This is a genomic window from Syntrophotaleaceae bacterium, assembly GCA_041390365.1.
Lineage (GTDB): Bacteria > Desulfobacterota > Desulfuromonadia > Desulfuromonadales > Syntrophotaleaceae > JAWKQB01.
Map to the genome: position 1 here is coordinate 1,435,918 of JAWKQB010000001.1, position 57,117 is coordinate 1,493,034.

A 57,117-nucleotide genomic window follows, 5' to 3' on the forward strand; every position below is an offset into this window, starting at 1 on the left:
ACCGCACGCCAGACCCTGTTGAGAAAACGGTAGCACCCTTCGACCCCCTGCTCATTCCACTCCAGGTCCTTTTCCGGGGGAGCGGCGAACAGCGAGAAGAGACGGGCCGTATCCGCCCCGAACCGTTTGATCAACTGATCGGGATCGACGACATTCTTTTTCGACTTGCTCATTTTTTCGGTCCGGCCCAGAGTCACCGGCTTGCCGCATTTGGTGCAGTGCCCTTCCCTCACCTCCTCGGGGAACAGCCAGCCGTGTTCAGGGCAGCTGGTGGTTTCCATGCACACCATGCCCTGGGTCAGCAGGTTGGTAAAAGGCTCGTCCAAAGCCACCATCCCCAGATCGCGCATCACCTTGGTGAAAAAGCGCGCATAAAGAAGATGCATCACCGCATGCTCGACACCGCCGATATACTGGTCAACCGGCATCCAGTATTCCACCGCCTGCCGATCAAGGGGTCCTTCCGTGTAATCGGGGCAGGCATAGCGCGCAAAATACCAGGAACTTTCCACGAAGGTATCGAAGGTATCGGTTTCCCGCCGCCCCGGCCCTCCGCAACGGGGGCAGTCTACATAAAAGAATTCTTCATGGCGCGCCAGGGGGCTGCCGCCCTCGCCGCTGATCTCCACGTTCTGCGGGAGCAGAACAGGCAGGTCCTTCTCGGGGACAGGAACCGTACCGCACTGCCGGCAATAGATGACCGGAATCGGCGTGCCCCAATAGCGCTGCCGTGACACACCCCAGTCCCGCAGGCGGAAATTGACCGTTTTCCATCCGAACCCTTGTTCCGTCAGAAAATCGGCGATCTTTTCCTTTCCTTTTTCATTATCCAGGCCGTTGAATGCTCCGGAATTGATCATTTTGCCGGGCCCGGTCCAAGCCTCCTCCATAAGAGCGGGATCGAGGATGATATCTTCAGGCTGAATCACCGGAATGATGGGCAGGCAGTATTTGCGGGCGAACTCGAAGTCCCTCTGATCATGAGCGGGGACGGCCATGACGGCGCCGGTACCGTATTCCATCAGGACAAAATTGGCCAGGAAGACGGGAATCCGGGCACCGGTAACGGGATTGAGAGCGTAAGAGCCGGTAAAAACGCCTTCCTTTTCGAAATCTTCGCTGGTCCGCCTGGCTTTGTCCTGCTTTCGGACCTTGGCCATAAAGTCCTGTACGGCCTGTCGATTGTCCGCTGTGGTCAATTCCAGGGCCAGGGGGTGTTCCGGCGCGATGCTCATGAAAGTGGCGCCGAACAGTGTATCCTGGCGGGTGGTGAAAACCTTGATCTTCAGGTCGGAGTCAGCGGCGGGAAACTCGATCTCACAACCTGTGCTGCGTCCGATCCAGTTGCGCTGCATGGTCAGAACCGACTCCGGCCAGCCGGTCAGTTTACAGGTCCAGTCAAGCAGTTCCTGGGCATATTCGGTAATGCGGAAAAACCACTGCTCCAGTTCCTTCTGTTCGACCTCGGTATCGCAGCGCCAGCAGCAGCCGTCCTCCACCTGTTCGTTGGCCAGGACGGTTTGACACTCGGAGCACCAGTTGACGAAGGAACTTTTTTTGTAGGTCAGCCCCTTTTCAAACATTTTCAGAAAAATAAGCTGTTCCCATCGGTAGTAATCGGCGTCGCAGGTGGCGAATTCACGATTCCAGTCATAGGAAAAACCCATCTTCTTCAACTGGGCCCGCATGTGATCGATGTTCTCGCAGGTCCACTTTGCAGGATGGGTGCCGTGCTGGATGGCCGCGTTTTCCGCCGGCATGCCGAAAGCGTCCCACCCCATGGGATGGAGCACGTTGAACCCCTGCAGACGCTTGAAGCGGGCCACGACATCGCCAATGGAATAGTTGCGGACGTGCCCCATGTGGATACGCCCCGAGGGATATGGAAACATTTCGAGCAGGTAGTATTTTTCCCTGGTCGGGTCCTCAACCACCTTGAAAGTTTGCTGCCTTTCCCAGTGATCCTGCCATTTTTTTTCAATGGCCCCGGCGTCGTACCGCTCTTGCATATTTCCTCCGAATCCTGTGGACATTTGTCAAAACAGCAAAACCGGCCAAGGCCGGCATCGCATGAGAGGATGAAGATGTGTTTCTGGCGGGTGCGGGAAAGCCCTCGAGAGGGCTGTTCCTTTTGATTGGGACGGTCCAGCCCGACCGCAACAGGCGCCAGTCCCCCTCCGCTCCCGATTACTTCTCCCTATAGGTGATTCGGCCCCTGGTCAGGTCGTAGGGGGAAAGTTCCACGGTGACCCGATCGCCAGGAAGAATGCGGATGTAGAACTTACGCATCTTGCCGGAGATGTGGGCCAGAACGATGTGCCCGTTGTCCAGCTTGACACGGAACATGGCGTTGGGGAGTGGTTCGATGACTGAACCCTCGACTTCAATGGCTTCTTCTTTGGCCAAAGGAACCTCCTTGAATTTCCGGTTGAAAACTGTCGATGATCTTCCCGGTAATTCATGAGGCTTCGTCAGGGCACTCCGCCGCAATCTGCCGGTTGAAGGAGAGGTCTCATGAATAATCGGGGCTTTGAAGGTAACCGGAGATATTTAACATAACCGGCCCCCGAATTGTCAACATTTTGCAGCAGGGGACGAGGAATTCTCCAAGGGCCGATCGTCGTGCGAAGGTTTGGCGGCAGGAAGCGGTGTGCCCGCCGGATTGGCTCAGGTGGTTAAAAATCTCTGGATGGTTTCGATGACCATGGCGGATTTGAAGGGTTTGGTGATGTACCAGTCCGCCCCAACCTCTTCGCCTCGTGCCATGTCCTCGCCGCTTTTTTTGGCGGTGACCATGATCACCGGGATCCCCTGGGTCTCCGGATCGGTCTTGATACGCCGGCAGACTTCAAAGCCGTCGAGGCCGGGCAGCATAATGTCCAGGAGAACGAGATCAGGGTGTTCTTTTCTGACGGCCTCAAGGGCCTCCTGCCCGCTTGCCGCACCACGCACGTCATAACCCTTTGAGGTCAGCAGAATGCTTTCCAGCCGAAGAAGACTTTCTTCATCTTCGACAATAAGAATTTTTTTCTTCACCCCAACAACTCCTTTTCTTTCCAAGGCCTTCAGAAGCTCTTTTTCGCTTGCCGCTCCGTGAAGCCCTCCTGAGGTAGGATGCCAACGACTGAATTCTAACTATCCTGATATAACATCTTCTCCTCCTGAAAGGCGGGAGGGGGCAATCTATGTCGGAAATCGCAACCAGGGGTGGCAGAAGCTGCCATCAGAGACTCATTATCCCAATAATTTTCTTATTGTCCAGTATCCTTAAGGTAAAAACTTTCAAATATCCGCATTCTTTTCCCGGATCTCGGAAATGGATTCATAACCCCTTGGAAAAAAGGACCGCTTTCAACAAGGCACGTTCCTTCAACAACCCCACCTGGGTGAGAAAGACCTCGAGTCCGTCGGTATCGCCATAAGACTGACTTCCGGCAAGCATGTCACCATAGAGCAGGGCAACAACCTTTGCCTGGCAGATAACGGGACCGAGAAAAATTTCGACTGCCGGAGGCTCCCCGAGGTAACCGGCAAAGCAGCGTTCCCAATCGCCGCTGCCCAGCGTTCTTTTAATCGGCTCCCGCTTCTCCAGAACCGAAGTGAAGATGGATGGTTCCTTCAGGGAAATCACCAGTTCCCCGAGACGATTGCCCTGAACTCCACTGAATTTTTCGAACCCGAACTGCCCCGACCCGTTCATCTTGTCTCCCTGAACGGAAAAAATCACGGCGCGATCGAAAAGCTCTGCAGCAAACCTGAGGATAAGCAGTCTGGCCTGCTGTTCCAGATCATGGACACACAATTCGTTGGACAAGGTCTTCAGCAGAGCGAGTTGACGCCGGATCGGCTCTTCCCCTTCATTCGGAGAGATGCCGGGGGCGGGAAGCATGCCTCCTTTTTCTTCCTTGGGCTGGCTTTCAGTCTTCAAAACCTCCGCCGTCGTCGGCAGAACTTTTGCCACCCGCTTTACAAAAGCCTCCATGGCCGCCCCCCCCTTCGACGCCAGGGTGCGGCGGTGAGGCTTAACGACAAGTTGGTCCACTCCGAGGGCCTGGATGCGTTTTTCCGTCTCGGTGCAGAAGTAATCGGAAAACATTCTAACGGGAAGTTTCGGATAGCGGGACCGGATGACCTCAAGCAACTCGAGCCCGCCCAGAATTCCTTCGCCGTTGAACCTTGGCATGATCAGGTCGATAAGCAGAGTCGGCCGTTTTCCCTGATCGACGACCCGATCCAATTCCAGAAGCAACTCACTGCCGTTGGCGAAGGCTGAGACGACCCGACCCTCTCCATGGAGATCGCTGGTCAGCTTTTCGCGAACAGCGGGATCGTCGTCTACCAAAAAAACCTCACCGGTCCCCTCACACGCCGGCTCACTCAGGGACCAGGGGTGTTGGGCCGCCTCGGTTTCAGGACGGGGTGGAAGAATGCTGACGTCCTGTTTTGTCCCGGCCATGGGCTGGGCTGCCGGAATCTCTTCGGGGAAAACCGCCGGAGCAGGCTGGCTATCGGTATCGAGAGAAAAACGGGGGAAAATTCCGTCGTGAAGAAAAATCGAGCCGGAGGACCGCAGATGTCTGCCCAGCTCCTCCAACTGGCATGTCTCGAAATTGAAGGTGCCCTGGTCCCAGCGCAGAAGTTCGGTCAGTACCTTTTCGATCTCCTTGCGGCTCGCCAAAGCGATGGCGGTTCCGGGAATACCGCAGGTTTCCAGCAGGATTCCGGCAACAGCCTCAAGAGATTTGTCTTTACCGAGGAGCGCCGAGGCCTGATCCAGGCGCTCCTGATCGACGACACCTCGTCGAACCAGCCAATCGAAATTGTTTTTCCCGTGCAATTCGGAGCCGGCACCCACAACCTTCCCCTGGCAGAAAGCGATTTCTGCCCGAGAGTCCCCGTCCTGCAGACTTAGCAGGCCGGTCTGGCTGCTCATACTGACGACCTGCAGGATGTTATCCACGCTGAGGTCCCCAAGGCTGCCGACAAATCCCATGAACTCGTCCCTCTAGATCGAAATGAACAGAATTGAAAAGCATGCCGGCAGAACTGGTCGAATCCGACCGGGCGCACTTCCGGCTTTGAGCTCCAAAAATTGCAGTTATGCAAGAAAAACACCATGCTCAACGCCATGACTCATTCTCAAAGAAAATGCATCGGCGGACGCCGGTCAGGTACGCTCTCTGTCCCTGAAAGACAACCGGATGGGGCATCCTTCGAAACCGAAGGCCTCGCGAATCTGATTGACCAGGTAACGATGATAGGAAAAATGAACCCCCTCGGCCTGATTGGCAAAAACCACGAATGAGGGCGGGCGCACAGCGGTCTGGGTCATGTAGAGAAGTTTTACCCGCTTTCCCTGGTGCATGGGGGGCTGGTGGGTGAGAGTGGCTTCCTTCAGCAATTGATTCAGTGCGGGAGTCGGCACACGCCGGTTGAACTCTTTGGCGACCGCTTCCACCTTGTCCATAATGCGGGAAACCCGCTGTCCGCTGAAAGCGGACACGAAAAGGATGGGAGCGAAAGACAAAAATTTGAAACTGGTTCGTAAATCGTCAACATACCGTCCCATCGTCCTGTCGTCCTTGGTCACCAGATCCCATTTGTTGACAACCAGAATCACCGCACGCCCCTTTTCAAAGGCATATCCGGCCACAGTCAAATCCTGTTCCGTCACCCCTTCCCCGGCATCGATAACCACCAGCACCACGTGGGCCCTGTCCATGGCCTTAAGGGCCTGAATAACACTGTATTTTTCGAGTGTTTGGCTGACTTTTCCCTTGCGTCGGATACCAGCCGTATCGATCAGGACATAGCGCTGCTGATTGTAGGTGAAGGGGGTATCGATACTGTCCCGGGTGGTGCCGGCAGCCGGATTGGCCACCACTCGTTCAAACCCTAACAAACGATTGACAAGTGACGATTTTCCGACATTAGGCCTTCCTACCACGGCCAGACGAACCTCCTCCCCCTCCGCCTCGCCGCCGGCCGGAACCTTGGGCAGAATAGCCAGGATTTCGTCGATCAGATCGCCGACACCCCGGCCGTGTTCGGCCGAAACGGCCTGTATATCGCTCACCCCCAAAGCGAAAAATTCAGCCAGATCGGCATCCTGTTTCGGTCCATCGACCTTGTTGATGACATGAATCACGGGCTTTCCCGACCGGCGCAGAATATTGGCCACTTCGATGTCGGAAGGGGTCAGACCCTCCCGACCGTCCATGACAAACAGGATGACATCCGCCTCCTCGACAGCCAGACTGGACTGCTCTCTCATCTGCACCAGGAGTTGGTCTTCACTGACCGGTTCGAAACCGCCGGTATCGATCAGGATGAAAGGCGTGGAATAGCGGGTCACTTCAGCATAATTGCGGTCGCGGGTCACACCGGGGAAATCTTCGACGATAGCCCGGCGCTGGCCGATTATACGGTTGAACAGGGTCGATTTACCGACATTGGGCCGGCCAACGATGGCGACTACTGACATTTCGATACCTTTGCGTTGAATGAACCGGTTCGGTTATGCACCCGGTTGTCGTTATCTCAATCGATACTCACAGCGTCGACCACGATTACGACCACGATTACGATTACGATTACGACAACGATTGACTCTTACTGTAGCCTGGTGGATAACCAGATTGAATTAAATTGGAAGCGGGGCCATTTCCATAAAGGTCGCCCTGCAGCTACTCGTACCCGAAATCCTTGAGCAGCCTTTTCGACTGGGTCCAGTTCTTCTCCACTCTGACAAAAAGCTCGAGAAAGACCCTGGTACCGAGCAGCCGTTCGATGTCATACCGGGCCGCCTTGCCGATGGATCGTATTTTGGCGCCGCCTTTTCCAAGGATGATGCTTTTGTGGGCCTCCCGCTCCAGATGAACGACCGCTTGAATCACGACCAGGTTTTTTTCCGGTTTCTCCTCGAACTGGTCTACTGTGACGGCAACACCATAGGGTATCTCGTCATGCACCTGTTTGAGGATCTGCTCCCGCACCATTTCGGCCACGATAAACCTTTCAGGAAGATCGGTCACCATATCCTCGGGATAGTATTGCGGCCCTTCCGGCAATAAATCGATGACAGTCCCGACCAGATCCTCCACGCCCTCGCCGGTCAGGGCGGAAACCGGCACGATGGCCGTAAAGGGAAATTTTCTGGAATAAACGTCGATCAAAGGCAGCAGCCGGGGACGTTCGACCAGATCGATCTTGTTGAGCACCAGAATGACCGGCACTTTGGATTTGGCCAGAACCTCGAGAATGTACTCGTCACCGCCACCGATCCTGTCGTCGGCCTCGGCAAGAAACAGAATGGCATCGACATCGCTGCAGGCGGAAAGGGCTTGTTCCACCATGAACTGATTCAGCAGCCCCTTGGCCCGATGCAGACCGGGAGTATCGAGAAGGAGCACCTGTCCTTCTGCATGATTGCAGATCCCCAGAATCCTGTTGCGGGTGGTTTGCGGCTTATGGGAGGCGATGGCGACTTTCTGGCCGAGGATGGCATTCAGCAATGTCGACTTCCCGACATTGGGACGTCCGATTATCGAGACGAAACCGGAACGGAAAATTTTTGTCTTTTCATTCTGCACGAGCCAGGATCCTTTCGAGATGCACTCGATATTTAAGTCATTTCGCGTATTTAGAAGACATATTAGGTTACTTTGCGGGCGCAGGATACGCGCTCAGCACCCTTTCCCCGAAACGGAAGCAGTACCGCGGCAGCGTTCTCTGCACACCCAATGAAAAACCGGGATAGCGCCCCTGCAGATAATGCAGGTTTTCTCTCCGGTGGCCGACGGCGTTTCCGAGATCGGCCGGATGGACCTGGATCGCCGCGGCGCCCATCAGGGCCATTTCCCGATCCAAAGCCCGCCTCCACAACCGGGATTGCACCAACTGACCGAAGGCCGGATGATAGGGGCCGGCCAGAAGAAGATCGCCCCGGTCCAACTCCTCGGTGGACTGAAGACCGAGCCGGATGACGGGAATGCCGACAGCCAGGCAATCCAGCAGCAGATCCGCGCACACATCGATGGCCGTCTCAAGCGCTAGAGGCTGAAAGTCGCCCTTGCGCCAGACCTGTTCCAACTCTGTCCCCTTTAGCACGACCGCGGGATAGATGCGCAGAAAATCGGGGTTAAGGGCCAGCGCACGCCGCAAGGAAAAAACCGCTTCCTTCCGATCGCCTCCAGGCAATCCCGGCATCAGCTGCAAACCGACCTTCAACCCCTGTTCCCGCAGGATGGGCACTGCGATGGCGGCCGCATCAGGACCGTGTCCCCGCTGTACAAGGGACAACACCGCCGGGGAAAAAGACTGACAGCCCAATTCGACCGTCGTCACTCCACACTCCTTGAGCAGGCCCGCGTTCTCCCTGCTGATCGCGTCCGGCCGGGTGGACACACGTATTCCCGAAAGCCGGCCGGAACGAATAAAGGGCGCGACCTGATCCAGATAGGCTTTTTGTCTTTCAGAAGCAAGCAGGGTGAAGGTTCCACCAAAAAAAGCCGCTTCCCCCTCCCCCTTGTCAGGCAGAATTTTCTCCAGAGCGACGCAGACCTCCTCTGGAGCGGGTGCCCGGGAAACACCGGAAAGGCTGTTTTGCTGACAGAACCGGCAGCGATGCGGACAGCCTGCATGAGGAATGAAAAAAGGGTAGATTTTCAAGGAGTTTCTCCTTCCAGAAGCTGAAGGGCCTCCCTTGCCGCCTCCTGCTCGGCCTTTTTTTTGGTGGTGCCCTTGCCGCGCCCGATCACGCGCCCCTCGAAACGCGCTTCCACCGTGTAGGAGCGTTGATGCTCCGGTCCTTCAATTTGACTCAGCTCGTATTCGGGAGGCAGTCCATACCGGGCCTGCATCATTTCCTGCAGTCGGGTTTTGTAGTCCCTCCCGGTCTTGCTGCTAGCCGCCCGGCGGATTTTTTCGGCCAGCAGCCCCTCGGCAACCCTGCATGCGTTTTCAAAGCCGCCGTCACAGAATACGGCTCCCAGCAAAGCTTCAAAGGCATTGGCCAGAAGACTTCTTTTTGTACGCCCTCCGCTTTTTTCCTCCCCCCTGCCCAGACGCAGATAACGGCCCAGCATCAACTGCCCGGCGATTGCGGCCAAACTCTTTTCATTCACCACTTCTGCGCGAATCCGGGTCAGCTCTCCTTCTGTTGCCGTGGCCAGATGGTGGAAGGCATAACGGCTGACGATCAGACCGAGAACGGCATCGCCTAGAAACTCCAGCCTCTCGTTGAAGGGAAGAACGCCCCCCGGCTGCTCATTGCTGTAGGATTTGTGCGTCAATGCCTCCTGCAGCAGGCTCCCGTCGCGAAAGCGGTAGTGAATTTTCTCTTCCAGGGTGCCTTCCGTGTGATTTGTGCAGGGATATTCTTCCATTTTTTCCTGAGGCCTGTCCATTGGGAAACTGCTGGCACGAGCGTCCTTTTCTGTTGGCGCAGAATTGCTGCTGGCGGATGAAAACAATCTGATCCCCATCGAAAATGAGCGGTTCAGTATATACAACCAGCCTCCCGAAATCAATTGAAGGTCGATCCGACCCGGATTTTCCTTGATTCCCGCAGGAGGGCTTTTCTATAATCCATAAATTTAAACCGGAATTCGGATTTTACATGTCATTGTTCATTACCTTTGAAGGCATAGAAGGCTGCGGCAAGACCACGCAAATCTCTCTGCTATGTGAAAGTCTGCGCCTCCAGGGTCACCAGGTGGTTGTCACCCGGGAGCCGGGCGGCTGTGCCATCGCTGATGCAATCCGCCAGATACTCCTGGATCCGGTTCACCAGGCGATGACGCCAAAGACCGAACTGCTGCTCTATGCCGCCGCCCGCGCCCAGCATGTCGCAGAGGTGATCCAACCGGCTTTGGCGCAGGGACGCATCGTTCTCTGCGATCGTTATATCGATGCCACCCTGGCCTACCAGGGGTACGGTCGGGGCCTGGATCGAGCTCTGGTCGAGGACCTCAACCAGTTGGCCACGTCCGGCTGCCGGCCTGATCTGACCCTGCTGCTGGATATGCCTGCGGCGGACGGCCTGGAAAGGGCCATTCAGCGCAACAGTCTTCAGAACCTGGCCACCGAAGGCCGCTTTGAACTGGAAGCGGTGGCTTTCCATGACCGGGTTCGGCGCGGCTACCTGGATCTGGCTGAAAAAGAGGCGCAACGTTTCCGGGTCATCGAGGCCAGGGGGAGCGTAGCCGAGGTCGCTGAGCGCATCCTTGCGGTAGTGAAGACTTTCTTCGCATCCAGGAAACAATCATGACCTTCGCCCGCATACTCGGTCACGAACAGCAGAAGGACATTCTCCGCAGGGCCCTGGCCACGGACAGACTCTCCCATGCCTATCTGTTCGAGGGTCCGGAAGGGGTTGGCAAACGACTCATGGCAATGGCCCTGGCTCGGGCCATCTTCTGTCCGGAGGGCAACGGCTGCGGAGACTGTGCGGCCTGCCGGAAAGTGGATCACAACAACCATCCGGATCTGCACCTGCTGGAACCGGACGGCGCAACCATCAAGATCGAACAGATCCGCACTCTGCAGAAGGAACTGTCATACCGGCCGCTGGAAGGGACCCGGAAAATCTGCCTGATCGACGGAGCGGAAAAGCTGAATCCCGCCGCCGGCAATGCGTTGCTGAAAACGCTGGAAGAGCCCACCAGAGATACGCTTCTGGTGCTGCTGACGGCCATGCCGGAAAAGGTTCTGATCACCATCCGCTCCCGCTGCCAGCGCCTGCCCTTTTTGCGGATTCCCAGGGAAAAACTTCTGGATGTACTCTGCGAGCAGCTGGACATCGATGAAACCCAGGCCCATGTGCTGGCCTCGCTCGCCAATGGCAGCTTCAAAAAAGCCCTGGGCAAGGACCGGGATCTTTTTGTCGAACGCCGCCGGGATCTCCTGAAGAAGCTGACGGCCCTGTCGCCGGGCAGCGTGGCCGCCCTTTTCGAAATGGCGGCAACCCTTGCCGAAGAAAAGGAGCTGCTTCCGGAAATTCTGGAAATTTTTCAGGCCTTTTATCGCGACCTGCTGCTTTTCAAGCACGGCCGTCCTGAAAATGAACTGGTCAATATCGACCTTATGGAAAAGTTAAACCGGGTCGCCTCCCGCGAAACCGTGCCGAGCCTGCTGAAAAAGCTGCAGGCTCTGGACGCAGCCAGAGGGCATCTGGCACGCAACGCCAACCGCCAGCTGACCTTGGAAGTGATGCTCCTGCAACTGGCCGCATGAAGGCAGCATCGGACACCATAAAATTTTACTTAATTTCAGGATAAGAGCATGATTCGCATTGTCACCGTAAAATTCCGCAACGCCGGCAAGCACTACGATTTTGCCGCCGGGGATCTGGACCTGCACCCCGGGGATTTCGTAATTGTCGAAACGGATCGCGGCCGGGCGCTGGGATCGATCGTCTACTTCCCGCGCGAAATCGCCGAGAGCGAGGCGCCCGACAACCTGAAACAGGTGCTTCGGCCTGCCTCGGACAAGGATCTCCAGTTGGCCGATGAATCCAGGACCCGCGAAAAGGAGGCTTTCCAGTTCTGCATGGAACGGATTCAGGCCCGCCAGATGGAGATGAAACTGGTGAAGGCGGAGTACCTCTTCGACGCCTCGAAAATCATCTTTTTTTTCACCGCCGACGGGCGGGTGGATTTTCGGGAGCTGGTCAAGGATCTTGCCCACCATTTTCACACGCGCATTGAAATGCGGCAGATCGGGGTTCGGGATGAAGCCAAACTGACCGGCGGACTCGGGGTCTGCGGTCGGGAATTGTGCTGCTGCACCTTCCTCTCCAACTTTGCCCCGGTGTCGGTCAAGATGGCCAAGGAGCAGGGACTTGCCCTGAACCCTAATAAGATTTCGGGTCAGTGCGGGCGTCTGCTGTGCTGCCTCAACTATGAATACGAAACCTACCGCGACCTGAAAAAGGGGCTGCCGAAATGCGGCCGAAAGGTGCAGGTTGAGGATCAGACCGGTGAGGTCGTCAACCAGAATGTTCTTGCCCATACCGTCACGGTCATGCTGCCCGACAACCGTTCTGTAGAGATCCCGGCGGATGACATCCTGCCCATCGAGTCCCCTGCCGAACCGCCATCTTCACAGGAGTCTCAGCAGCGCGTGAAAAAACCGGGCGGACGTTCCCAGGGAAGCCGCCGAAAACCGCGGGACGGGGATGAGCGGAAACCGGAACAGAAGATTGAGGGGCAGGCCCCCCCTGAGCCTTCCCAGGAAAAGAGCGAGTCGGAGAACCCTCCGCGGAGGAAAAGCCGGCGAAGAGGCCGGGGCAAAGGACGCTCCCAGCAGAAAAATCCTTCAGGAGATCAAAATGGATAAGCACTACTACGTCACAACGCCCATCTACTATGTCAACGACGTCCCCCACATCGGCCACGCCTATACCACGGTCGCTTGTGACGTACTGGCCCGCTACAAAAGAGCGCGGGGATTCAATGTCTTCTTTCTGACCGGGACCGACGAGCACGGACAGAAGGTGGAAAAGGCCGCTCTGGCCCGAAACGAAACCCCTCTGGAGCTGGCCGATCGGGTGGTCAAGCGGTTTCAGGCCCTGTGGGAAAAGCTCGACATTTCGCAGACCGATTTTATCCGCACATCCCAGGAAAGGCACAAAAAAGGCGTCCATTTCCTGTTCCGCAAACTCTATGACTCCGGCGACATCTACCTGGGGGAATATGAGGACTGGTACTGTACCCCCTGCGAAACCTTCTGGACCGAAACCCAGTTGATGGACGGCAGCTGCCCGGACTGCGGACGTCCCACCGAAAAGCTGAAGGAAGAATCCTTCTTTTTTCGCATGAGCCGTTATCAGGAGGCCCTGCTGCGGCATATCGAGGAGAATCCCGACTTCATTCAGCCCCGTTCCCGGCGCAATGAGATCCTGAATTTCGTCAGGGAAGGACTGCGGGACCTGTCCATTTCCCGCACCTCTTTTTCCTGGGGGATTCCCGTACCCGATAACGAAAAGCATGTCATCTACGTCTGGTTCGACGCCCTGACCAACTATATTACCGCCCTCGGTTTTCCCGAGGACGGCGAAGGGAATTTCAATCGGTTCTGGCCGGCTGACGTCCACGTCATCGGCAAGGATATTCTGCGCTTCCATACCGTCTACTGGCCGACCTTCCTGCTCGCCGCCGGGATCCCTCTGCCGAAAAAGGTCTTCGCCCACGGCTGGTGGACGGTGGAGGGCCAGAAAATGAGCAAGAGCCTGCAGAACGTGGTGGAGCCCAACATGCTCATCGACCAGTACGGTGTCGATGCCATCCGTTATTTCCTGCTGCGGGAAGTGCCCTTCGGCCTCGACGGCGACTTCAGCCATGCGGCGCTGATTCACCGTATCAACTCCGACCTGGCCAACGATCTCGGCAATCTGGTGAGCCGGTCCACCGCGATGGTCAACAAGTATTTCTCCGGCACCCTACCCGCACCCGAAGACCTACGGGATGAAGACCAGGCCTACATGGCAGCCTTTCCGGCCGCCGTGCACCGGGTCGACGGTTTTATGAACGAACAGGCTTTCAACAAGGCCCTGCAGACCATATGGGAACTGGTGGGCCTCTCCAACAAGTACATCGACGATACCAGTCCCTGGGCCCTGGCGAAAGACCAGGAACAGATGCCCCGGCTTGGCACCGTCCTCTACAACCTGCTTGAAGCCGTGCGGATCATCGCTCTGCTGATCGGGCCCTTCATGCCTGAAACGGCCAAAAAAATTCTGGCCGATCTGGGTGACGGACAGCAGGACCTGACGCTGGAGGGGCGGGATGCATGGGGCAGAATGCAGCCGGGAACCGCCATCGCCAAGGCCTCCCCGCTTTTTCCTCGAATCGACAAGCAGTAGGGGATCAGGGTACACTGGTTTCTGGTGGCTAGTAGCTAGTGGCTGGTAAAATTCCAGCCAGCAACCAGCAAAAGACAACCACAGGGGGCGCCGAGGCGCCCCTTCGTTTTGAAACGAAAAGACTGGAGTCCTGCAGCAATGAACGATCATCATCCGCTTCTCATCGATACCCACGCCCACCTGGACAACGGCCGTTTCGCCAAGGACCTCGACCAGATCCTGCAACGGGCCGCAGAAAGCGGCGTCTTCCAGATTCTCACCATCGGCTGCGACCTGGAAAGTTCGCGCCGGAGCGTTGAGCTCGCCGCCCGCTATCAGCAGATCTACGCGGCGGTCGGCATTCATCCCCACGATGCTTTGGAAGTGTCGGAAAGCGCCATTTGGGAACTGCGGAAAATGATCGAAAAAAACAACAAGGTGGTCGCCCTGGGCGAGATCGGACTCGATTTCTATCGGGACCGATGCTCAAGAGATATCCAGCGCTCCGCGTTTCGCCGTCAGATCGCTTTGGCAAGGGAAATGAAGCTGCCCCTGATCATTCACGACCGGGATGCCCATGAGGAGGTGCTGGAAATTCTCCGGGAGGAACAGGCCGGCGAGGTGGGCGGGGTTTTGCACTGTTTCAGCGGTGATCTCGCCATGGCCCGGGCCTGCATCGAAATGGGCTTCTATATTTCCTTTCCCGGCACTCTGACCTATCCCGGAAATGAAACCCTGCGTGAGGTTGCCGAGGCGGTCAGCACCGACCACGTCCTGCTGGAGACCGATTGTCCCTATCTGGCTCCGCAGCCGATGCGAGGCCGCCGCAACGAACCGGCCTTCGTCAGATACACGGCCGAAGAGTTGGCCCGCATCAAAAAGCTGACCCTTGAAGACATCGCCCGCATCACCAGCCTGAACGTCCATCGCCTCTTCGGCATCGGCGAGGGGGACCAGAGCAGAAAAATCGCCTACAAGATCCGCAATTCCCTCTACCTCAACATTACCAACCGATGCAGCAACAGCTGCGGTTTCTGCGCCAAATTCAAGGATTTCACCGTCAAGGGGCACAGCCTGCAACTCGATCATGAACCGGATGCCGAGGAGGTAAAAACGGCCATAGGTGATCCCCGCAGCTACGACGAAGTGGTCTTTTGCGGCTACGGTGAACCACTGCTCCGTCTCGATTTGGTCAAGGAGGTTGCGGTCTGGCTCAAACAGCAAGGGGTCAGGGTCAGAATCAACACCGACGGACAGGGGAACCTGGTGCATGGACGGAACATCCTGCCGGAATTGGCCGGACTGATCGACGCCGTTTCCATCTCCCTGAATGCGCCCGATGGCGAGAGCTACCAGCGGCTGTGTCGTTCACGATTCGGCGACGGTGCCTACCGGGCCGTCAAGGATTTCGTCCGGGAAGCCCCGAACTTCATCCCTTCCGTGACAGCCAGCGCCGTAACCGTGCCCGGTATCGATATTGAAGCCTGCAGGAGAGTGGCTGAAAAGGAGCTGGGGGTCCGTTTTCTGAAACGGGAGTACAATGAGGTGGGTTGACCGGAGGATGGACCTTTTGCCTAAAAAAATTTGGAATCAAACGGTTTCCAGCTCCTCGCAATAACGAAGGTAGGCTTCCTGCCCTGAAACGAAATCGATAATCCGGATCCCCATGCCGCCCTTTCTGACCTTTGACAGCAGATTCGGCGGCACCTTTTTCGCCCACTGCACCCGTCCCCTGAGGCGGACCGGGATCTCCTCAGGCAGCACGATTTCGATCTCCAGCAGGGTTCCCGGCCGAACCACAAGAGCGGTCTGGATAAAAAACCCCCGGGAGCTGAGATCGCAGGTGAAGCCGATCCTGTGCGGTTCATCCGGACCATAGCGCAGCTGCAGACGCCGGTTTCTTCGGGTGGAGCTCCTCTTGTCGATCACTTATCGTCCCCCCTTGCAATAAAAAAGGATCTGGCGAGTCTATAACCAAGTCCCAGGGACTGTCAAATTCTATTCGGTGATCTGGAGGTCGGGAAGATGCGAAGGTCCTTACAATGGCGGGCAAAAAAAAGACGCGCCGCTCAGGAGGTCAGGCAACGCGTCAAAAGATGGAGGTTTTTGGACCTGGTTTTAGTATTTTTCGAACCTTTTGATGATTTGGAATGTACACGCTGGTTTCCATTTTCGCTACGTGTTTACCCGTAAAAAAGGGCAATAGATATGACAGACCCGGACTGTGCATATGCGCAGTCATCATGATGCAGCCATCCTTGATAAGTTTCAGTGGAGGGTGTTTTTTCTGGTGATGGGGATTATTTTGGCACTGGATCCGGCTTTTTTCCTGTTCACAGCCCGTCCGGGGTGATTGAGGATCTGCTGAAATTTATAGAAATTTTCCCAGAATATGACGATCATCTCGTTCATCCGGGCGACAGGATCCTTGAAAGGTCTCAGGCGGTGCTCAATCCGCATCTGCAGTCCATATCCGCGGGCCCGCTGCTCCTGGGGCAATTTGTCCAGCGCTTCCCGGATGAGCGCCTTGCTGACTCTTTCGAACTCCTCCGGGTCCTGCTGATACAATCCGGCAAGGCGTTCAAATATTTCTCCTGCAGATTTTCTTTCATCGTCCATGACTGCCTCCGTCTCTCCTCAAAAGTTTACCAATTAAACAGACAACGGCAAGAAAGCAGAACTCAGCCGGGTTTTTCACAAAAACGCTGCAGGCATTCGTTGTATATCCGAAAATGCTCCGCGGAATAAACCACGAGGAATACCTTGCGGATGCTTCGGTGTTCTGCCAGGAAACCCGTGATGACCTCCAGGGCAATGGGACAGGCCCTGGCCACCGGAAACCGGTACCGGCCGCAGCTGATGGCCGGAAAAGCGATGGAGCCGATGTCGTTCGCCAGGGCGATCTCCAGGCAGTTGCGGTAACAGTCGGCAAGCAGTCTTTCGGGTTCGGGATCCAGTCCGTAGACCGGTCCGACCGTGTGAATCACGTAGCGGGCAGGCAGGTTGTGTCCACCGGTAAGACGTGCCTCGCCTACCGGGCAGCCACCGATTGTGCTGCATTCCTCCTGCAGACCGCTGCCCGCCGCCCAGTGGATTGCACCATCGACACCCTCCCCGCCCGACAGATTACTGTTGGCAGGATTGACGATGGCATCCACCTCCATCATGGTAATGTCTTCCCAGCGGATCTCGATCCGCGCCAGGACACTCCGGTCGAATTTCTTCCCGGGCATTGCCACCCCTCTCCCCACCTCAATCGACCAATCTATCGGCAAGTTCTTCCCAGAGGCCTTCCACGCTACCGGCGTTGGACAGAATTTCCCGGCAGGACTGCATGAAGACCTCCGGAGTCCAGGGGTTCCAGCGGCACATTCCCGTCATTACGTTACTGAAAAAGGTTATCAATGGATTTTCCAGGACGAAAGTGCGTTCACGACGGGCATCATTGCCATGAAAAAAAACGGGCAGGAGGTTTTGCCTTTTCATCTGCTGAAATGATTCCTTTCCACCCGGCGCCCAGTAATCCCACCAGGTGGCATAGGTCTGTCGGGCATGCCGTCCCACTCTTAAAAGAACCGTAACAACACCGCAGTTATCCAAAGGATAAAAACCGGCCCGCAGGTCGACGGTTGTTTCTCCGAAATAGCGGATCATCGCTGAACGCTCTCGAACCAGCAGGCTGATCTGGGGACTGGGGCCGGAACCCGGGTAAATCAGCGCCTCACCGAAATCGCATGCAGCGATCGCCTGTTTGACGGAAAGATCCATATTTTCCAACCCGAATCGTTCGCCATTGGACCGGGATGACCTGGTGATTGTCGATAACGATGACGGCAACGAGGACATTATGGACCAAATAACGTTATCGTTTGTCGATGCCGGCACAAACTTCTTGAATATCATCCGATTCCAGGATAACGTTACATTTTTAAATTCCCTGATAAGGACACGCCATGGCTCGAAAAGGAATAACCTTCGCACAGGTGGCCGAGGTCTGCAAATCTCTCCAGGAGGCGGGAGAACCGATCAGCGTCCGCACCATTCAGGCGAGTACCGGAGGATCGATGACCACGGTGCTCAAGCATTACCGCCTCTGGAAAGAAGGCGAGGGTCATGAGCCCGCCGCCGGACTGACTATATCCAGGCGGCTGCAGCAGGCATTGCTGGCCGAGTTGCGGCAGACAGCCGCCAAAGCCCGGGAAGGCTGCACGGCTCAGGCCTTGCTGGAGGTCAACGGACTCAGACATCGGCTGGCTGAATCGGAACGGCGTATCGCGATACTCGAAACGGCCCTGCTCGAAAGTGACCGTCTCCGTCATGCCCAGGAGGAAGAGCTCCAGCAGCTCCGTCGGCACCTCGCGGAAACGGAACATCTGAAAAGCCTGGCCGAGACCCGCGGGGGGTCCCAGGAGCAAAAACCTGCTCCGGAAAAGGTTGCGGAGGGACCGACCAGAAGCAAAAAGTCCAAAACCGACAAACAGGAACTCCCGGGACAGGAGCCGAACCTTTTCGATTTCTGATCCTTACCCTGTTTTTTCCTCCGGCAGCAGCAGGGCTTTGATCTCCAGGAACTCCTCCAGACCGTAGCGGCCGTTCTCCCGGCCAATGCCGGATTGTTTAAAACCGCCGAAGGGGGCCTTGATATTGTATCCGGCTCCATTGATCTCGACCTGTCCTGCCTCCAACCGCCGGGCGACCCGGCGGGCCCGCTCTTCATCCCCCGCCCAGACGGAGCCTGCCAGACCGTAGATGGTGTCGTTGGCCAAGGCGATGGCCTCTTCTTCGTCGCGAAAGGTCATGATCGACAGCACCGGTCCGAAAATCTCCTCCCGGGCGATGGTCATGTCCGAGGTCACCCGGCCGAAAACGGTGGGCCTGACAAAAAAGCCCTTATCCAAGCCTTCCGGCGGCTCAAGGCCGCCCAGCAGCAACTCGGCGCCCTCTTCCAGTCCCTTGCTGATATAGGAACGCACCCGCTCCCGTTGCGCTGCCGAAACCAGCGGACCCAGTCTTGTCTTCGAATCCCGGGGATCACCGGGGTTAAAGGTCGCTGCGGCCTCGATGGCCAGTTCGGCCGCCCGCGGGTAGAGCGCCTCCGGCACCAGCAGACGGGTCATGGCGCTGCAGGTTTGCCCCGAATTGAGGTAGCAGGCGCTGACGGTGGATTTGACTGCCGTCTCCAGGTCGGCATCCTCCAGAATCACGGCAGGGGATTTTCCGCCTAATTCGAGGGCTGTGCGCTTGACCGTTTTGGCCGCAAGTTCCAGGATCCTCCGGCCGGCCCGGGTCGACCCGGTGAAGGAAATCATGGCGACCTGAGGGTGGCCTGCCAAGGCTTCGCCCACCTCCGGCCCGGTCCCCGGGACAAGGTTGAAGACACCGGCCGGAAGCCCTGCCCTGTCGATGATTTCAGCCAGGATGAAGGCATCGAGGGGAGCAACTTCGCTCGGCTTCAGAACGACCGTGCATCCGGCCGCCAAAGCCGGGCCCACCTTGGCCACAATCTGGTGGAGAGGAAAATTCCAGGGGGTGATGCAGCCGACCACACCCACCGGTTCCTTTACAACAAGGGAAGGCCCAATCCGCTCCTCGAAAGGGAACCGGCGCAGTTCCCTGGCAAAAATTCCCATGTTGGCGGCCGGCAGTCCGGCCTGTATCGCCTTGGACAACTTCAGCGGCATGCCCATTTCATCGGTAATGGCGGCAGCGATCTCCTCCGCCTGTTCGTTGAGTCCGGCGGCAATCTTTTCCAACCGGTCGGCCCGCTCCTCGACGGAAGCCGAAGACCACCCGGGAAGGGCCTTGCGGGCGGCCCGCACTGCAGCATCCGCGTCCTCTGCGGTACCCCGGGGAATGGTTGCAATGACGGCCTCGGTGGCCGGGTTGACCACCTCGATGACCTCCCGGCCATGGGGCGAAACCCACTCTCCGCCGATATAAATTTTTTCCTGAATCTTCATCGCAAACTCCCTTTCCTGGTTGCAGCGGTTCATCGTCTCGTATTCATTGAGAATTCGACTATAACAAAGATTTCCGCTCCTTCCTACCCGGACCGGATACTTTTCAGAACATCTGCTTTTTGATCCCGGTCAACTCCTTGATTCATGGACTGGTCTAAAATCGAAACCATGGCGAATGAAAACAGGAACATATCCCGACGGACCCGGCGCGACATCCGCACCCTGAAGATTCTGACGGAGATTTATTGCCGGGATCATCACCGGTCGTCTCCGGACCATTCAGAACCATCGGGATTATGCCGGGAGTGCGAAAAATTTCTCGCCTATGGCGAAAACCGGCTTTTACGGTGCCCGCTGAAGCCGAAACCGGCCTGCCGCGACTGTCACATCCACTGCTTTTCCCCCAGTATGCGGGACACGGCCCGCAACATCATGCGCTACGGCTGGCCTCGAATCTTTCGTCGAGGCCGCATCGATCTGCTCTGGAGACTGCTGATGTCCCACGGGAAGGGCAGGCACAAAAAATCGGTTTATTGATTTCCATCAAGGTTGAAAAAGCCGGTTGGATGCAGGATGGATTCAACGATACGAAACAAACAACGATCAAACGGAATGGAGAAGGATCATGCTTAGAAATATCGTCAAAATCGATGAAGAAAAGTGCAACGGATGCGGTCTCTGCGTTCCCGCCTGCGCCGAAGGGGCCATTCAGATTGTTGACGGCAAGGCCAGACTGGTTGCCGACAACCTGTGTGACGGGCTCGGTGCCTGCCTCGGCGATTGCCCGAAGGGAGCCATTACCATTGAACAAAGGGATGCGGATGAATTCGATGAAACCGAAGTGAAAAAGGTGCAGGAAAAATCGTCTGCCAAAGTTGCGGCCAAATCCCACCACGGTCACGGCGGCTGCCCTTCATCCCGCCTGATGAAGCTGGAATCCGGCGCCGCAAAACCGTCAGAGGAAGGGGCCTCCCGTCAGTCGCGACTCGGCACCTGGCCGGTGCAATTGAGCCTGGTACCGCCCAGCGCGCCTTTTCTGGAAAACTCGGACCTGCTGCTGGCCGCCGATTGCGCCCCCTTTGCCTATGCCGATTTCCACAGGGATTTTCTCAACGACAAAACCCTGGTTATTGGTTGCCCCAAACTCGACGACGGGCAGGCGTATCTGGAAAAGCTGACCCGCATGCTGCAGGAAAACACCATCCGCAGCCTCACCGTCATCCGCATGGAAGTCCCCTGCTGCAGCGGTCTGGTCGCCATCGCCCAGCAGGCCCTGGCCGCCAGCGGCAAGCAGATCCCCTTGGAGACCGTCACCATCGGCATCAAGGGCGAGAGGAAGTAAGACCCCCCTTTTCCATTCCGCTGTTTCAGAACGAGCGGCCCGGTTTTAGTCGGGCCGTTCGTCGTAAGGGAAGAAAAGCGAAGGGCCTGGCCTGCCGGACTTGACACAGGCGGTTATCTGGATGATTTTACCCATTCAAAACAGATAAATTGAGGGCCTTCGCAAAGGGAAGATTGATGAAAAAGCTCAATATCATCGGATGCGGTCATGTCGGCAGAACGCTCGGGCGGCTTTGGCATCGGGAGACGGTTTTTTCCCTTGGTGACATCCTCAACCGCACCGAGGAGAGCGGATCAGAGGCGGCTTGCTTTATCGGGGCGGGCCGGGCGGTGGGCGAATTGGAGTCGATGGGCCCCGCGGATCTGTTTCTGATCGGCACACCCGATGACCGGATCGCCGCCTCCTGCGAAAGGCTTGCGGGCTCCGGCCTGCTGCGGCCGGGCGACCTGGTGTTTCACTGCAGCGGCGCCCTCCCCTCGACCGCTCTCGTTTCAGCCCGTCAGGCCGGAGCGTTTATCGGAAGCGTGCATCCGGTCAAAAGTTTCGCCGCCCCCGAAGTTTCCGTCGAGTCCTTTGCCGGTACCTTCTGCGGCTGGGAAGGGGACGAGGGGGCGCTGCGCATTCTCCGTCCCGCTTTCGAGCAGATCGGCGGGAAAACCTTTACCATCGATCCGCGGTTCAAAACCCTCTATCATGCCGCCGCGGTGATGGTCTGCAATTATCTGACGGCGCTGATCGAGATCGGTGCCCAGACCTATGTCAAGGCCGGGCTGGAGCGCGAGACGGCCATGCAGGTCATGGAACCGATCGTGCGGGGAACCGTGGAGAATATCTTTGCTTCGGGAACGGTGCGGGCGCTTACGGGCCCGATAGCACGGGGAGACCATGCAACGGTTTCCGGACAACTCGCCGCGCTGTCGGACTGGAACCCCCGACTGGCCGAAATCTATCGCGATCTGGGAGCGACCGCGCTGGAGCTGTCCCACCTTCAGGGCACAGCCTCGCCGGAGGCCCTTGCATCTCTGGCCGAGTTGCTGGCGGGGCGGATCAAATAAAAATTTCATGCGCGGTAGTGTAAAGAGGCCGAATGGGTCAGGGTGACCTGTGTTAAAGGCTGGATATGGAAGGCATGTTAGCAGGCCCAGTGGGTAGAATTGAGATCAACCCGCGCGGTGCCGGGACCATAAAAAGGGACAGGCACCTTGTTGACAAGATGCCTGTCCCACTTTCCGTTTGGATCGTCTACTAAACCTCTATATCACAGAATATTTTTGCATCTTCCGTGTTGACCGGTTTACAAAGGTTCGATTTGTCGTGAGAAACCACACAGCAGGTGAGGCAGGAATACTCTCCGCCCTTGTCTCTCAGAATCTCGGAACGCAGTTCGCCGGAATTACTAATCTCGCATATTTTCTTGCTTGGTCCTGTCATTGATATAACCCCCTTTCCAGAAAGGGAACTTCCGTCCTGTCCGCAGGACGAAAACCACTTTTTACTCTGTTTTTGAATCATACTATTTACTGCAAAATCCAGCAACCACCTCCAGGCGGCGAGAGCGCAGGCACTGGACGCCACAAAATGGCAGGAAGGCTCGGTGTGAAAGGCAATTCCTGCCGTCCCCTCCCCCGCCAGCCAGGCCGTCATGCGCCGGGGCCGCAGCCTCCCTTGCACATTAAATGAAGTTGGACCAGAATCTGGTGCACGGTTTTCAAGAGGCCTGCAGCTGACCAGGCGGTCCCTGAGTGTGCTCAATAACTTTATTTCGCCCGGCGCGTTTGGCCTGATAAAGTGCTTTGTCAACATTCTTCAACAATGTATCAAGAGGTAGAGGGTCCAGTGGCGACATCTTGGTGATCCCGATACTTGATGTCACCTTAAAGGGATGACCTTCAGACCGATACTCTGTTCCACGAATTTCATCTTGCAATCGATTTATAAAGCTATGGCCTTCCAATGAAGAGTCTCCATATAAGCATGCCAAAAACTCCTCTCCCCCTACTCTGCCGACAAGATCAGAGGATTTTGATATTTTCTTTATCAATGTCCCGAAATTTTTAAGGACCATATCTCCTGCAGCATGACCATATCTGTCATTGATATTTTTAAAATAATCGATGTCCATCATTATAAATGTTATTTCTTGTTGTTCCTTTATTGCTAACTTATATGTCTTCTCTATGCTGTTCATCATAGCACCGTGATTGAGCAAACCAGTCAGTGAATCCAATGTAGCTAGCTTTTGCAACTCTTCTTGCAGATAATGGATTCTGAAAACCATTCTGACCAGATGCCCAGTAACTATCGGCGCTACAATCAACGGCACTAAAGCTGCTGATGCAACAATTAGTATCCAATCTATCCGACTGAGGGAAGAAGACCATAAATTGGAGTATTCAAAATAAAGGCAAATGGAACACGTTAATAAAACGGATAGAGTGATAGAAATGGCAGTAATCAACACAACTGTTCGTTTGCCGCCCAGATTCAGCACAAATGATTCAAATTTCAAAATCTTGTTCCCCTTAAGCATAGGTGCGGATAAATTTTTCACCTTACCCCAGCCTCTTTTTTTAACCGTGATTCCCACCCGGCCTTTTTGTCACCAAAATGTTCTGTTTATATGGGAAAAGAGTTAATTTTGACAATTTTGTCAGTAAGAAATGCACCAACAACCAGAAATAGCGAGTTGGAGAGTTGGAGGAGCCGCGTCTCAACTTCGTACTTTTGTCAAGAGTTGAGACCCGATCCCTCAGAGCTCACCTGATTTCAATGCGGGCCCGGACGGCCCGTGAGCTGCTCAGGGCGCTGGAAAACAGCAAAAAAACTCGGCCATCTGACCGTCCGCAGGGGCTGCACCCGGAATAAAACGCCTGCAGGTATATACTTGTGAAGACTCCTTTGCTTCGGTGAGGATGCAGTCCTATGACGTGGACCAAAGGAATAGCCATCGGTGCCGGCTTTCTTGTCGGGCTGTGGGTGCTCGGGCGGGCTTTTTTGACCGTGCAGCTTCCGTCCAGGGAGGGGCGCCGGGAGGCCTTCCCGGACCCCATGGGTTCGGAAGTGACCCTGCGCGAAGCCTTTGATACGCTCCCCCACGAGGGGGGCCAGAAGGCGTCGTTGCGGCTGCTCGAGGACAACTCTCAGGCGTGGCTGGAGCGCTGGCGATTGCTGGACGGCGCCGGGGAGCGGCTCGACATCTGTTACTTCATCCTCAAGCAGGACGTCTTCGGCACCGCTTTTCTCGGGCACCTAGTGCAAAAGGCGCGGGAGGGGGTCGAGATCCGTATCCTTCTCGATGCCATGGGGACGAAGATGTCGCGCAGTTTCACCGGGAACGACTATCTCGACGCCCTCGTCAATACCGGGAATATCACCATTCGCATGTACCGGCCCCTGATCTACCGGTATACCGACGCCTTTCTGACCTTGAACCCGGCGGCGGTCTGGGTCAGCGAGCATGACAAGATCCTGCTCGCCGATGGGAGGAGGGCTCTGATCGGCGGCCGCAATATTTCCACCGAGTACTTCGCCCCCATCGAAGACAATCCGACGGTTTTCAGGGACACCGACCTGGTCCTCTCCGGGGAGGCGATCGGTGCCGCCCTGCAGGCCGCCTTCGCATCCGGGTATGCCAGCGGCGAAGCCAAGGCCGTCGCGCGCGAAGAGGTCGATCTGAACGATGCGACGGATGAGCTTCTGCTCGCCTACGAGGCGATGGACGCCTGGCTGCACGACCGGCCGATGACAGAGGCGGTCCTCGCAAAGATGGAGCAGAAGGGGCTGCCCTGGCTGAAGCAGCTCGAAGAGATGCCCCACCTGCGCGGCGCCCTGCAGCGCGGGCTGCCCAAGTCGCGCGAAGCCGAGGTGCGTCTGCTCGACAGCCGCACGCGCCTGGTAAAGGCCGACGACCCCATCACCCGCACCTTGATCCGGCTGGTGCGAAGCGCACGGGAGGAGATCTTTATCCAGAGCCCCTACCTCGTCCTCCCCCGCGAGGCTGTCGAGGTGCTCGCCGAGGCCGCCGAGCGCGGCGTGCGGATCACCGTCATCACCAACAGCCCCCTCTCCAGCGACAACGCCATGAGCCAGGCGGTTTTCCTGGAACAGTGGCCTGAGCTGCTGGCCCGCGTTCCGGGGCTCGAACTCTACGTCGCCCCGGACCGCCACAACCTGCACGGCAAGCTCGCCGTTTTCGACCGGCGCCTGGCCCTGGTCGGTACCTACAACCTCGATATTCTGAGCCTGGCGATGAACAGTGAACTGGTCGCCGCCATCTGGTCGGAGGCGGTCGCCGAAGAGATCCTGCAGCCCCGCCGACGGGACATCCGTGCAGGGGAAATTCTGGTGCAGTATCGCATCGCCCGCACGGACGACGGCACGCCGAGGCGGGGGAAGGACGGGCGGGTGATGGTCGAGTGGGGGCCGGTGGATCACCTCGATCTGGACGAGATGAGGAAGATCAGAATTTACCGCGGACTCTATCGCATGATTTCGCGGCTGAAGGGGGAGTATCCCTGGTATTGATGTTTCAAAAGCCGGTTTACTCCAGGTCGCAGGGGCTGACAACGTCTCCTTTCAGGGCATGCCATTTGAGAAGTCGCTCTTTCTGGGCCGTGAGGACCTCTGCCAGTTCCGGCGGCATTTCGGGAACTTGGGCGTAAAAAGTGAGAATCCGCTCGATCTTTTCCAGATTGCCGGCCAGCCGGATGCCGAACTGGGCCGCATAGTCCTCGCGGGAATAGGTCTTATTAAAAACCTGGCGAAACAGCCTTTCCAGGTCTTCGAAATAGGGAATGCGGCCGGTGGGAGCTTCGATGGCGGAGACTTCGTCGTGCACCCGCAGCTCCATCCATTTCAGCCAGACGGCTTTGTCGAGCTTGCCGTTGAGAAAGCGTCCCGCGGCATCCTTCAGCCAGTAGTTGGTGGCGAAAATTCGGGGCGGACGCTCGAGCTTTTTGCAAAAATCCAGGTTGTTGCGCAGGTAACGGCCGAGGGGGATGGACAGAAAATCGAGAATCGCCATGGGATTGCACTTGCGTACCCCCTGGGTTTCGAGGGCCGCAGCGGTCGTCTCGCTTTCCAAAGCGGCGCCCATGGTGACGATGCCGTGGATCCAGTCGAAACTCTCCTGGACCGGAACCGCCGTGTCGCTGTCCCTGCCGCCGTAGATGATGCCCTCCAGCGGTACCCCTTGAGGGTCTTCAGCCCTCGGATCGAGATTGGCCAGGGGGGACAGGGCCACCGTATATCGTGCATTTCCCTTGTAGGAGGGGGCGATCTCCAGATTGCCGCTGTCCCGTTTGCCCCGGAACCAGGCACCGGCATAATTGAAACCCTCGGCCGGCAGATCCTCCCCCATGCCGATCCAGTAGGGGCGGCCTTCGGCGACCAGCACATTGCTGAAGATCACCTCCCCCGGTGTGTGCAGCACGCGGAAAAGCTCCGGATCGTCCGCGGGATTGACCCCCTCGATGATCCCTAGGATGCCCTGTTCCACATTGACGGCCCGGGCACGGCCGTCCATGGCCCGGATGTAGATCAGGTCATCGGCCAGAATGGTTTCTCCCGGAACCATCGCCGTGGAGGTTTTGCCGCAGGCGCTCGGGTAGGCGCCGGAGAAATAGGTCGTGCGCCCTCCCGGCCCGTGAACCCCCATGAGAAACATATGCTCGGCCAGCCACCCTTCCTGGTTGGCCCTGCGGATCGCGAGGCGCAGGGCCGGCTTTTTCAGGCCCACGGAGTTGCCGGCATACTGGGTATTGACGCTGTAGACAAGGTCCTCGGCCAGATCGATGATGACCCGCCGTTGATGAAGATCGGCACTGACCCCGTTTTCGGTGCGCCCGTTGGAATGGAGCATGCGGAAAAACCTGTCCCCTTTGGCGAGGGAGCGGAATGTTTCGTAACCCGGCCGAAAAAGGATATCTTCACAGTGAGCCACGTACGGGGAGTCGGTCAGCTGAACACAGGGCAGGCTGAAAGGGGAGTTGTTGGGCCCGAGGCAGTAGAATCGAACGATCATCTCCTTGCCGGACATACTCCCGGCCATCCGTTCCCTGATCTCCTCCAGCCCCTGGCGTCGGGGCAGGGTGTTGAATTCCTCTCCCAGATCATTCCCGTCCCCCGCCAGAAAGCGGGTATTGGCCTTGTCCCGGGACTGATCATGCTGCCGACCGTTGGAAAAGGCGTCGAAATGAACGGTATGCCCTTCTGTGGCAAGGGGAATTTCCTCTCCGGCAGCCAGGGCCCGACGGCGCAGGTAGTCCCGGTCCTCCGGGCCGTCGTCGCAGATCCTGACCCGGTCGGGACGGCAAAGCGCCACGGTTTCGGCCAGAAACCGATTGAGCTCGGCATTGTCGATCCGGCCGAGCTTGCTGCGGCCGGTTTCATCAAGACAGTCTTTTAGGAGCTGCAGGCCGGCACAATCCCTTGATTTCCTCATATTGCTCTTCCGTGAAAGGAGATTTGATTCCAGCATACCAGATAGGGCTCTGCGGTCGTAACTGGCATTGCCCCTGCCAAATCAAATTCATTGACCACGTAGGCCAGAGAAAGCCAAAAAGCAACCCCAAACAGGGTTCATGGTTTTCCTCTGTGTTCTCAATGAGCTCTGTGGTGAAAGCTTTTAGGGTATCATCCACAGAATGCAAAAACCCGGGAAAGTCCTCCTCCCCGGGTCATTTTTTGTGCAAGATTCCCACGATCGCCTAGGCACCGCTGCGTACGACCAGTTCCGCCTCGAAAGCCCCGGCCGGGGTTTCGAATCCAACCAGGACGCGATCATGGCTGCCCGGAGAGCCGCAGGAATATTTCCGTCCTGAGATGACGGACGGAATTGAAAGCTGGATGTTCTGGCTCCCTTCCGGCAGAAGATATTTGATACCGCCGGCGACCATGTTGGCCAACTCACCGATGGCGTCCTTGACCTCGCTGTTGATCTCGTCGAGGTCCAGTTCAAGAAAAGCGTTGGTAATCGCCAGCGCCACCGGTTCCGGCAGATGCAGCAGGACGGTGCCCTTGAGATCTCCGGCAAAACCGACCATCCCCGACAGCATTTGGTCTTCGACAGCATCGACGGAACCGTCCTTTGGGGCGATATCCATGAAAATCATGGCTGAAAAGATTTCCTCGACGGCCTGGCAGATAATCTCCTTGTAGTCCATCCCGCACCTTTCTCTCTTGGATAATCGGTTTTTCTCTGATGGTATCGTCCCTTCTGAACGATTTCTTTAGTCAACAATGGCGATCAGTTGCGCTGCTCCAACGCAAAACGCGGCTCGGAGACCCCTTCGCTCCGGCAGACCGGACATTTTCCGGGGGTCCGCAAACGGTCCCGTTTGCTGAAAACGAACCCGCAGTCGAGACATCGGGCGGCCTCCTGCACCAGGACCTCCCCCTCATGCCCGGCCGACCTGCGGACATGCTCCAGGTGATCCCCGACCTGCTTCTCGCTGATCCCCACCGCCGCCGAAATTTCCCGGGCGGAAACCGGCCCCTGCCGGAGCAGGGCCGCTATCGCCTGGCGGACCGTTTCCTTTCTTTCCTGGGGAACAAAGGGCGAACTGTGCTTTTTCATGGCGGCCAGCCCCCGCAGGCTCTTTTCAACTGCCTGCCCTGCCTGATTTCATTCTCCGAGAGAGACGACCTGATCCGTGATCTCGGTGAAGGAGAGATCGTGGCTGATCAGGAACAGCTGATCGTACCAGTGTTCCGTCACTTCCTCACGGCCGACGTCGATGGCCCGAAAAGCCCGGGCCAGGTTTTCCCGCCGGGCGCCGTCCAGGTGACTGGTCGGCTCGTCGAAAAAGGCGATCCGTGCGCCGATGGTCTGCAGCAGGGCCAGCCGCAGGGCGACCACGGCGCTCATCATCTGGCCTCCGGACAGCTGGTCGTCGCTCCGCTCCCGAACCTGCCCGTCATGCAGATCCCTCAGCACCACCTGATAGTTGTCGGCCCAGGTCAGCTCCTCGTCGGCTTCCGAGATGGTTCGGTAGATCCGGTCGGCGCGCTGGCTGATCTCTTCGCGAAACCGCTCCGAGAGGTGGGAGGAGACATTCTTGAAGACTCTGTTCCGCAAATATTTGACCAGCTTTTCTTTTCTGGCCCACCCCGCCGCAAGAGCCTCCCTGGACGTCATCTCCCGCCGTATCTCCTCCAGCCGGGCAATCTCCTCGGTCAAACGTCCGCAATCCTTTTCCAGACCGGCGATCTGCTGGCCCATGGTGCCCAGTTCGCCCAGCAGAGATTCCTTTCGTTTTCTGGCGCCTGCATGACTCTCTTGATCGTAGTCGTCGATCGTCCTCTGCAGAAGATCGGCTTGGGTTTTTTTCTCGGTTTCAAGATCATTCAGCAGTTTGCAGTATTTTTCAAGGATTTCTTGAAGATTGGTCCATTCGGCGGCCTGCGCCTTGTGGGCGAAAAAGGCATCCCTTCCCTCCCGGTTGGCCGTCTTTTCCCCTTCGGCCCCTTCAATGGCCTGCTCCAGCCCGGCAAAGGCCTGCAACTCCTTTTTTCGCTGCTGCAGCAGGGCCTCCAGGTCCTGCTGCTGCCGCAAAAGAGCCTGCCGGTCCTGCTCGCGGGCGTCCAGGTCCTTTCGCCGTCGGGCGAGGGCCGCAGACTGCTCCTCCAGCGCCCGTTGCCGTCCCCGGGTCTCTCTGAGCTTCGCCGCCGCCTGTTCGGCCAAACCCTCCTCGGTCAAGAGCTTTTCCATTTCGGCTTCGATCAGAATCTGCTCCTTTTCGAGAGAAGCCAAACCAGTGGAAAAGACATCCCCGGCCGGACGGCCCTCCACGTTCAGGCAGGTTTCCTGGAAAAAGGGGCAAGTCCCTTCACTCAGCTTTACCCGGCCCTCCTCCAGCCCGTGACGTCGTCCGGCCACCAGGCCCTGACGGTTCCGCAGGGCGGCCAGGCGGTCCCGGAGGTCCGGGAGGCTTCCGGCCAGGAGGACCATGGCTGCGTCCTCCCCAGTCACCTTGCCGGCCGCGGCGATCCTCTCCTCCTCGGCAGCGATTTCGGAGCGGGCCCTGTCGATGGAGCGCATTTCCGCCTGGCAGCGTTCTTTCAGACCGGCGGCTTGACGTTCCAGGTTGGCCATCCCCGTTTCCATGTCGCGCCGCTCTTTTTCCCGCAGACGCAGGTCCAAAAGACGCTTTTCGGCGCTTTCGAAAGCTTCCATGGCCGGCCGCGTCGCTTCCAGCACCTTGGCGGCCTCGCCGGCATCGCGAACCCGCTGCTTCTGAATCTCGATTTTCTGGCGCCCATCGGCAATGCGCAGGGTGAGCTTTTCGACCTCGTTTCGCAGACCGGCCAAAATTTGCTCCCGCCCGTCCATCTCCCTGAGCAGACTCTCCAGCTCTTTCAGCGCCAAGGTCTTACGGTCCCGTTCCTGCGCAACGGATTCCAGCTCGGCCCTCACTTTCTGCTGTTCTTCCCGCTTTTCGGGCAGGACGGCAACTTGCTCCCTGCGCAGGGCGATTTCCGTCTCGAGCACCTCGATCTTGCCGCGGATGGTCCGGCCGAGTCCTGCTGTTTCGGTAAAGGTTCTGCGCCAGGCATCGATCCCCAGGATGGCATCGAATTCATCCCGCCGTCGGCTCGGCTGCCTGATGATGAAAGGCCCCAGAAAATCGTTCTGAAAAGGTCCGATCACCCGCTCGAACTGTTCCGCCAGCGGGCGGCCGTTGTCCAAACCGAGCAGTTTTTTCAGGCGGTCTTCGGTTTCGACGCCATCCTTGTGCTCCTCCACTTCGAAGGCACCGCCGACCTCGCGGCAGAGCAGCCATCGACCGGCGGTGCCGACGGTTCGCGAAACCCGGTAGCGCTTGCCCTGCTCCAGCTCGAAGACCACGGCAATCTCCCCCTTTTTGCTGCCGATGGAGAGAAAGCGGTCGGCATTGCCGACGAACTTTTGCGCTTCGACGCCGAACAGGGCATAGCCGATCGCCTCGAAAACCGTACTTTTCCCGACGCCGTTCGGTCCGGACAAAACATTGATGCCGGGGGCGAATTCGAGGGTGGTCTCCCGATGGCTCTTGATGTTGCGGAGATAGACGGAGAGAATGTGCATGATCAGATCTCCCCGTCCAGCAGGCTGAGCAGATCCTCCTCATCGACCGCCTCCCGGTGCACCAGATCGCGCATCGCCAGGGCCAAGGCGACCAGTTCCTCTTCCCTCCCCCGGTACTCGTTGCCGTTTCCGACCAGCTGGTTCAGCACCTCCCTTTCGATGTCGGCCAGGCTCTTCCTCACCCGGTCATCGCCGAAGCCCGGCGTCACCAGCGACAGATGGTTTTTCACTTCAAGGTGCAGCGGGTCCAGAAGTTCCTCCAAAAGAAGCTTCAGCCGTTCCCGACCAATTTCGAAAGGATGAAAACCGACCCTTCCGGTCAGTCGCATCTCAAGCAGGGGCCGCCGGCCGTCAAGGGTCCCTTTCCATTCCGAGAGCACCGACTGCTTCAACACCTGCAGTGCCTCTTCCACGGTATCGGCACCGTTCAGGCTGACCGTCAGCGTCATCATCGGGCGGGGGTCGGTCGGCCGGAATTCCGCTTCGAACACCCCCCCCTTCTCCTGCACCAGATAATACCCCTTGTCGTAACGCTCCTCGCCGAAATTGACCCGCTCCGGCGCTCCCGGATTGAAAGCAAATTTTTTTCCTTCCGGGGTTTCCACGGCATAAGGTTTATGGCCATGACCAAGAGCCACATAGTCGAATACCTCGGCCAGAGGATAGGCTTCCTGCAGGCCCATATTTCCGATTTCGACCGGAGAATATTTCCAAATGCCGACATGAAACAGCAGTAAATTTTTTTCGGTGGTGACGGCCTCGCAGATGCGTGGGACATGGCTTCCTGCCTGGGAGCCGATATAGCCGAGACCGTAAATATGCAGATCGCCGACACGGCACATCCCCCCCTGTCCGGTTTCCTCATCGAAGGAAGAGAAGCGGTAGCCTCCCTCGTCACTCCGATCTGGTCGCAGCAGCTTGACGTATCCCATGGCCGAAAGGGCCTCCATCCAGGAAATGCTGTCCCGACGATGAATCCAGTCGTGGTTTCCCTCCACGACAATGCATGGAATGCCGGCCTCCTTCAGCGGCAGCAGGCATTCGATGGTACCGGCGAAGGTTCGGGGCAGGATCTGTCCGGTATGAAACAGGTCCCCCGCTATCAGCACGAAATCGACCCGCTCTGCCAGAGCGTCGGCGATAATGCTGTCGAGACATCGGAAAAAATCGGCATAGCGTTCCGTTTCGGCAGCGCTTCTCCGATAGGTTTTTCCAAGATGAATATCCGCGGTGTGTATGAAACGCATGTTTGAGGCCCTGAGGAATCCTAATTATAGAACAACCGGCTTAATGATAAAAATGACCAAATGTAAGGAAAAAATTTAAAAATAAGAAGGGCAATAATTGTCATATAAGATGATATTTGGTCATTATTATCCTTATATTATTCAAATATTGACAAAATTCGATCCTTAATCACCTCGAAGAACTTTTCAACTGTTATTGAAGTGCAATCAGTTTCGGTAAAAGCCGGTATAATGTGAGAAAAAGGTGCTATTGCCATGATCCCTAAAAGAAAACTAGGAAAAACCGGTGTGGAAGTTTCCTGTATCGGCCTTGGTGGTGAAGGCATTCTCCGCTCCTGCGGCCGGGAACGGGAAGCGCAAGCGGTCATCGACCGTGCTCTCGATCTGGGTATCAACTATTTTGAATCGGCCCGGGCCTATGCCGACAGCGAATCCTATTACGGACTCAGCCTGGGATCAAGACGGCAAGGTATTTTTCTGGCCAGCAAGGCGCACGACCGCAGCGCTGCTGGAGCCATGGAGCAACTGGAGCAAAGCTTGCGGGCTCTGCGCACCGACTGGCTCGATCTGTGGCAGATTCACGATGTGCGCACGGACGAGGATCTGCAGAAAATTTTCGCTCCCAACGGTTTGCTGGAAGCCTTCCGCAGGGCCAAAAAGGACGGCAAGGCACGATTTATCGGCATCACCGGACATCAGGACCCCGACATTCTGCTGCAGGCCTTGACCCTCTACGAATTCGACACGGTCCTGCTGCCGGTCAATCCGGCGGAAACGCACTGGCTGAGTTTTCCCCACATCGTTCTGCCCGAAGCCCGTCGCCAGGAGATGGGGGCCATCGGCATGAAGGTCTTCTGCAGGGGTTTCGGCCTGCAGATTCCCGGTCAGGGAAGCGCCTCCCTGTGGCTCCGCTATGCCCTATCCTTCGACGTCTCCACCATCGTCATCGGCTGCGACAATCCGCTTCAGGTCACCGAAAATTTTGAAGCCAGCCAGATATCTCCGCTCAATACTGAGGAACGTCTGGCCCTGGAAAAGGCCATTAAGCCCTGGGCCAAACGATTGATGCCGTACAAACAAAGCCGGAACCCGAAAAAATCCATTCCCAAACCGGTCCGATTCCGCCCGCTGAACAGCGACTGTTGATCCTTTGTCTCTCTTAAGAAGGTCGGGTGATGTACGAGCGACTGAATCGAAGTACCGGATCATCTTTGGCTTATCGGATAACCCGCCCTCTCGGTCGGGAAGAGATGCAGCAGATCACGGACGAGTTGGAGGGAACCATCTCCGTCCACGGCAGGATACGGGTGCTGATCGATTTGAAAGCATTTCCATTCGACGGACTGGGATCGCTGTGGGAAGAACTCAAATTCGACATTCGCCATACACCCCGCCTGGAACGACTGGCCATTGTCGGTGGAACGGACGTCCAGCAGTGGGTCTCCAGGATATTCGGAGTCCTGACCCACACCCGCTGTCACTGTTTCAATGAGGGCGAACTGGATCGGGCATGGGACTGGCTGACCGGGGACTGAAGGTCCTCCGGCGGTCCTGGAACACCTCCTGATTATCATGGATCGCGGGACAAAGCAATCAGCCCCTTACTGTCCGAGGCAATTCTTCACCCCCTGGGCGAAAGAGATCGGTTCAATGCCGAAAGTGTCCGCCCAGGGTCCCCTGTCGCAGATATTCCCCTCCAGCAGCATGGTCAGCTGTCCAGAGGTGATCGGAAAAGCGGAGAACTGTTCCATGACCCGGACAACCGGTTTGACCAGGGACACCGGCTGGTGGATTTTTCGGACTTTGTCCTTGCCCAATGCCTTGCCGATCAGGTCGAGGATTTCATTGTAGGCATAATCTTCGGAACCGCACAGGTGAAAAATCCGCCCCACCGTTTCCGGCAACGACAGCGCCCGGACAAAGGATTCGGCCACCTGCTCGAGCGCCACCGGCTGCAGCCGGTAGCGGCCGTCGCCGATCACGGGCACCACCGGCGCCAGGCGAACCATTTTTGACAACATGGAAAAAAGATCGCTGCCCGGTCCGAAAATCAGCGATGGACGGAAAATGGTCCATTCAAGTCCCGAATCCCCCACCGCCTGCTCAGCCCGCCACTTTGTCCGCTCGTATTCGGAGTATCCGTCGGCCCTGGCGCCGTTGGCGCTCATGTGAAGATATCGCCCGGTGCCGCTGGCAGCTGCAGCACGAAGAACATTTTCGGTTCCCTGCACATGCAGTCGTTCGAAGGTCACTCCTTTGTCCGGAAATTCGCGGATGATTCCGACGAGGTGGATGACCGCTTCGCATCCCCGCATCCCCTCGGGGAGGCTGCCAGGATCGGTAACGTCTCCCGGATGGATCCTGATGTCGGGATGTTTTTCCAGTTTTCCTTCCGAACCGGGGCGCACGAGGGCGACAACCTGATGCCCGGCCGCAGCCAGCTGCCGCAGCACTTCGCCGCCCACAAACCCGGTGCTTCCCGTCACGAAAACCTGCATAGGACACTCCTTCAAAGGGTGTAGTGCGCCTTGTTCAAGGCCACAGCCAGAGCAGCAATAATCCTCCGGCCAGGGAAAATCCGAAAAGGACCGATATTCGTGCCAGAAGCCTGGCTTGCCCCAGAGCACCGACAATAAAAGCTTTGAACATGATATTGGACAGAGCTCCGATCATGACCATGCGCCAGCCGGTATCCAGGTCCAGTCGATCGTTTTTGATCATCTGGGCGGTCGACAGGGTGATGGCATCCATATCCGTCAGTCCGCTGAAAGCCGCCACCACATACAGGCCGGCATCGCCGAAATGCTCTTCGGCCGCCGCGACAGCCAGCAGCACGAGAGCATAGAGGGCGCCGAAAACCACCGCGGCGATAAGGTTCGAAGGATCCTTCGGCTCGGGTATATCCGCCTTTTTTCTGTGCGCCAGCAGATAGGCCGCCAGGGAGATCAGTCCCATCCACAGGGTCATGAGGCCGAACTGGGGCAGCATTTCCCAGAAAATTTCGGGTGCCACCAGAGCCACTTCGAAGGCCACACGAATAAACACGACCGTGGAGGCGATCATGATGACAAGGGCCGCCAGCGGGGAGGCCTCGGGAGAGGTTCTGGTGCGGCGCGCATAGCTGACGGTGGTGGCGGTGCTGGAAATAATCCCGCCAAGCAGGCCGCTCAGCACCGAACCCGTTTCCGCCCCCATATAGCGGGCCACCAGAAAACCGCCGAGGCTGATGCCGACGATCAGGACGACCATCAGCCAGATATGGAAAGGGTTGAGAACGTGATAGGGACCGTAGGAATGGTCCGGCAACAACGGCAAAATGACCAAAGCAATCAGAACCAGGCGAAAAACGGCCCGGATCTCGGCCTCGCCGATGCGCTGGACGAAACCGTGCAGAGGCTGTTTCCAGTGCAGCAGCATAGCCACGCCCCCGCCGATGGCCACGGCCTCCGCGACTCTGCCGGTCGGCAGCAGGGCGCCCACGGCGAACATGACCAGGGCGGCCACTTCCGTAGTGGGACCCGGATGCGCCTCCCGGGTGGTTTTGCGTCCCAGGTTGGCCATCACCATGGTGGCGCCGAGGGCGATCAGGCCGCCGGCCAGAATCCAGCCGCCGAACCTGACCGACAGAATGGAACAGACGGTTCCGAGGACGGTAATCAGGGCAAAGGAGCGGATTCCGGCGGCCCGGGGCTGGGACCATTCCCGCTGCAGGCCGACCAGAAGTCCCAATCCGAGGGCTATACCGAGTTGTTGCCAGACCTGCATGTTGATTTTCATCCTTTCTTCGCAACGCTTTCCTTTCAATTCTAACCGAACCCGCCGATTTCACAGAGAGGGATGAAACTTCTCCCGGGTTTTCGTCCGCCGGGTTTTCCATCCGCCCACAGCTTCTTTTTCTCCCTTTCTTGAAAACTTCTTTATTTTTTCTAAAGTTAACGGAAACTGGGAGGGGTCATGAAGCCGATGGTGTTGATAGGACGTTCTCTTCCTGCCCTGGGTGAACGCCTCATGCAGGCGCTGGATGCACAGCCGGGCCGCTGTCTGATCGAGGTTTTTCCCGACGGTGAAATCAAGGTGCAAGTGAAGGAAGCGCTTGAGGGACGCAAGGTCTTTCTGCTGCAATCCACCCACGCACCGGCCGGCGCACATCTCCTTGAGCTTCTCCTGCTCGCCGACGCCTGCCGCCGGCGGGGGGCCCAATCGATCGTTGCGATCGTCCCCTATTTCGGCTATGCCAGACAGGATCGCCGGGTTACCGGTGAGGAGCCGATCGGCGCCCGGCTTGTGGCCGACCTTCTGGCCTGCCGCTGCGACCGGATCATCGCCTTCGACCTGCACACTCCCGCCATCGAGGGATTTGCCGACATTCCCCTGCTGCATCTGACGGCGGTGCCTCTGCTGGCCGAAACCTATCGAAAACACCGCCATTCAAACGATGTCCTGGTCGCCCCGGATGCCGGTGCTGTCCGCCTGGCCAACCGATACGGCGAACTGTTGGATCTTCCGGTGGCCTACGTGGAGAAAGTGCGGAAAAGCGATCGCGAGGTGTCGGTGCGGGCGGTGACCGGTGAGGTCAAGGATCGGTCTCCGGTCCTGGTCGACGACATGATCAGCACAGGGGGGACCATGGTGGCCGCGGTGAAAGCTTTGCTGGAGGCTGGTGCAAAGCCGGACATATCGATTATGGCAAGCCACTGTCTGCTTGTCGGCGAGGCTGCTGATCGATTGGCGAAACTGCCTCTGCAGAGAATCCTCACCACGGACAGCATCACGCTGGCGGCAACCCGGCCTCTCCCTTTGGAAAGATACAGTCTGGCTCAGATCCTGGCAGACGAGGTGAACCGGATAGCAGGTATACCTCTCGAAAATTGACCGGCTTCCCGAACCAAGGCTGTCTCGACCACAGGCAGACGGGCCCTTGGTGACTCCCGGGGGCATGATATACTGAAACAACCCATCAGGGTTTAAGGCTTTCTGATTAGAAACGGGAGGCAGGTCATGCCAAATCCGGCTTCTCTGCAAGGGCAGGCGGCGCTGGTCACCGGTTCATCCTCAGGAATTGGCCGCGCCTGTGCCGAGGCGCTGGCCGCTGCCGGTGCCGACGTGGCGATCAATTACCATCATTCCGCCCAGCAGGCCAGGGAGGCGGCCGATCAGATATCCCGGCAGCACGGCGTGAAAACGGTCACCATCGGAGCCGATGTCAGTCAGGAGCAAGACGTCGAACGGATGTTCGCCAGAACCCTCGAGGCCTTCGGCCATCTGGATATTTTGGTCAGCAATGCCGGTATCCAGAAGGACGCTCCCTTTGCCGACATGACGCTGGAACAGTGGCGAAAAGTTATCGACGTCAACCTGACCGGCGGCTTTCTTTGCGCCCGGGCGGCCGCAAGGGAATTTCTGCGCCGGGGCCCCGTTCCCGAGCGCTCCCGCGCCCTGGGCAAAATCATTTTTATCAGTTCCGTCCACCAGAGGATCCCCTGGGGAGGACATGTCAACTATGCCGCCAGCAAGGGCGGGCTGATGCTGTTGATGAAGTCCATCGCCCAGGAGCTGGCGCCCCGCAAAATCCGAGTCAACGCCGTGGCCCCCGGTGCCATCAGAACCGACATCAACCGCGACGTCTGGGAAGACGAGCAGACCGCCGCCAAACTCTGCAGCCTGATCCCCTACGGCAGAATGGGTGACACTCTCGACATCGGACCTGCCGTGGCCTGGCTGGCCTCGGATGCCGCCGATTATATCTCTGGAGAAACTCTTTTCATTGACGGCGGCATGACGCTTTACCCCGGATTCGGCACCGGCCGATGACGGATCCTTTTCCTCCGAACCTCTGCGCCCATCGTCAAAACACCCTGTCGAGGAAGTTTCCATGCCCATCACCAATGCCGACATTGCCCGCATCTTCAACCATATTGCCGACCTGCTGGAGATTGACGGGGACAATCCTTTTCGGGTAAGGGCCTACCGCAATGCCGCCCGTACCATCAGCGATCAGCCGCAAGGCATGGCAGAGATGCTCGAAGACGGCAAGGACCTTTCGCAGTTGCCCGGAATCGGCAAGGACCTGGCCGGCAAGGTTGCCGAGATTGTCGCCAGCGACCGTCTGGAAATGCTGCGGACACTGGAAGCGAAGGTTCCACCCGATCTGTGCGAACTGCTGCGCCTCACCGGACTCGGACCAAAGCGGATCGCAGTGCTTTATCGCCAGCTCGGGATCAAAACTTTTGACGAACTGGCCGCTGCGGCCCGGGACCAGCGAATCCGCGAACTGCCCGGGTTTGGCAAGAAGACCGAAGAAAATATCCTGAGGGAGATCAAGGGCAAGACCGCGATGGCTTTGCGTACCCGGCTCGCCGAAGCGGAACAGGTGGCCGAACCGCTGCAGGCCTATCTGAAAGCAACCGAGGGAGTGAAGCAGGTCATGGTTGCGGGAAGCTATCGGCGGCGTCTGGAAACGGTAGGAGACCTGGACATACTGGTCGCCTGCGAGCGCGGCAGCCCGGTGATGGATCGGTTCACCGATTTCGAAAACGTGGTCGAAGTTCTGGCCAAGGGCGGAACCAAATCCTCGGTGCGTCTGCGCGGCGGCCTGCAGGTGGACTTGCGGGTGGTTCCCGCGGTCAGCTACGGGGCGGCGCTCTACTACTTCACAGGATCGAAGGCTCACAACATTGCCGTGCGTCAGATCGCCCAGAGAAAAGGGCTCAAGATCAACGAGTACGGGGTCTTCCGTGGTGAGGGCGAGGCAGAGGAGCGGATAGCCGGCACCAGCGAGGAGGAGGTTTTCGCAACCGTCGACCTGCCCTACATCGAACCGGAACTGCGGGAGAACAGCGGCGAAATCGAGGCGGCCCGGGAAGATCGGCTGCCGGAACTGATCGTCCCCGGAGACCTCCGCGGCGATCTGCATGCTCATACAAGGGCCACCGACGGCCGTTCTTCATTGAAGGAAATGGCGGAGGCCGCCCGCTCCCTCGGCTACAGCTACCTGGCGATTACCGAACACAGCCAGGCCGTCGCCATGGCCCGGGGTTTTGACGCCAGGCGGCTGGAGCAGCAGATCGAAGAGATTGATGAGCTCAATGAGGTCCTTTCAGGCTTTCGCGTTCTCAAGGGCATCGAAGTCGACATTCTCGAAGACGGCAGCCTCGACCTGCCCGACGAAGTGCTTGAGAAGCTTGATCTGACGGTCTGCGCCATTCACAGCAAATTCGACCTCACCCTGGAAAAGCAGACGGAACGCATCATCCGGGCGATGGACAATCCGCATTTCCGAATCCTCGCTCATCCGACCGGCCGGCTCATCAACAAGCGCGAGCCCTACCAAGTGAACATGGAGAAAATCATGAAGGCCGCCCTCGAACGGGGCTGCTTTATGGAAATAAACGCTCAACCGGACCGCCTCGATCTGAATGACCAGCATTGCCGCCTGGCGAAAGAGATGGGTCTGAAAGTGGCGATCTGTACCGACTCCCATCATACCGCCGGCCTCCGGAATGTGAAATACGGCATTTACCAGGCGCGCCGCGGGTGGCTGACCAGGGACGATGTCATCAATACGCGGGAGGTGGAGGATCTGCTGAAACTGCTCCAACGCTAGAAAGAAATCCGGCTTGTTTCATGAGTCTAATAGGGCCTATAAGACCCATAGGACCTATGGCGTCAATTCAGCCAAGACATTTCAAATCGAAATCGGAATCGAAATCGGCTTTTTGATTTTGACTTTACCCCTCACCCTTCCAACCGAATCCCCAGCTCCCGCAACTGCTCCAGCACCTTCTCGGCCCAGCCGTTGTTGGCCGCGGGGCTTGCGGGGCTTGGGTGCAGAATGCGGCCGATGCGGATATCCAGATCGGCCAGCGCTTCCCGGGCCCTTTCCTCGGCGAAACTGCCGATGCCTATTACGGTTTTGGCCTTGAGAGCGAGGACCGAATTTCTAAGGGCTTTGTCGCAGATATCGATGACCTGTCGCCGCTCCTGCGCCGGAAGCTGGACCGGTGTCCGGTTGCGGCCCGAGGCCTCCAGAAAAAGCAGTGGGCAGTAGTTCAGAACCAGAAAGCGCCGGAAAAATTTATCCGGTTCGCCGAATTTTTCCCGGAAAAGACCCCACAGGCGGCGCCCGCTTACCTCGCTGCGCCTGCAGTCGAGCCCGGTGACCGGTTTGCAGGGATTCTCCGAGGCCGGCCGGCCCACCGGTTCGCAGATCCTCAGCCAGTCGCGTACGACGGCCACCTCCCCAAAAGGCACGCCCGTCTGGGCCATTCCCCAGGGACCGGGGTTCATCCCCAGAAACACCGCCTCCTTGGGAGCCTTGCCGTAACGCTGCAGGTAGGCCTCATGACACTTCCAGGCATATTCGAGGGGATTGTAGACATGGGTGACGGGTTCGGCGAAATACAGGGACTGCAGATCATTCGATAACTTGCGAGTGATTTCGATCAATTGCATGAAACGTCTCCTGAAAAAATCGTTAGCCGCGATTTTGGCAGGCCCGGAGGTAAATTGCAATCAAAGCAGGGCAAAAATCCAAATCGAAATCGAAATCGGGATCGAAATCGGCTTTTGACCTTGAATGACCCCTCACTCCTCACTCCTCACTCCTCACTCCTCACCCCTCACGCTCTTCTCCCCGCACTTTAAATCCCTCATCCTTCTGTTAAAGTATTTGACGAATTGCCCGGTTTCATGCAAGAAACGCGTGAAAGAGAGAGCGACATGAATCCCTGGCATCTGGTTCCCGTGGACCAAACCCGCATCGACAAGGGCTTTCCGGTCGTCATCGAAATTCCCCGAGGGTCCAAGAACAAGTACGAACTCGACAAGCAGAGCGGACTGCTGCGTCTCGATCGGGTGTTGTACGGTGCCCTCCATTATCCGGCCAATTACGGATTCATCCCCAGGACCCTGGCAGAGGACGGCGATCCTCTGGACGTGCTGGTGCTCGGGCAGGAGCCGGTCCATCCGCTGACTCTGCTCGAGGCCCGAGCCATCGGCGTGATGCGCATGAGGGATGAAAAGGGCGCAGACGACAAGATCATCGCGGTCAACGTGCACGATCCGGCGGTGGCCGATTACACCGGCCACGAGGTGTTGCCCCATTACCAGATGCTGGAAATCCGAAAATTCTTCGAGGAATACAAGACCCTGGAAAACAAGGACGTGGTGGTGGAAGACCTGGAGGGTATTCCCAAAGCCCTGCAAATCATCGCTGCCGCCCTGGCCCGCTACAATGATATGGCTGATGAGCTGAAGAGGACAGAAAAGTGAACGAGGATCATCCTTCCAACCATTCCAACAATGCCTTGAAACAACGACCCGTCTATATCGTCGACGGATCCCGCACACCGTTTCTGAAAGTCCGGGGCAAACCGGGCCCTTTCAGCCCGGTCGACCTGGCGGTGCAGTGCGGCCGCCCGCTCCTGCTGCGTCAGGATCTGCCTCCCGACGCCTTCGACATGGTGATCCTCGGCTGCGTCAACGTCCTCGCCCATGAGATGAACCCGGCCCGGCTGGCGGCTCTGCGCCTGGGCCTGGGGGAAACCATGCCGGCCTTTACCGTTCAGATCAATTGCGGATCGGGCATGCTGTCGATCGACAATGCCTTCCGCTCCATTGCGTCCGGATCACAGGACCTGGTCCTGGCCGGGGGAGCCGAGGCGTTGAGCCAGGCGCCTCTGCTGGCGAAACCGGAAGCGGTCGCCTGGCTGGCGCAAATGCGGGAGGTCCGGTCCCCGGCGGAAAGCCTGCGCCTGATGAAGGGCTGGCGGGCGAATTTTTTGAAACCAGTGCTCGGTCTCAAACAGGGACTGACCGACCCCGTCGCCGGTCTGAGCATGGGACAGACCACGGAAATTCTGGCCCATCTGTTCGCAACAAGCCGGGAGGAAGCCGACCGTTACGCTCTGGAGAGTCACCAACGGCTGTCGCGCGCGCAAACCGAAGGCTGGCTTGAGGACGAAATCGAGGCGGCCATCTCCCCGACCGGCGAACTGTTCCAGCAGGACGATGGTGTCCGTCCCGACTCGACCCTGGAAGCCCTTTCCCGTCTCAAACCGGTCTTCGAGCCCCCCTTCGGCCTGGTGACGGCCGGAAACAGCTCCCAGGTCACCGACGGCGCCTCCTGGGTGATCCTCGCTTCCGAAAAGGCCTTGAAACAGTACCGCCTGACACCGAAGGCGGTGATCATCGACAGCGCCTGGGCCGCCCTCGATCCCCGTCTCATGGGGCTCGGCCCGGTCCTCGCAGCAACGGAGATTTTGCAGCGCTGGCGGGCGGCACTGGCCGACATCGACCTCTGGGAAATCAACGAAGCCTTCGCCGCTCAGGTCCTGGCCTGCCTCCGCGCCTGGGAGGATGGGGACTTCTGCAAGGGCGTTCTCGGCCTCGATCAGCCTCTCGGCCGCATCGATCGGGAGAAGCTGAATATCGACGGCGGCGCGATCAGTCTCGGCCATCCCGTCGGCGCGAGCGGCAACCGCATCCTGCTGCACCTGGTCAACGCCCTGCACCGCAAGGACCTGAAGGTCGGCATCGCCACCGAATGCATCGGCGGCGGTCAGGGCGGAGCCATGCTGGTCGAAAAAATTTGACTGTACGGGCGGACCCGCGTGTCCGCCCGTAGGATAGAAGGGACATTGTATGAAAGGCAACATCGGTCAATTTGTGCGGTCCCGGGAATTGGAAATGGGTCCCCTGTCTTCCCCCGAAAAGCGCGCTGAGGAAAGCCCCTGGGCCAACTGGCGGCTGGCCTGGGATGAAAACCGCGTGGCCTGGATCTCTTTTGATCGGCCGGAGAACAAGATTAATCTGCTTTCCGAGGAGGCGCTGCGGGAGTTCGGCGGGCTCCTGGAGACCGTCCAACGGCAAACCCCTGCCGGTCTGGTCCTGAGATCGGAGAAGCCCGCCGGGTTCTGCCATGGAGCCGATATCAATGAATTTTCCTCGCTGGGCGAGGATGCCCAGATCATCGACAAGCTCAATAAGGCCCATGCGATCGCCAACCGTCTTGCGGAATTGCCCTGCCCGACCGTCGCCGTTCTGCACGGTTTCTGTCTGGGAGGTGGGCTCGAGCTCGCCCTCTGCTGCGATTACCGGATCGCGGTTCCCGGCGCCCGCCTCGGCCTGCCGGAAGTGCTGCTGGGCCTGCATCCCGGCCTGGGAGCCACCGCCCGGCTCCCGCGTCTGATCGACCCGGTCCAGGCCATGACCCTGATGCTGACCGGCAAGATGATCCCTGCCAAGGAGGCCTATCAGCAGGGGTTGGTGGATGCTGTGGTGGAAGAGCGCCATGTCGCCGAAGCCGTCCGCGTCTTTACTCGAGGTCAAAGGCGCGGTCGTGAACCGGGTATCAAAAACAGGTTGCTGGCCTCCCGTCCGGCCCGCCGTCTTGAAGGCCGGTTGATGCGGGCGAAAAGCGCCAAAAAGGCGCCGCCGGAACATTACCCCGCGCCCGAGGCCCTGATCTCCCTCTGGGAAGAGAGCGGGGGCGACCTGGCGACCATGCTGGAGGCCGAAATCGCCTCTTTTGCCCGTTTGCTTTCCGACCCTACGGCCAGGAACCTGATACGGGTCTTCCTGCTGCGGGAAAAGATGAAAAAACTGACCGATTCGGAGCAGAGGCCTTTGCGTCAAGTCCATGTGATCGGCGCCGGCGCCATGGGAGGAGATATCGCGGCCTGGTGCGCCTACAAGGGGATCAGGGTCAGCCTGTACGACCGGCAGCCGATGACGATCGCCCAGGCGGTCAAGAAAACCGCCGATCTGTGTCACAGCAAAAAGCTCCCGGAGAAGGAGACCCGGGAAGTCCTCGACCGCCTGATCCCCGACCTGCGCAATCGGGGCGTTTTAAAGGCCGATCTTGTCATCGAAGCGGTCCCGGAAAAGATCGACATCAAACAGCAGGTCTATCAGGAGATCGAGCCCCTGTTGAAGGAAGGGGCCATCCTCGCCAGCAACACCTCCGCCATCCCTCTGGAGCAGTTGCGGGAGTTCTTGGCCGACCCCTCGCGATTCGTCGGACTGCATTTCTTCAATCCGGTTTCCAGAATGCAACTTGTGGAAGTGGTGCTGCATGACCAGCTTGGGCAGGAGGCCCTGGGCAAGGCCCGAACGTTTATCGGTCAGATCGATCGCCTGCCGGCGCCGGTGAACAGCTCACCGGGTTTTCTGGTCAACCGGATCCTGACTCCCTACCTTCTGGAAGCCATGATTCTGATGGACGAAGGGGTCCCTGCGGAAACCATCGACCAGGCCGCTCTCGATTTCGGCTTCCCGGTCGGACCTGTGGAACTGGCCGACCGGGTCGGACTGGACGTCTGCCTGAGCGTTGCCGAACTGCTGCGGAACCATCTCGGAGAGACCCTGGTCCCGGTCCCTGAGTGGCTGCGGGACATGGTCGCGGCGGGGGAAATGGGACGCAAGGCGGATCATGGCTTCTACAATTGGAAACAGGGCAAGCCGCAGAAGGACAACCGTTTCCCGGCACCGGAAAGGGATATGCTCGACCGACTTCTCCTGCCGATGCTGAACGCCGCCATGGCCTGCCTGTCCGCCGAGATCGTTGATGACGCGGACCTGCTGGATGGAGCGATGATATTCGGTACCGGCTTCCCCCCGTTTCTTGGGGGCCCCATTCATTACGCCCGCAGCCGGGGATTCAAAGACATTGCCGAAACCCTCGAGGTGATGGCGGCCAATTACGGCGAGCGATACAAGCCGGACCCCGGCTGGACTGAGAGAGATTGAGCCACACAGATAAAGGCATCAACCCTGTTATCGAACGCAGATAAAGTCGGATTTACGCAGATAAGGTCAAAACCACGGAAGTCTTCATTCGCTTTTATCCGCCCTTATCCGCAGTTATCTGCGTTCAATAAAAGCTTTTCGATTCTCCCGGTCTTCCTCTGTGTGCTGTAGTGCCAGGCTTTAGACAAGGCGACCATTGACAGATTCGCAAATTCCTTCCGTCATGCCCGAATGGTTCTATCGGGCATCCATGGATTCAAAGATTTAACGGCTGGATTCCCGATCAAGTTCGGCTCGGGAATGACATTTTGCGTACAGTCCTGCTTGCCCTGAAGTGAGAATTGGACCTGATCAGGTAAGATTTCGATTTTGACCAGAAAAAACGGAAAACAAATTAATAACGCTATCAATCGAAGGAGTAACCCATGGGCAGAAAGGTCGATGTGGCCATTATCGGGGCTGGCAGTGCAGGATTGGCGGCGCTGCGCCAGATCGTCAGGACCACTGACAATTTTCTGCTGATCGACCAGGGTCCCCTGGGAACCACCTGCGCGCGGGTAGGCTGCATGCCCTCCAAAGCTCTGATCGAAGTGGCCCGGGATTATCAGCGGGGCTTGAAGCTGGCGGACCGGGGAATCGGCGGCTGCGACGGTTTGACTATCGACATCCCCGACGTGCTGCGCCATGTGCGCCGGATGCGGGATCATTTTGCCGGCGGCATGGTGGAGGTCACTCGAAACCTCGCCGGAGACAGGCTCATCATCGGCAGGGCCACCTTGCTGGGGCCGGACCGGATCGAGGTCAACGGCGAAAAGATCGACTGCAACCGGATCATTCTCGCCATCGGATCCAAACCGGTCCTGCCCGAAGCCTGGAACAGGTTCCGTGACCGCATCCTGACCACCGACAACTTTTTCGAGCAGGAAGACCTGCCCCGCCGCATCGCCCTGGTCGGCCTCGGTACCAACGGCATCGAACTGGGCCAGGCCCTGGCCCGGCTGGGGATCAAGGTCACCGGCTTCGGCCGCAACCGTTTTATCGGCAACCTGCGGGACCCCGAAATCAATCGGGTGGCCATGGGAGTCATGGATAAGGACTTTTCGCTGCATGTCGGGACAGAGGCGAAGGTTGAAATGTCGCCCCGGAGCGATTGCCTGCTGATCAGCAACGGCAGCGCGGAAATCGAGATCGATTCCTTCATCGCGACTACGGGAGTGGTACCAAACGTCCGTGGGCTTGGCCTGGAAAACCTCGGAGTCAAACTCGACAAGAACGGAATGCCCCCTTTTTGCAAGCATTCCCTGCAGATCTGCAACCTGCCCGTGTTTATCGTCGGGGACGCCAACAATTATCTGCCGGTGCTGCATGAAGCCCAGGATGAAGGATTCATCGCAGGCATGAATGCTTTGGAGAAACAACCCCTGCAATACCGGCGCCGGACCCCCCTCCGGATCGGATTCACAGATCCCCAGATCGGACAGGTTGGAACCACCTTCGATCAGTTGAACCCGGACGGAATCGTGATCGGCCGAGCCGACTTTGCCGATCAGTCAAGGGCCGTCATCGAAGGGAGCAACGCGGGCATGCTGCATCTCTACGCGGACAGAAAAACCGCTCGCTTGCTGGGAGGAGAGATGGTGGTTCCGGAGGCGGAGCATCTGGCCCAACTGCTGGCGGTCGCCGTACAGCAGGAACTGACCGTTCACGAAGCCCTGATGTTCCCCTTTTATCATCCGACCGTGGAGGAAGGCCTTCGCTCGGCTCTGCGGGATGCGGCCCGGCAACTGGCCGATACTCATCCCGGCACGGAAATGGCCCTTTGCGAGAGTTGCCCGCCCTCGCCGCTCTGCTGAGAAATGGTCTTGAAGACTATTTTTTACAGCCGGTCGAAGAGAATTTTGGTGGCATAGGCGACCAGCAGGGCCCAGCCGAAACTCATCAGGGTGCCGATGATGATGTATTCGGCCTCCTTGCGCTGTTCCGGCGCCCTCACCTCGCCGATCCGTAAAATGGATTTGGCGGCGACCAGAAAACCGACCCCCTGGGTCTCCCCCATCAGGACGAACAAAAAAATCAAGGCCCGCTCCAGTTGTCCGATCAGCCGCCCGGCGTTCGGCAACCCCTGGGAGTTAATGCCGACGGCCGACTGGAAAGGAGCCACAGCCTTGCCGACCCAGAAGGTCCCCACCCGGACACAGAGGATTCCTCCGGCAAGCAACAGTACGCCCCGCACATAAAAGGGCAGCAGCGTTTGCCAGAAAGGGACTTCGGCGGGATAAATCCAGAAACCGCCGATGATTGCAAGGCTTGCAAGATGCAGCCCCTGGTCGGCGAGGAAAACGGCGGGGCCGTCCTTCCCGGAAAGGGTCTTCAGCCCGTCCAGCACCAGATGGGTGAGGAGGACCCCCACCGCGATCCGCCAGTTGAACCAGAGGCCGCACACCAGGTAGGTTATGCCGGTCACTGTCAGAAGATGAAGGGTGAAAAATCCGGCAGTCCGTTTGTCACGGACCATGCGATCGGACTGCAGGAGAAAATCCCCCAGCAGATGGCCCGCAATCAGGCAGACGGTCACATCCAGGGTATCGGCACCCATCGTTTCCCTCCAACAAGCAACCTCTTAGGGTTGCTTATGGAATTTGCAACCTTATGTGGTTGCAGAAATCTCGAAACGGAAATTTTCAAAACACTTCACGGCACCCTCCACTGCAAACCACCCCGCGGCATCGAGGTTCTTGGCCACAGCCTGACGACTGACTCCGTCCGGCCAGAATTCCCGGATCTCCTCCTGGGTACGGTCGAGAAGGGCCCCCTTGACGGCAAGGGCCTGCTTAACCGACCATCGCTCCGCCAGAATCCCGGCCATGGCGACGACGGTCTGCAAGGGTTGCAGACAGCCGGGATCGATCCGGTTTTCGGGCACGGCAAGGCCCAAAGTCTGCTTCAGGGGCAGGTCGTCGAGGGCTTGGCCAGAAAGGCGAAAGGCTTCCCCGTCGGCCCCTCCGGTGGAATTTTCGGGCAGGAAGTCGATGCCGCCGACGCCGATGGCGAAACGCATGTCGATGCGGGAGGGAGCGCCGGCCGCCTTCAGGGCAGCGCGAAAAAACAAGGCTGTTCGCAGGGCTTTGGTCGGTTCGGTGAGCAAAAACTGGATACTGTCCCCTCGGAAGATGCTGATTTCGCCGAGAAGCAGGTCGGGGAAAAATTTGCCCAGTTCTCCGCCGACCTTCAAAATTGTATCGTGCAAGCGGCCGCGATCATCCGCCTTCAATCGGGACGACTTGATCACATCGCCCGTCAAGGCCGCATAACAACGATCCTTTTGCACATCCATGAACCTGCTCCATGTTTTGATTTTAACCAAATCGAAATCGCTATCGAAATCGGTATCGGAATTTAAGCTTTTTCGCCTTTTTTGTTATTTTTCAGGATCTCGATCAGGTCAACCTATAAATGGATATCACGAAATTTTCAATGAAAAAAACTTGTCTTAAGACCTGTGGCGCCGTCGGGCAAGTTCGCTGACATATTCCCTGCCGAGAGTCTTCCTGTTTTCCCGTATCCACTCACTGAGAAGAATTTCACCCACCGGTTCGTCTTCGACATAAAGCATTTCACCCATCAAACCCTCGATTTCATCGCGGGTCAACAGAATGTCATCGACCATCGCGCCGACCTTCCGGGCTATGTTCAACCCGGTTTTGAGGGAAACGGAAATTATTTTCCGTTTCCTGCCGATCTCCCTGCCAAGCAACTCGACCAGTTCCCGAAAAGTGTAGGTTTCCGGGCCTATGGCGTTGATTACCCGGTTTTCACGGCTTGCTCCCTGCTCAACGGCGATCCGGGCCAGGTCGTCGACATGAATCGGCTGCAGACGATAGCGGCCATCGCCGAACATGCCAAAAAAAGGAAAACGGCGCAGCATCCAGGCGATGTTGTTGATCAGAATCCCCTCCGCACCGAACAGCATCGCAGGTCGCAGGATCGCGTAGGACACCCCGGACTCTTTGATCAGCTTTTCGAGAATGGCCTTGTCGCGAAAATATTCGAAAGGCGAGTCTTCCGAAGGATTGGTGATGCTGACGTGGACAATGCGCTGTACCCCTGCCTCCCGGACGGCATCGAAGAGTATTCGGCTGTTGGCCAGGGCCTGCGAATAATTGAAATGTTCGCCGTAATTGAATCGGACCCAGTAGGTGTTGTAGAAGACCTTTGCACCCCGCAACCCATTGACCAGGGCCTGGTAATCGCCGAAATCGAGAGGACGAACCTCAACCCGACCCTGGTGCGGATCGTTCCCCGGCCTGCTGTTGGTCAGTGTACGGACTTGATGTCCCGCTGACAGCAACCGGGCGGCAATGTACTTTCCGGAAAAACCAAAGGCACCGGTCACCACGTGCAGGCTTTCTTCCTTCATGGAGCACCTCAAAATTTTTTTTGGAAGGGAGTCTGTATCGGGACCGGCAGAGAAGAAAATTTTATTTCCTCCCGATGAAGCTGCGGCGCCGAAACGGGTAACGAATGAATTGTAACACCCGCGCAGGATGATAAAATCATACCTGAAAGGTTACAATTTGCTTAAAAAGGGGAAAGACGATGTCTTCCATCTATCGCTGTGAAACCTGCCGGGTCATCTCCGACGAAAAGGAATGGCTATGCCAGCCGGAAAAGCTGATGAGCCGCTCGGAGCTCTGTCAGGCTTCACCTGATCACACCAATCCGATCTGTCACCGAATGGATCAGAGGCTGGAATATCAATGCCATTCCTGTGGACGCCTGACCGACAAGGCAGACCTGGTCTGCAGTCCGAATCTGCATCGAGCAACGGACGAAAGCATCACAGGTGTCTGGCGAAGAACCCCCTTCAGGCCCAGAAAGGAATGGCCGCGGGAAGAAGGCCAGCGATGAGGATAAGGCCTATTTGCCGCGGGTTTGGCAGAATTTGTCGACTTCAGACTCCGCTAAAGTTCTTTGCTGCTATACTGGAAAAGGTCTGAAGTGGTTGGCTGTTGATCCGTCGGATGATCGAACCCATTTTTCAAGGAGATGCGAGCCATGAAAAAGAACGGTTCATTATTGCTGTTGGCGATTCTGATGGCAGGGCTGCTGCTCTTGCTCACATCCTGCGCCGTAACCACCGAGAGCACCGAAGGCACCACCGACACATTGGAAAACACCTCTGATGCCACTACCGATTTCACTTCCAGCACCAGCCCCGGTGACGATCATTCTTCCCAGGCGGAAAAAACCAGAGCCTTTGCCACGGTCAATCTCGACCGACTGCGGGAGGACATGGCCCGCGGGAGCGGCGAACATCTGGCTTCACTGGCCCACCTTATGGGCATAAGCGAAGAGCACCGCCAGGATTTCTTTGAACTGACCAAGGCCAGTTACCCTGAACTGTTCCGGGCCGAACCTGTCCGTGCGGAGGACCTGCTGGCCGGACTGAACAGCGAATTGAGCCATCATCCCGAGTGGATGCGTAAATAATTGCGATTCTTTTGATCCTGTCTGCGTTCATCCTTTCCTCAGGGACAAACTTTTTTCCTCCCCTGCCCGGGGCCTGGCGAACTGTTCGCTCGGCCCCGGCCTTGATTCTTCCAGCTTTTATCCTCCTGCTTTTCCTGCACCTTTTCAGCGTAAACCTGGCATGGGCCGCTCCTTCATCCCTTGCCGATCCTCCCTCCCTCGCCTCTCTGGCGCAAAGCCGGGAATGGCATACCCTTCTCCATTATCATCCCCGCGGCCTGGGGCGAGGATTCGAAAGCCTGGTGGATGCGAAAAGCTTTTTCCTGGCTCCTGACGGCAAGACGGATCCCGAAGCCGAACTGGAAGCAACATTCAAAACAATCTTCGGCGGAAATGATCCCGAGGAGCAGAAGCGGGCCATCTGCACCTTTCCGGCCCGCTACCGGTGGCTGCAAAGGATTTTCAATCCGGAAGAGGCACCCTTAGAACCTCCCTGCGATCCCTATCGTCAATGGGTATGGGATCTGCAGCCCTTCCGCCTGACCCTGGTTTTTCCCGCCGCCTATCTGAACAATCCTGCGTCCATGTTCGGTCACACGCTGCTGCGCATCGACGCCCGGGACCAGGACGATCAGACCCGGCTGCTCGCTCAGACCGTCAACTATGCCGCGGACAGCCGCGGACAGCACGGTTTTCTTTATGCCTTCAACGGCCTTTTCGGCGGCTACCGTGGACGGTTTTCCATGGCTCCCTACTATGTCAAGGTCAAGGCCTACGGCGACATCGAAAACCGGGATATCTGGGAATACAGCCTGAATCTCAGCGAGGAGGAAATCGAACAGCTTCTGGCCCATCTCTGGGAAATGCGTTCGGCCTGGTTCGATTACTACTTCCTGGACGAAAACTGTTCCTACCACCTGCTGTCCCTGCTGGAGACCGCCCGTCCCAAAGAGAGGCTCCTCGACCGTTTCGACTGGTGGGCGGTTCCTTCCGAAACCGTCCGGTCCCTCGCGGAAGCGGAACTGGTTGGGGAGGTGCGGTTTCGTCCCTCGCGAACCACTATTCTGCAGGAAAGGGCCTGGCGCATGGATGGAAACCTGCAGTCTCTGTCGAAAGACCTGACAACAGGCCGGCTCGGTTCCGATGCCGCTGAAATCCGCAGTCTTGATCCCGTGGATCAGGCCCAGGTGCTGGAACTGGCGATCGATTATGCCGCCTACCTGCGTAACATCAAGGCCAGGGAGGCTCCCCTGGCGGCCGCGAATCTGCCGGGGCTTCTGCATGCCCGCAGCCGGCTCAAGGTGCCGAACCAGACCCCGGAACTGCCCGCTCCGCATGTCTGGCCCGGTAAGGGGCACCAACCTGCAAGGGTCGATCTTGGCTACGGTTTTGAAGACGACCGCCATTTCATCAGCCTGTCCGGCGGACCCGGCTATCATGATATCTTCGACCCTCAGGGCGGATTCACCAAGGGAGCCCAGGTAATCGCCCTGCAGGGGGAACTGCGCTATTATCCCGAAAAAAACAGGATCGAACTGGAGCGCTTCGATATCCTCGATATTCTCAGCCTTTCGCCCTGGAACCGTTTTTTGCATCCGGTTTCGTGGAAATTGGCCCTGGGGCTCCGACGGAAACATCGGGAGGCTTCCGACCGGCTGCTCCTGGGGGCGGTCGATACCGGCTTTGGAATTCACCGTGAATTGTCGCCTCGAACCTCGGCGCACCTGTTCGCCGAGGGCACTCTGGAGGTGAGCGACCGTCTCGAAAATTTCGCGGCGCCCGGAATCGGTCCCGGGATCGGGCTGATGCACGATTTCAGCGATGAATGGCGGAGCGGTCTGTTCGGCCAGGCGCGGTACTTCCCCCTGGATGAATCCCGGATCGACCTCGAAATAACGGCCCGCAACCGGCTGGTATTCGACAATGGGAATATGGTGGGTCTGGACCTGTCCTGGAAACGGCAATTCGACCGCGGTTTTTTCGCTGGCACCCTCTATTTGCGCTGGTTCTTTTGAGCTCCGGATCAGGCCGTTTTCGCCACCCGAATTTCCCAGTCATCAGACCCAAGCTCCCTCATGGTCACCTGAACCGGAAGGAATTCGCAGATAACCTTGGCATTTGTAGTCAGGTGCGGGGTGGGGGCCAGAGTGCGGAAGCTGCCGCTGCCGGCGAGGGCCAACGGCAGCAGCAGCTGATCGGCCAGATGGGGACCGACCGGAACGGCGGCACGAAGAAACCGTTCCACCTCAAGCACGGCATTTTCGGCAACATTTTCCGCTCGAACGCCGCGTGCGCCAAAACCGCTGAAAACCTCCGTGACATTGTTCCACGCAATTTCGAGCAGAAGAACATTACCGGGGCCGAAAGCAGGGTCCGTCTCCTCGACTATGCACCGTTCTTCATCCCACCCAAGGCGGGTTCGCACCACCTCCAGCTCCCGTTCGGCAATATGCCGGGGCAGTCCCGCCACGACCGCCCGGGCCGATCTCTCCAAGCCGGGGCCGCGATTCCGCAACTCCATCGGCACCAACTGGGAAACCGGTTCCACGGACAGGATGAATTTCCCCCCTCCGGCAGGGAAAAATCCGGGGCGGACCATTTCCGCCGTCAATTTGGGGCCCATCTTTTGGAGGAGAGGGAGAAAGGACCTGGCCAGAAAATCGAAGGGCGGGGCGTGAGGATTATGGGTCCCTCCATCCAGAACCAGTTGCGAGGGGCTGTCGGCTGTCAACAGGGCGGGCAGTACGGTCTGCAGCACGAGAGTGGAACTTCCGGCGGTGCCGACGGAAAAATGATAGCTGCCCGGTACGACCCTTTCAGGATGAAATTCCAGTCGCAGCGAGCCGGATTTGACCCCCTCGACCCGAGCCCAACCGACCGCTGCAGCCGCTTCCACCGCCGTCAGATGCTGGCGCATGAGACCGGGCTTTTTGCGCCGGGCACGAATGTTTTCGATGCGGAAAGGCTGACCTGTCACCAGGGACAGGGCCAGGGAAGAACGCAGGATCTGTCCTCCCCCCTCCCCCAGAGAACCGTCGATAACGATCATTTGTTTCTCCCGTCTATCGAAATCGGATGTTCAGTATCTTTTGTTCGGAAATCCGTGTATGCTTGCTGGGTACGCTCCTGGAACCAACATCGCCCTTCAGACCGTACGGAGATGACGTTACGGAGTGAAGAAAAGAGATCGGCCCTCGTGCCGGGTTTTTCAGGCACGTCACCATTCAAGCCTGCCCCGTAGATTCCAGCGATCTCCCTGGTTTTTTATTGGCTAGCCAAGCAAGGGAGGTCCACCATGCAAAGCATCACGCCTTCGACCGGTGACCCTATCAAAGCCCGCTGCACAAAATGTCGCAAGAACACTGACCATGTCGTGATCACTATGAGTGAAGAAGGCCCTGTCAATGTTCAGTGCAAGATCTGCAGTCGGCAGCACCACTATCGGCCACCCACCGCGGAGAAAAAACCTGCCGTGCGACAAAGTGTACAGCCCCGAGATGCCGAGTGCAAAGAGTGGCAAGACCTGCGTCCAAGGTTGAACGGCTCCGCGGCGACGGACTACTCCATGACCTCTTCTTACAAGGTCAAAGATCTGATTGACCATCCCGTTTTCGGCATCGGTATTGTACAGCGGGTGGCCGGGCCACAAAAGATTGAGGTCCTTTTTGAGGCCGGCAAAAAAATGATGCGCTGTAAATAGCCGGCCCAAACGAATTTTGCTGAACCAAGTGGAAAGAGATGAAAATGAAAAGTTGCGATCTTTGTGAAGAGCAATCGAAGAAAACGCGTAATGGAAAGCCACATGAATACTTGATAAAAGTAGATGAGCTTCGCATGTTCAAAGGGAAAAATCCCCAAGGCTACGAGGAGCAGGATTATCAGTGCCTGACATGCAAGTCAAAATTTACCCGGAGTACTAATAAAAACGATCTGGCATGGACCCTCTGGCAAGGGTGATTGTTTTTTCGTAATGCTCAAGAGAGACGTCAGGGAGAGGGCGATTTCCTGCCAGGGATTCCGCCCTTTTCCTATACGGCCTCCACGGATGAACGGTCAGTCGTCTTCCCACAACTTTTGAGCCAGCACTCAAAGCGATCCCTCGGCCTCCTGGATAAAATCCGGCCGAAGGTTTCAGGGTTGTGGAGATACAAGCAGTGCCGAATCGAGGTGTAGGGACTAAAGGTGCTTTCAGGGTTTTCCATCATGAAGTCATCGCGGTAATCTCTTACGTTTTTCAAATTCTCGATCAGGCTTTTATGCAGATCCCCCTTTTGAAAACCGCTGTCAAACTTCAGAATGTTCTGGACGAAGTCGTCGACTTTAATGTCCTCAAAATCGAACTCCTTGAAAAAATGGCCCGCAACACGCAGAAAATTAAAGGCATTAAGCGCTTTTCCGCTGGCCGCAGTCGGCATTCTACCGGCTGCTTCATCATTCTCGGCAAACGAATCGCCAGCCAGGCCCATCGTTGCCTGCTCCAGCAGTTCCATGGTGGCGTTACGGATTTCCTTGAATTCCCGGTCGGCCAGTTCAAACAGAGCCGAGAGCAGATTGATCCTGCGCTTGAGATCATTGGGGATCGATTTTTTATATTTGATTTTGTGGTCCAACACACTCCAGGCATCCTGGATCAAGGACCTGATCTGCACTTCGAAGGGGCGGCCTGAGTACTGCTGGGGCTCCTCGCTTGGGGCCAGGTCCATATGCAGCCCCTTGTATCCAAAGGAATCTTCGGTACTCTCAACGGCCGAAATCTTGTCGGTGACATCAATGACCTTGAAGTGCCCCTTCAACACCTCCGACAGCACGGCGATCTGGTCTTCGTAGAGGCAGACGATGCGGATGCCCACCAGGTCGGAAATGTAGTCCTTGATCTCATAGGGCTGTTCATCGGCTTCGAGTTTACTTAAATATTTGCGTTGAAACTTTTTTATGCACTCCTCTTTGTCCTTGACCCGCCCCTCGATTTTCGTCACCTCGCCGACATCGGAATCCTTCAAAAGGGATTGGATGGCGCAGATATAGGCGTTTTGGGCCTCCTCAAAAAGGTGCCGGTTGTTATCGTAATATTTCATGAAATGGTGTCGTTCAAGATCGAAATCCAGAGAGGCCAAAGGCAACTCCTTCCTTTAGATAAGGGATAGTGGATGGAAACAGGAGATCAGAGAGGCTGTGACAGGAGAAAGGAGGCTTGTTGCAGGGTAGGTGTTCAGCAAGAGATTGAGAAAATTCTTACCCGTTATCCTTCTCTGGAGATTGCTCGGTACTCTCCCCCTGTTTGCGCTCTCTCTTTTCTTCCTTCTTCGCTTTTCTGGCCAGTTCCTTCTGGCGCTTCTCGTATCCGTAATTAAGTTTTCTTGCCATTTTCTCACCTTTCTTTTCTGCGGATGTGAACAGTAAAAAATCAAAAAACCCCGCCTCACGGCGGGGCCTTTTGGAATTAACCATGAATTTCTGCGACAGGCAGCAACCCGCGCCGCAAGGTCGATCGCGTTTAAATCTTCCGAACGTTAGAAGACTGCGGACCTTTTTGTCCTTGGGAGACATCGAAGCTCACACGGTCTCCTTCAGCCAGGGACTTGAAACCCTCACCCTGAACAGCGGAGAAATGAACGAATACGTCCGGTCCGTTGTCCTGCTCGATAAAGCCGAAACCTTTTGCGTCATTGAACCACTTGACAGTACCTTGTGCCATTTTTCGAATCCTTTGATCCCTGCTGGGAATCCTGATTGGTGGTGCAATTTGTGCCCTTTGCAATAAAAAACACACAACCGAAGGGATTGTGTGTTGTTCCAAACTGACGAACTGTCAATTGGTCGGGCAACTGAAATTGTACACACACTGCTTAAGTTGCTAGAACTTACCATGGACCCGATTGGAACGCAAGGTCTGAAAAGAAAAATTAATAAACATCTTTTTCGGCAGACGCAGGTTTCTGGCAGCAAAGGAGCTTCTTGCCTTCCTGAAAAAGAACCTCGATCTTGCAAGGCCCGGTTTGGCGGGTAACCAGGCCCAGTCCGAAGGAAAGGTGCTGCACCAGGTCCCGGACATGATACGTGCCGGCCATGCAGTAGGGGACGGCCTTTTCCGTCTGCATGCCCGGTCGAAGGGAGGCCCATTCCTTTCGTTCGCATGCAGTCTGCGCCGCCCGTGTTCGGGACGAAAGGGGCGCATCCTTGCGGGCGGTCTTCTGTGCCTTGGACGCTTTTGCCCTTTGATAAATCCGGCTATTCTGGCAGACGTTGCACCGAATGCGGAGGGTCCCTTCATCGACGATCTCAACGACGGTCTGGTTCTGTGCCTTCTTGCAGCTCGGGCAGCGTGCTTTGACAATATCCTCGACGGTCAGTTCCTTACTGCTAGTCATCGCATGTCCTTTTGGTACAGCAGCACCGGCGGTAGAAAGATCGAAACCCGGGAATGGAATTTCGAACGGCACGCC

The 57,117-nt window shown here is 57.4% G+C and carries 54 protein-coding genes (1 of these 54 only partly in view); 24 read left to right on the plus strand and 30 right to left on the minus strand.

From position 1 onward, the window contains the following. From leuS to rnc, 8 genes are all read right to left on the minus strand, one after another. On the minus strand, positions 1-2,009 hold the 5' portion of the coding sequence (gene leuS / locus R2940_06660; GenBank protein MEZ4599452.1) for a leucine--tRNA ligase. Its footprint begins 547 nt before the window's first position; 2,009 of the gene's 2,556 nt are visible here — the first part of the coding sequence; the start codon lies at positions 2,007-2,009; the stop codon falls past the left edge of the window. Between the two features lie 178 nt (positions 2,010-2,187). Further along, positions 2,188-2,406: a translation initiation factor IF-1 gene (gene infA, locus R2940_06665; protein MEZ4599453.1), complete on the minus strand. Its 219-nt coding sequence runs from the start codon at positions 2,404-2,406 to the stop codon at positions 2,188-2,190. A gap of 261 nt (positions 2,407-2,667) precedes the next feature. Then, on the minus strand, positions 2,668-3,036 hold the full coding sequence (locus R2940_06670; GenBank protein MEZ4599454.1) for a response regulator: 369 nt from the start codon (positions 3,034-3,036) through the stop codon (positions 2,668-2,670). A 286-nt stretch (positions 3,037-3,322) separates the two neighbouring features. Further along, entirely contained in the window at positions 3,323-4,993 is a 1,671-nt protein-coding gene (locus R2940_06675) for a response regulator (protein ID MEZ4599455.1), read from the minus strand. A 174-nt stretch (positions 4,994-5,167) separates the two neighbouring features. Continuing rightward, positions 5,168-6,484 carry a ribosome biogenesis GTPase Der gene (gene der, locus R2940_06680; GenBank protein ID MEZ4599456.1) on the minus strand — a complete coding sequence of 439 codons (1,317 nt, stop codon included), beginning with the start codon at positions 6,482-6,484 and terminating at the stop codon, positions 5,168-5,170. A 202-nt stretch (positions 6,485-6,686) separates the two neighbouring features. Next, a complete protein-coding gene (gene era, locus R2940_06685; GenBank protein ID MEZ4599457.1) occupies positions 6,687-7,592 on the minus strand; it encodes a GTPase Era in 906 nt (301 codons plus the stop codon). Between the two features lie 67 nt (positions 7,593-7,659). Beyond that, complete coding sequence (locus R2940_06690) at positions 7,660-8,670, minus strand: radical SAM protein (protein ID MEZ4599458.1); 1,011 nt, start codon at positions 8,668-8,670, stop codon at positions 7,660-7,662. Continuing rightward, a complete protein-coding gene (gene rnc / locus R2940_06695) occupies positions 8,667-9,407 on the minus strand; it encodes a ribonuclease III (GenBank protein ID MEZ4599459.1) in 741 nt (246 codons plus the stop codon). The genes R2940_06690 and rnc overlap by 4 nt, the downstream gene beginning before the upstream one ends. Before the next feature lie 212 nt (positions 9,408-9,619). On the opposite strand from rnc, the gene tmk reads away from it, so the two are divergent. The 5 genes from tmk to R2940_06720 all read left to right on the plus strand — a co-directional run bounded on the left by tmk (position 9,620) and on the right by R2940_06720 (position 15,397). Continuing rightward, positions 9,620-10,270 carry a dTMP kinase gene (gene tmk / locus R2940_06700; protein MEZ4599460.1) on the plus strand — a complete coding sequence of 217 codons (651 nt, stop codon included), beginning with the start codon at positions 9,620-9,622 and terminating at the stop codon, positions 10,268-10,270. Then, positions 10,267-11,235, plus strand: a complete 969-nt coding sequence (gene holB, locus R2940_06705; protein MEZ4599461.1) for a DNA polymerase III subunit delta' — start codon at positions 10,267-10,269, stop codon at positions 11,233-11,235. Before tmk ends, holB begins: the two co-directional genes overlap by 4 nt. A gap of 48 nt (positions 11,236-11,283) precedes the next feature. Further along, positions 11,284-12,339, plus strand: a complete 1,056-nt coding sequence (locus R2940_06710; GenBank protein ID MEZ4599462.1) for a stage 0 sporulation family protein — start codon at positions 11,284-11,286, stop codon at positions 12,337-12,339. Continuing rightward, positions 12,332-13,864, plus strand: coding sequence for a methionine--tRNA ligase (gene metG / locus R2940_06715; GenBank protein MEZ4599463.1), 1,533 nt, complete (start codon positions 12,332-12,334; stop codon positions 13,862-13,864). The genes R2940_06710 and metG overlap by 8 nt, the downstream gene beginning before the upstream one ends. 138 nt (positions 13,865-14,002) lie before the next feature. Further along, the gene (locus R2940_06720; GenBank protein ID MEZ4599464.1) at positions 14,003-15,397 is read left to right on the plus strand and encodes a YchF/TatD family DNA exonuclease; all 1,395 of its coding nucleotides are present in this window, start codon (positions 14,003-14,005) and stop codon (positions 15,395-15,397) included. A gap of 36 nt (positions 15,398-15,433) precedes the next feature. On the opposite strand, the gene R2940_06725 is transcribed toward R2940_06720, so the two are convergent. From R2940_06725 to R2940_06740, 4 genes are all read right to left on the minus strand, one after another. Continuing rightward, entirely contained in the window at positions 15,434-15,772 is a 339-nt protein-coding gene (locus R2940_06725; protein MEZ4599465.1) for a PilZ domain-containing protein, read from the minus strand. A 339-nt stretch (positions 15,773-16,111) separates the two neighbouring features. Then, positions 16,112-16,462, minus strand: a complete 351-nt coding sequence (locus R2940_06730) for a DUF3135 domain-containing protein (protein ID MEZ4599466.1) — start codon at positions 16,460-16,462, stop codon at positions 16,112-16,114. Between the two features lie 62 nt (positions 16,463-16,524). Next, on the minus strand, positions 16,525-17,076 hold the full coding sequence (locus tag R2940_06735) for a macro domain-containing protein (GenBank protein MEZ4599467.1): 552 nt from the start codon (positions 17,074-17,076) through the stop codon (positions 16,525-16,527). A gap of 19 nt (positions 17,077-17,095) precedes the next feature. Then, positions 17,096-17,611, minus strand: coding sequence for a hypothetical protein (locus R2940_06740; protein MEZ4599468.1), 516 nt, complete (start codon positions 17,609-17,611; stop codon positions 17,096-17,098). A 185-nt stretch (positions 17,612-17,796) separates the two neighbouring features. Between R2940_06740 and R2940_06745 the strand changes: the two genes are divergently transcribed. Then, positions 17,797-18,363 (plus strand): DNA-binding protein, encoded by a 567-nt coding sequence (locus R2940_06745; protein ID MEZ4599469.1) that lies wholly within the window; start codon positions 17,797-17,799, stop codon positions 18,361-18,363. Between the two features lie 3 nt (positions 18,364-18,366). On the opposite strand, the gene R2940_06750 is transcribed toward R2940_06745, so the two are convergent. Then, positions 18,367-19,803 carry an aldehyde dehydrogenase family protein gene (locus R2940_06750; GenBank protein ID MEZ4599470.1) on the minus strand — a complete coding sequence of 479 codons (1,437 nt, stop codon included), beginning with the start codon at positions 19,801-19,803 and terminating at the stop codon, positions 18,367-18,369. Positions 19,804-19,971: 168 nt separating this feature from the next. On the opposite strand from R2940_06750, the gene R2940_06755 reads away from it, so the two are divergent. The 3 genes from R2940_06755 to R2940_06765 all read left to right on the plus strand — a co-directional run bounded on the left by R2940_06755 (position 19,972) and on the right by R2940_06765 (position 22,200). Next, a complete protein-coding gene (locus R2940_06755; GenBank protein ID MEZ4599471.1) occupies positions 19,972-20,340 on the plus strand; it encodes a nitrous oxide-stimulated promoter family protein in 369 nt (122 codons plus the stop codon). An 88-nt stretch (positions 20,341-20,428) separates the two neighbouring features. Next, positions 20,429-21,145, plus strand: coding sequence for a 4Fe-4S binding protein (locus R2940_06760; protein ID MEZ4599472.1), 717 nt, complete (start codon positions 20,429-20,431; stop codon positions 21,143-21,145). 176 nt (positions 21,146-21,321) lie between these two features. Then, positions 21,322-22,200: a Rossmann-like and DUF2520 domain-containing protein gene (locus tag R2940_06765; protein ID MEZ4599473.1), complete on the plus strand. Its 879-nt coding sequence runs from the start codon at positions 21,322-21,324 to the stop codon at positions 22,198-22,200. 653 nt (positions 22,201-22,853) lie between these two features. On the opposite strand, the gene R2940_06770 is transcribed toward R2940_06765, so the two are convergent. Then, entirely contained in the window at positions 22,854-23,732 is an 879-nt protein-coding gene (locus R2940_06770; protein MEZ4599474.1) for a GGDEF domain-containing protein, read from the minus strand. 335 nt (positions 23,733-24,067) lie between these two features. Between R2940_06770 and R2940_06775 the strand changes: the two genes are divergently transcribed. After that, entirely contained in the window at positions 24,068-25,669 is a 1,602-nt protein-coding gene (locus R2940_06775; protein MEZ4599475.1) for a phosphatidylserine/phosphatidylglycerophosphate/cardiolipin synthase family protein, read from the plus strand. Positions 25,670-25,685: 16 nt separating this feature from the next. Here R2940_06775 and R2940_06780 read toward each other — a convergent pair whose 3' ends face one another. The 5 genes from R2940_06780 to R2940_06800 form a co-directional block, all read right to left on the minus strand. Continuing rightward, positions 25,686-27,587, minus strand: a complete 1,902-nt coding sequence (locus tag R2940_06780) for a phosphoenolpyruvate carboxykinase (GTP) (protein ID MEZ4599476.1) — start codon at positions 27,585-27,587, stop codon at positions 25,686-25,688. A 265-nt stretch (positions 27,588-27,852) separates the two neighbouring features. Beyond that, the gene (locus tag R2940_06785) at positions 27,853-28,308 is read right to left on the minus strand and encodes a chemotaxis protein CheX (protein ID MEZ4599477.1); all 456 of its coding nucleotides are present in this window, start codon (positions 28,306-28,308) and stop codon (positions 27,853-27,855) included. Between the two features lie 83 nt (positions 28,309-28,391). Continuing rightward, the gene (locus tag R2940_06790) at positions 28,392-28,721 is read right to left on the minus strand and encodes a transcriptional regulator (GenBank protein ID MEZ4599478.1); all 330 of its coding nucleotides are present in this window, start codon (positions 28,719-28,721) and stop codon (positions 28,392-28,394) included. A 48-nt stretch (positions 28,722-28,769) separates the two neighbouring features. Then, on the minus strand, positions 28,770-31,211 hold the full coding sequence (locus R2940_06795; protein ID MEZ4599479.1) for an SMC family ATPase: 2,442 nt from the start codon (positions 31,209-31,211) through the stop codon (positions 28,770-28,772). Between the two features lie 2 nt (positions 31,212-31,213). Next, positions 31,214-32,458 (minus strand): exonuclease SbcCD subunit D, encoded by a 1,245-nt coding sequence (locus R2940_06800; protein ID MEZ4599480.1) that lies wholly within the window; start codon positions 32,456-32,458, stop codon positions 31,214-31,216. A gap of 288 nt (positions 32,459-32,746) precedes the next feature. Here R2940_06800 and R2940_06805 point away from each other — a divergent pair, with 288 nt between their 5' ends. Beyond that, the gene (locus tag R2940_06805; protein MEZ4599481.1) at positions 32,747-33,604 is read left to right on the plus strand and encodes an aldo/keto reductase; all 858 of its coding nucleotides are present in this window, start codon (positions 32,747-32,749) and stop codon (positions 33,602-33,604) included. A gap of 29 nt (positions 33,605-33,633) precedes the next feature. Further along, positions 33,634-33,993 (plus strand): STAS/SEC14 domain-containing protein, encoded by a 360-nt coding sequence (locus R2940_06810; GenBank protein MEZ4599482.1) that lies wholly within the window; start codon positions 33,634-33,636, stop codon positions 33,991-33,993. A 66-nt stretch (positions 33,994-34,059) separates the two neighbouring features. Here R2940_06810 and R2940_06815 read toward each other — a convergent pair whose 3' ends face one another. Both R2940_06815 and R2940_06820 read right to left on the minus strand, forming a co-directional pair. Continuing rightward, complete coding sequence (locus R2940_06815) at positions 34,060-34,956, minus strand: complex I NDUFA9 subunit family protein (GenBank protein MEZ4599483.1); 897 nt, start codon at positions 34,954-34,956, stop codon at positions 34,060-34,062. A gap of 34 nt (positions 34,957-34,990) precedes the next feature. After that, positions 34,991-36,235 carry an MgtC/SapB family protein gene (locus tag R2940_06820; GenBank protein ID MEZ4599484.1) on the minus strand — a complete coding sequence of 415 codons (1,245 nt, stop codon included), beginning with the start codon at positions 36,233-36,235 and terminating at the stop codon, positions 34,991-34,993. A 177-nt stretch (positions 36,236-36,412) separates the two neighbouring features. Between R2940_06820 and R2940_06825 the strand changes: the two genes are divergently transcribed. From R2940_06825 to polX, 3 genes are all read left to right on the plus strand, one after another. Further along, positions 36,413-37,330 (plus strand): ribose-phosphate pyrophosphokinase, encoded by a 918-nt coding sequence (locus R2940_06825; protein ID MEZ4599485.1) that lies wholly within the window; start codon positions 36,413-36,415, stop codon positions 37,328-37,330. A 126-nt stretch (positions 37,331-37,456) separates the two neighbouring features. Continuing rightward, a complete protein-coding gene (locus R2940_06830) occupies positions 37,457-38,269 on the plus strand; it encodes a glucose 1-dehydrogenase (GenBank protein MEZ4599486.1) in 813 nt (270 codons plus the stop codon). A 61-nt stretch (positions 38,270-38,330) separates the two neighbouring features. Next, positions 38,331-40,061 carry a DNA polymerase/3'-5' exonuclease PolX gene (polX, locus tag R2940_06835; GenBank protein ID MEZ4599487.1) on the plus strand — a complete coding sequence of 577 codons (1,731 nt, stop codon included), beginning with the start codon at positions 38,331-38,333 and terminating at the stop codon, positions 40,059-40,061. 131 nt (positions 40,062-40,192) lie between these two features. On the opposite strand, the gene R2940_06840 is transcribed toward polX, so the two are convergent. Continuing rightward, positions 40,193-40,909, minus strand: coding sequence for a hypothetical protein (locus tag R2940_06840; protein MEZ4599488.1), 717 nt, complete (start codon positions 40,907-40,909; stop codon positions 40,193-40,195). Positions 40,910-41,176: 267 nt separating this feature from the next. On the opposite strand from R2940_06840, the gene R2940_06845 reads away from it, so the two are divergent. The 4 genes from R2940_06845 to R2940_06860 all read left to right on the plus strand — a co-directional run bounded on the left by R2940_06845 (position 41,177) and on the right by R2940_06860 (position 47,058). Beyond that, on the plus strand, positions 41,177-41,728 hold the full coding sequence (locus tag R2940_06845; protein MEZ4599489.1) for an inorganic diphosphatase: 552 nt from the start codon (positions 41,177-41,179) through the stop codon (positions 41,726-41,728). Continuing rightward, positions 41,725-43,050 (plus strand): acetyl-CoA C-acetyltransferase, encoded by a 1,326-nt coding sequence (locus R2940_06850; protein MEZ4599490.1) that lies wholly within the window; start codon positions 41,725-41,727, stop codon positions 43,048-43,050. Before R2940_06845 ends, R2940_06850 begins: the two co-directional genes overlap by 4 nt. A gap of 49 nt (positions 43,051-43,099) precedes the next feature. Then, positions 43,100-45,205 carry a 3-hydroxyacyl-CoA dehydrogenase NAD-binding domain-containing protein gene (locus tag R2940_06855; GenBank protein ID MEZ4599491.1) on the plus strand — a complete coding sequence of 702 codons (2,106 nt, stop codon included), beginning with the start codon at positions 43,100-43,102 and terminating at the stop codon, positions 45,203-45,205. A gap of 425 nt (positions 45,206-45,630) precedes the next feature. Further along, positions 45,631-47,058 (plus strand): dihydrolipoyl dehydrogenase, encoded by a 1,428-nt coding sequence (locus R2940_06860; GenBank protein ID MEZ4599492.1) that lies wholly within the window; start codon positions 45,631-45,633, stop codon positions 47,056-47,058. 23 nt (positions 47,059-47,081) lie between these two features. Here R2940_06860 and R2940_06865 read toward each other — a convergent pair whose 3' ends face one another. The 3 genes from R2940_06865 to R2940_06875 all read right to left on the minus strand — a co-directional run bounded on the left by R2940_06865 (position 47,082) and on the right by R2940_06875 (position 49,622). After that, positions 47,082-47,801 carry a DUF3307 domain-containing protein gene (locus R2940_06865; GenBank protein ID MEZ4599493.1) on the minus strand — a complete coding sequence of 240 codons (720 nt, stop codon included), beginning with the start codon at positions 47,799-47,801 and terminating at the stop codon, positions 47,082-47,084. Between the two features lie 51 nt (positions 47,802-47,852). After that, positions 47,853-48,539 carry a hypothetical protein gene (locus tag R2940_06870; GenBank protein MEZ4599494.1) on the minus strand — a complete coding sequence of 229 codons (687 nt, stop codon included), beginning with the start codon at positions 48,537-48,539 and terminating at the stop codon, positions 47,853-47,855. Positions 48,540-48,695: 156 nt separating this feature from the next. Beyond that, the gene (locus R2940_06875) at positions 48,696-49,622 is read right to left on the minus strand and encodes an NAD(P)H-binding protein (GenBank protein ID MEZ4599495.1); all 927 of its coding nucleotides are present in this window, start codon (positions 49,620-49,622) and stop codon (positions 48,696-48,698) included. Between the two features lie 179 nt (positions 49,623-49,801). Between R2940_06875 and R2940_06880 the strand changes: the two genes are divergently transcribed. The 3 genes from R2940_06880 to R2940_06890 all read left to right on the plus strand — a co-directional run bounded on the left by R2940_06880 (position 49,802) and on the right by R2940_06890 (position 52,689). After that, complete coding sequence (locus R2940_06880) at positions 49,802-50,113, plus strand: hypothetical protein (GenBank protein MEZ4599496.1); 312 nt, start codon at positions 49,802-49,804, stop codon at positions 50,111-50,113. A gap of 147 nt (positions 50,114-50,260) precedes the next feature. Continuing rightward, the gene (locus R2940_06885; protein ID MEZ4599497.1) at positions 50,261-50,695 is read left to right on the plus strand and encodes a DUF3015 family protein; all 435 of its coding nucleotides are present in this window, start codon (positions 50,261-50,263) and stop codon (positions 50,693-50,695) included. Positions 50,696-50,796: 101 nt separating this feature from the next. After that, positions 50,797-52,689: a DUF4105 domain-containing protein gene (locus tag R2940_06890; GenBank protein ID MEZ4599498.1), complete on the plus strand. Its 1,893-nt coding sequence runs from the start codon at positions 50,797-50,799 to the stop codon at positions 52,687-52,689. Positions 52,690-52,697: 8 nt separating this feature from the next. On the opposite strand, the gene rtcA is transcribed toward R2940_06890, so the two are convergent. Next, a complete protein-coding gene (gene rtcA / locus R2940_06895; GenBank protein ID MEZ4599499.1) occupies positions 52,698-53,723 on the minus strand; it encodes an RNA 3'-terminal phosphate cyclase in 1,026 nt (341 codons plus the stop codon). Positions 53,724-53,969: 246 nt separating this feature from the next. Here rtcA and R2940_06900 point away from each other — a divergent pair, with 246 nt between their 5' ends. Together R2940_06900 and R2940_06905 are read left to right on the plus strand one after the other, a co-directional pair. After that, positions 53,970-54,374, plus strand: a complete 405-nt coding sequence (locus R2940_06900) for a hypothetical protein (protein ID MEZ4599500.1) — start codon at positions 53,970-53,972, stop codon at positions 54,372-54,374. Positions 54,375-54,412: 38 nt separating this feature from the next. Further along, entirely contained in the window at positions 54,413-54,631 is a 219-nt protein-coding gene (locus tag R2940_06905) for a hypothetical protein (protein ID MEZ4599501.1), read from the plus strand. 71 nt (positions 54,632-54,702) lie between these two features. On the opposite strand, the gene R2940_06910 is transcribed toward R2940_06905, so the two are convergent. The 4 genes from R2940_06910 to R2940_06925 form a co-directional block, all read right to left on the minus strand. Then, positions 54,703-55,788, minus strand: a complete 1,086-nt coding sequence (locus R2940_06910; GenBank protein ID MEZ4599502.1) for a (p)ppGpp synthetase — start codon at positions 55,786-55,788, stop codon at positions 54,703-54,705. Positions 55,789-55,906: 118 nt separating this feature from the next. Further along, on the minus strand, positions 55,907-56,221 hold the full coding sequence (locus R2940_06915) for a hypothetical protein (GenBank protein MEZ4599503.1): 315 nt from the start codon (positions 56,219-56,221) through the stop codon (positions 55,907-55,909). After that, positions 56,169-56,369: a cold-shock protein gene (locus tag R2940_06920; protein ID MEZ4599504.1), complete on the minus strand. Its 201-nt coding sequence runs from the start codon at positions 56,367-56,369 to the stop codon at positions 56,169-56,171. Before R2940_06920 ends, R2940_06915 begins: the two co-directional genes overlap by 53 nt. A gap of 208 nt (positions 56,370-56,577) precedes the next feature. Next, entirely contained in the window at positions 56,578-57,042 is a 465-nt protein-coding gene (locus tag R2940_06925; GenBank protein ID MEZ4599505.1) for a hypothetical protein, read from the minus strand. Positions 57,043-57,117 lie beyond the last annotated feature (75 nt).

What these genes read in the sequence shown, in the direction of transcription:
- R2940_06845 (MEZ4599489.1), top strand. Translation starts at nt 41,177, where the DNA reads ATGAATCCCTGGCATCTGGTTCCCGTGGACCAAACCCGCATCGACAAG.
- R2940_06780 (MEZ4599476.1), bottom strand. Translation starts at nt 27,587, where the DNA reads ATGAGGAAATCAAGGGATTGTGCCGGCCTGCAGCTCCTAAAAGACTGT.
- rtcA (MEZ4599499.1), bottom strand. Translation starts at nt 53,723, where the DNA reads ATGATCGTTATCGACGGTTCTCTGGGGGAGGGGGGAGGACAGATCCTG.
- R2940_06825 (MEZ4599485.1), top strand. Translation starts at nt 36,413, where the DNA reads ATGAAGCCGATGGTGTTGATAGGACGTTCTCTTCCTGCCCTGGGTGAA.
- R2940_06875 (MEZ4599495.1), bottom strand. Translation starts at nt 49,622, where the DNA reads ATGAAGGAAGAAAGCCTGCACGTGGTGACCGGTGCCTTTGGTTTTTCC.
- R2940_06800 (MEZ4599480.1), bottom strand. Translation starts at nt 32,458, where the DNA reads ATGCGTTTCATACACACCGCGGATATTCATCTTGGAAAAACCTATCGG.
- der (MEZ4599456.1), bottom strand. Translation starts at nt 6,484, where the DNA reads ATGTCAGTAGTCGCCATCGTTGGCCGGCCCAATGTCGGTAAATCGACC.
- R2940_06815 (MEZ4599483.1), bottom strand. Translation starts at nt 34,956, where the DNA reads ATGCAGGTTTTCGTGACGGGAAGCACCGGGTTTGTGGGCGGCGAAGTG.
- R2940_06925 (MEZ4599505.1), bottom strand. Translation starts at nt 57,042, where the DNA reads ATGACTAGCAGTAAGGAACTGACCGTCGAGGATATTGTCAAAGCACGC.
- R2940_06880 (MEZ4599496.1), top strand. Translation starts at nt 49,802, where the DNA reads ATGTCTTCCATCTATCGCTGTGAAACCTGCCGGGTCATCTCCGACGAA.
- R2940_06740 (MEZ4599468.1), bottom strand. Translation starts at nt 17,611, where the DNA reads ATGGATCTTTCCGTCAAACAGGCGATCGCTGCATGCGATTTCGGTGAG.
- R2940_06710 (MEZ4599462.1), top strand. Translation starts at nt 11,284, where the DNA reads ATGATTCGCATTGTCACCGTAAAATTCCGCAACGCCGGCAAGCACTAC.
- R2940_06900 (MEZ4599500.1), top strand. Translation starts at nt 53,970, where the DNA reads ATGCAAAGCATCACGCCTTCGACCGGTGACCCTATCAAAGCCCGCTGC.
- R2940_06750 (MEZ4599470.1), bottom strand. Translation starts at nt 19,803, where the DNA reads ATGAAGATTCAGGAAAAAATTTATATCGGCGGAGAGTGGGTTTCGCCC.
- metG (MEZ4599463.1), top strand. Translation starts at nt 12,332, where the DNA reads ATGGATAAGCACTACTACGTCACAACGCCCATCTACTATGTCAACGAC.
- R2940_06870 (MEZ4599494.1), bottom strand. Translation starts at nt 48,539, where the DNA reads ATGGATGTGCAAAAGGATCGTTGTTATGCGGCCTTGACGGGCGATGTG.
- R2940_06730 (MEZ4599466.1), bottom strand. Translation starts at nt 16,462, where the DNA reads ATGGACGATGAAAGAAAATCTGCAGGAGAAATATTTGAACGCCTTGCC.
- R2940_06865 (MEZ4599493.1), bottom strand. Translation starts at nt 47,801, where the DNA reads ATGGGTGCCGATACCCTGGATGTGACCGTCTGCCTGATTGCGGGCCAT.
- R2940_06830 (MEZ4599486.1), top strand. Translation starts at nt 37,457, where the DNA reads ATGCCAAATCCGGCTTCTCTGCAAGGGCAGGCGGCGCTGGTCACCGGT.
- R2940_06675 (MEZ4599455.1), bottom strand. Translation starts at nt 4,993, where the DNA reads ATGGGATTTGTCGGCAGCCTTGGGGACCTCAGCGTGGATAACATCCTG.
- R2940_06810 (MEZ4599482.1), top strand. Translation starts at nt 33,634, where the DNA reads ATGTACGAGCGACTGAATCGAAGTACCGGATCATCTTTGGCTTATCGG.
- tmk (MEZ4599460.1), top strand. Translation starts at nt 9,620, where the DNA reads ATGTCATTGTTCATTACCTTTGAAGGCATAGAAGGCTGCGGCAAGACC.
- R2940_06755 (MEZ4599471.1), top strand. Translation starts at nt 19,972, where the DNA reads ATGGCGAATGAAAACAGGAACATATCCCGACGGACCCGGCGCGACATC.
- R2940_06860 (MEZ4599492.1), top strand. Translation starts at nt 45,631, where the DNA reads ATGGGCAGAAAGGTCGATGTGGCCATTATCGGGGCTGGCAGTGCAGGA.
- R2940_06795 (MEZ4599479.1), bottom strand. Translation starts at nt 31,211, where the DNA reads ATGCACATTCTCTCCGTCTATCTCCGCAACATCAAGAGCCATCGGGAG.
- polX (MEZ4599487.1), top strand. Translation starts at nt 38,331, where the DNA reads ATGCCCATCACCAATGCCGACATTGCCCGCATCTTCAACCATATTGCC.
- R2940_06855 (MEZ4599491.1), top strand. Translation starts at nt 43,100, where the DNA reads ATGAAAGGCAACATCGGTCAATTTGTGCGGTCCCGGGAATTGGAAATG.
- R2940_06785 (MEZ4599477.1), bottom strand. Translation starts at nt 28,308, where the DNA reads ATGGACTACAAGGAGATTATCTGCCAGGCCGTCGAGGAAATCTTTTCA.
- R2940_06885 (MEZ4599497.1), top strand. Translation starts at nt 50,261, where the DNA reads ATGAAAAAGAACGGTTCATTATTGCTGTTGGCGATTCTGATGGCAGGG.
- R2940_06720 (MEZ4599464.1), top strand. Translation starts at nt 14,003, where the DNA reads ATGAACGATCATCATCCGCTTCTCATCGATACCCACGCCCACCTGGAC.
- R2940_06775 (MEZ4599475.1), top strand. Translation starts at nt 24,068, where the DNA reads ATGACGTGGACCAAAGGAATAGCCATCGGTGCCGGCTTTCTTGTCGGG.
- R2940_06905 (MEZ4599501.1), top strand. Translation starts at nt 54,413, where the DNA reads ATGAAAATGAAAAGTTGCGATCTTTGTGAAGAGCAATCGAAGAAAACG.
- holB (MEZ4599461.1), top strand. Translation starts at nt 10,267, where the DNA reads ATGACCTTCGCCCGCATACTCGGTCACGAACAGCAGAAGGACATTCTC.
- R2940_06735 (MEZ4599467.1), bottom strand. Translation starts at nt 17,076, where the DNA reads ATGCCCGGGAAGAAATTCGACCGGAGTGTCCTGGCGCGGATCGAGATC.
- R2940_06915 (MEZ4599503.1), bottom strand. Translation starts at nt 56,221, where the DNA reads ATGTCTCCCAAGGACAAAAAGGTCCGCAGTCTTCTAACGTTCGGAAGA.
- R2940_06745 (MEZ4599469.1), top strand. Translation starts at nt 17,797, where the DNA reads ATGGCTCGAAAAGGAATAACCTTCGCACAGGTGGCCGAGGTCTGCAAA.
- R2940_06760 (MEZ4599472.1), top strand. Translation starts at nt 20,429, where the DNA reads ATGCTTAGAAATATCGTCAAAATCGATGAAGAAAAGTGCAACGGATGC.
- R2940_06840 (MEZ4599488.1), bottom strand. Translation starts at nt 40,909, where the DNA reads ATGCAATTGATCGAAATCACTCGCAAGTTATCGAATGATCTGCAGTCC.
- R2940_06790 (MEZ4599478.1), bottom strand. Translation starts at nt 28,721, where the DNA reads ATGAAAAAGCACAGTTCGCCCTTTGTTCCCCAGGAAAGAAAGGAAACG.
- rnc (MEZ4599459.1), bottom strand. Translation starts at nt 9,407, where the DNA reads ATGGACAGGCCTCAGGAAAAAATGGAAGAATATCCCTGCACAAATCAC.
- R2940_06765 (MEZ4599473.1), top strand. Translation starts at nt 21,322, where the DNA reads ATGAAAAAGCTCAATATCATCGGATGCGGTCATGTCGGCAGAACGCTC.
- R2940_06920 (MEZ4599504.1), bottom strand. Translation starts at nt 56,369, where the DNA reads ATGGCACAAGGTACTGTCAAGTGGTTCAATGACGCAAAAGGTTTCGGC.
- R2940_06820 (MEZ4599484.1), bottom strand. Translation starts at nt 36,235, where the DNA reads ATGAAAATCAACATGCAGGTCTGGCAACAACTCGGTATAGCCCTCGGA.